Annotated in this window: 54 protein-coding genes and 2 tRNA genes (2 of these 56 cut by a window edge); 41 read left to right on the top strand and 15 right to left on the bottom strand. The window is 46.7% G+C overall.

Features of this window, described 5'->3' with window-relative positions:
- Both E7027_00785 and E7027_00780 read right to left on the bottom strand, forming a co-directional pair.
- Window positions 1–302: the start of a hypothetical protein gene (locus E7027_00785; GenBank protein MBE6420676.1), read on the bottom strand. 1,492 nt of this gene lie to the left of the window's left edge; 302 of the gene's 1,794 nt are visible here — the first part of the coding sequence; it begins with the start codon at window positions 300–302; the stop codon falls past the left edge of the window.
- Between the two features lie 25 nt (window positions 303–327).
- Window positions 328–1,791, bottom strand: coding sequence for a glutamate--tRNA ligase (locus tag E7027_00780; GenBank protein ID MBE6420675.1), 1,464 nt, complete (start codon window positions 1,789–1,791; stop codon window positions 328–330).
- A gap of 103 nt (window positions 1,792–1,894) precedes the next feature.
- Between E7027_00780 and E7027_00775 the strand changes: the two genes are divergently transcribed.
- Entirely contained in the window at window positions 1,895–2,971 is a 1,077-nt protein-coding gene (locus E7027_00775) for a metallophosphoesterase (GenBank protein ID MBE6420674.1), read from the top strand.
- Window positions 2,971–4,605, top strand: coding sequence for a glycoside hydrolase family 3 protein (locus E7027_00770; protein ID MBE6420673.1), 1,635 nt, complete (start codon window positions 2,971–2,973; stop codon window positions 4,603–4,605). Before E7027_00775 ends, E7027_00770 begins: the two co-directional genes overlap by 1 nt.
- 34 nt (window positions 4,606–4,639) lie before the next feature.
- On the opposite strand, the gene E7027_00765 is transcribed toward E7027_00770, so the two are convergent.
- Complete coding sequence (locus tag E7027_00765; protein ID MBE6420672.1) at window positions 4,640–5,290, bottom strand: DedA family protein; 651 nt, start codon at window positions 5,288–5,290, stop codon at window positions 4,640–4,642.
- A gap of 216 nt (window positions 5,291–5,506) precedes the next feature.
- On the opposite strand from E7027_00765, the gene E7027_00760 reads away from it, so the two are divergent.
- The 14 genes from E7027_00760 (at window position 5,507) to E7027_00695 (ending at window position 21,651) form a co-directional block, all read left to right on the top strand.
- Window positions 5,507–6,724, top strand: a complete 1,218-nt coding sequence (locus E7027_00760) for a hypothetical protein (protein ID MBE6420671.1) — start codon at window positions 5,507–5,509, stop codon at window positions 6,722–6,724.
- Between the two features lie 143 nt (window positions 6,725–6,867).
- Window positions 6,868–7,188, top strand: a complete 321-nt coding sequence (gene trxA / locus E7027_00755) for a thioredoxin (GenBank protein MBE6420670.1) — start codon at window positions 6,868–6,870, stop codon at window positions 7,186–7,188.
- An 8-nt stretch (window positions 7,189–7,196) separates the two neighbouring features.
- Window positions 7,197–7,637 carry a thioredoxin family protein gene (locus E7027_00750; protein MBE6420669.1) on the top strand — a complete coding sequence of 147 codons (441 nt, stop codon included), beginning with the start codon at window positions 7,197–7,199 and terminating at the stop codon, window positions 7,635–7,637.
- 83 nt (window positions 7,638–7,720) lie between these two features.
- Complete coding sequence (gene polA / locus E7027_00745) at window positions 7,721–10,300, top strand: DNA polymerase I (protein ID MBE6420668.1); 2,580 nt, start codon at window positions 7,721–7,723, stop codon at window positions 10,298–10,300.
- Window positions 10,297–10,887, top strand: a complete 591-nt coding sequence (gene coaE / locus E7027_00740) for a dephospho-CoA kinase (protein MBE6420667.1) — start codon at window positions 10,297–10,299, stop codon at window positions 10,885–10,887. Before polA ends, coaE begins: the two co-directional genes overlap by 4 nt.
- Window positions 10,888–11,127: 240 nt before the next feature.
- Window positions 11,128–12,384, top strand: a complete 1,257-nt coding sequence (gene rho, locus E7027_00735; protein MBE6420666.1) for a transcription termination factor Rho — start codon at window positions 11,128–11,130, stop codon at window positions 12,382–12,384.
- A gap of 84 nt (window positions 12,385–12,468) precedes the next feature.
- Complete coding sequence (gene rpmE / locus E7027_00730) at window positions 12,469–12,804, top strand: 50S ribosomal protein L31 (GenBank protein ID MBE6420665.1); 336 nt, start codon at window positions 12,469–12,471, stop codon at window positions 12,802–12,804.
- A gap of 61 nt (window positions 12,805–12,865) precedes the next feature.
- Window positions 12,866–13,942: a peptide chain release factor 1 gene (locus tag E7027_00725; protein ID MBE6420664.1), complete on the top strand. Its 1,077-nt coding sequence runs from the start codon at window positions 12,866–12,868 to the stop codon at window positions 13,940–13,942.
- A 55-nt stretch (window positions 13,943–13,997) separates the two neighbouring features.
- Window positions 13,998–14,846 (top strand): peptide chain release factor N(5)-glutamine methyltransferase, encoded by an 849-nt coding sequence (gene prmC / locus E7027_00720; GenBank protein ID MBE6420663.1) that lies wholly within the window; start codon window positions 13,998–14,000, stop codon window positions 14,844–14,846.
- Between the two features lie 18 nt (window positions 14,847–14,864).
- Window positions 14,865–16,136, top strand: coding sequence for a UDP-N-acetylglucosamine 1-carboxyvinyltransferase (murA, locus tag E7027_00715; GenBank protein ID MBE6420662.1), 1,272 nt, complete (start codon window positions 14,865–14,867; stop codon window positions 16,134–16,136).
- A complete protein-coding gene (locus E7027_00710) occupies window positions 16,126–17,373 on the top strand; it encodes a bifunctional folylpolyglutamate synthase/dihydrofolate synthase (GenBank protein MBE6420661.1) in 1,248 nt (415 codons plus the stop codon). Before murA ends, E7027_00710 begins: the two co-directional genes overlap by 11 nt.
- Window positions 17,374–17,461: 88 nt before the next feature.
- Entirely contained in the window at window positions 17,462–20,059 is a 2,598-nt protein-coding gene (locus E7027_00705) for a hypothetical protein (GenBank protein MBE6420660.1), read from the top strand.
- A gap of 22 nt (window positions 20,060–20,081) precedes the next feature.
- Entirely contained in the window at window positions 20,082–21,191 is a 1,110-nt protein-coding gene (locus E7027_00700; protein MBE6420659.1) for a D-alanine--D-alanine ligase, read from the top strand.
- A gap of 7 nt (window positions 21,192–21,198) precedes the next feature.
- Entirely contained in the window at window positions 21,199–21,651 is a 453-nt protein-coding gene (locus E7027_00695; GenBank protein ID MBE6420658.1) for a hypothetical protein, read from the top strand.
- A gap of 45 nt (window positions 21,652–21,696) precedes the next feature.
- Here E7027_00695 and tgt read toward each other — a convergent pair whose 3' ends face one another.
- Window positions 21,697–22,866 carry a tRNA guanosine(34) transglycosylase Tgt gene (gene tgt, locus E7027_00690; protein MBE6420657.1) on the bottom strand — a complete coding sequence of 390 codons (1,170 nt, stop codon included), beginning with the start codon at window positions 22,864–22,866 and terminating at the stop codon, window positions 21,697–21,699.
- Window positions 22,867–23,161: 295 nt separating this feature from the next.
- Between tgt and dnaB the strand changes: the two genes are divergently transcribed.
- From dnaB to E7027_00635, 11 genes are all read left to right on the top strand, one after another.
- Window positions 23,162–24,589 carry a replicative DNA helicase gene (gene dnaB / locus E7027_00685; GenBank protein ID MBE6420656.1) on the top strand — a complete coding sequence of 476 codons (1,428 nt, stop codon included), beginning with the start codon at window positions 23,162–23,164 and terminating at the stop codon, window positions 24,587–24,589.
- Window positions 24,590–24,594: 5 nt separating this feature from the next.
- The gene (gene alr, locus E7027_00680) at window positions 24,595–25,701 is read left to right on the top strand and encodes an alanine racemase (GenBank protein ID MBE6420655.1); all 1,107 of its coding nucleotides are present in this window, start codon (window positions 24,595–24,597) and stop codon (window positions 25,699–25,701) included.
- Window positions 25,701–26,477: an ABC transporter permease gene (locus E7027_00675; protein ID MBE6420654.1), complete on the top strand. Its 777-nt coding sequence runs from the start codon at window positions 25,701–25,703 to the stop codon at window positions 26,475–26,477. Before alr ends, E7027_00675 begins: the two co-directional genes overlap by 1 nt.
- A gap of 2 nt (window positions 26,478–26,479) precedes the next feature.
- Window positions 26,480–27,244, top strand: a complete 765-nt coding sequence (locus E7027_00670) for an ABC transporter ATP-binding protein (GenBank protein ID MBE6420653.1) — start codon at window positions 26,480–26,482, stop codon at window positions 27,242–27,244.
- Window positions 27,245–27,462: 218 nt separating this feature from the next.
- Window positions 27,463–28,755 carry an MCE family protein gene (locus tag E7027_00665; GenBank protein MBE6420652.1) on the top strand — a complete coding sequence of 431 codons (1,293 nt, stop codon included), beginning with the start codon at window positions 27,463–27,465 and terminating at the stop codon, window positions 28,753–28,755.
- Between the two features lie 6 nt (window positions 28,756–28,761).
- Window positions 28,762–30,129, top strand: coding sequence for a DNA repair protein RadA (gene radA, locus E7027_00660; protein ID MBE6420651.1), 1,368 nt, complete (start codon window positions 28,762–28,764; stop codon window positions 30,127–30,129).
- A gap of 145 nt (window positions 30,130–30,274) precedes the next feature.
- Window positions 30,275–31,225 carry a PIN domain nuclease gene (locus E7027_00655; GenBank protein ID MBE6420650.1) on the top strand — a complete coding sequence of 317 codons (951 nt, stop codon included), beginning with the start codon at window positions 30,275–30,277 and terminating at the stop codon, window positions 31,223–31,225.
- A gap of 15 nt (window positions 31,226–31,240) precedes the next feature.
- Window positions 31,241–32,398: a 2-C-methyl-D-erythritol 4-phosphate cytidylyltransferase gene (ispD, locus tag E7027_00650; protein MBE6420649.1), complete on the top strand. Its 1,158-nt coding sequence runs from the start codon at window positions 31,241–31,243 to the stop codon at window positions 32,396–32,398.
- The gene (locus tag E7027_00645) at window positions 32,398–32,976 is read left to right on the top strand and encodes a hypothetical protein (protein ID MBE6420648.1); all 579 of its coding nucleotides are present in this window, start codon (window positions 32,398–32,400) and stop codon (window positions 32,974–32,976) included. Before ispD ends, E7027_00645 begins: the two co-directional genes overlap by 1 nt.
- Complete coding sequence (locus E7027_00640; protein MBE6420647.1) at window positions 32,973–34,376, top strand: cysteine--tRNA ligase; 1,404 nt, start codon at window positions 32,973–32,975, stop codon at window positions 34,374–34,376. The genes E7027_00645 and E7027_00640 overlap by 4 nt, the downstream gene beginning before the upstream one ends.
- On the top strand, window positions 34,376–35,602 hold the full coding sequence (locus E7027_00635) for an adenosine deaminase family protein (protein MBE6420646.1): 1,227 nt from the start codon (window positions 34,376–34,378) through the stop codon (window positions 35,600–35,602). Before E7027_00640 ends, E7027_00635 begins: the two co-directional genes overlap by 1 nt.
- Before the next feature lie 107 nt (window positions 35,603–35,709).
- Here the strand turns inward: E7027_00635 and E7027_00630 are convergent, their stop codons facing one another.
- Window positions 35,710–37,089 (bottom strand): voltage-gated chloride channel, encoded by a 1,380-nt coding sequence (locus E7027_00630; protein ID MBE6420645.1) that lies wholly within the window; start codon window positions 37,087–37,089, stop codon window positions 35,710–35,712.
- 150 nt (window positions 37,090–37,239) lie between these two features.
- Here E7027_00630 and E7027_00625 point away from each other — a divergent pair, with 150 nt between their 5' ends.
- The 4 genes from E7027_00625 (at window position 37,240) to E7027_00610 (ending at window position 40,287) form a co-directional block, all read left to right on the top strand.
- A complete protein-coding gene (locus tag E7027_00625; protein MBE6420644.1) occupies window positions 37,240–37,827 on the top strand; it encodes an NAAT family transporter in 588 nt (195 codons plus the stop codon).
- Between the two features lie 9 nt (window positions 37,828–37,836).
- On the top strand, window positions 37,837–38,979 hold the full coding sequence (locus E7027_00620; protein ID MBE6420643.1) for a hypothetical protein: 1,143 nt from the start codon (window positions 37,837–37,839) through the stop codon (window positions 38,977–38,979).
- A gap of 95 nt (window positions 38,980–39,074) precedes the next feature.
- The gene (locus tag E7027_00615) at window positions 39,075–39,635 is read left to right on the top strand and encodes a hypothetical protein (protein MBE6420642.1); all 561 of its coding nucleotides are present in this window, start codon (window positions 39,075–39,077) and stop codon (window positions 39,633–39,635) included.
- A gap of 85 nt (window positions 39,636–39,720) precedes the next feature.
- The gene (locus tag E7027_00610) at window positions 39,721–40,287 is read left to right on the top strand and encodes a prepilin-type N-terminal cleavage/methylation domain-containing protein (protein ID MBE6420641.1); all 567 of its coding nucleotides are present in this window, start codon (window positions 39,721–39,723) and stop codon (window positions 40,285–40,287) included.
- 202 nt (window positions 40,288–40,489) lie between these two features.
- On the opposite strand, the gene E7027_00605 is transcribed toward E7027_00610, so the two are convergent.
- From E7027_00605 to E7027_00595, 3 genes are all read right to left on the bottom strand, one after another.
- On the bottom strand, window positions 40,490–41,452 hold the full coding sequence (locus tag E7027_00605) for a hypothetical protein (GenBank protein ID MBE6420640.1): 963 nt from the start codon (window positions 41,450–41,452) through the stop codon (window positions 40,490–40,492).
- Window positions 41,453–41,577: 125 nt separating this feature from the next.
- Window positions 41,578–41,649 (bottom strand) — tRNA-Glu (locus E7027_00600).
- Window positions 41,650–41,654: 5 nt separating this feature from the next.
- Window positions 41,655–41,729, bottom strand: a tRNA-Lys gene (locus E7027_00595).
- 272 nt (window positions 41,730–42,001) lie between these two features.
- Here E7027_00595 and E7027_00590 point away from each other — a divergent pair.
- Genes E7027_00590 through E7027_00580 form a run of 3 tightly spaced genes read left to right on the top strand, consistent with a single transcriptional unit; the run spans window position 42,002 to window position 44,909 of the window.
- Entirely contained in the window at window positions 42,002–42,379 is a 378-nt protein-coding gene (locus E7027_00590; GenBank protein MBE6420639.1) for a RidA family protein, read from the top strand.
- A 9-nt stretch (window positions 42,380–42,388) separates the two neighbouring features.
- Window positions 42,389–43,960 carry a 4-alpha-glucanotransferase gene (malQ, locus tag E7027_00585; protein ID MBE6420638.1) on the top strand — a complete coding sequence of 524 codons (1,572 nt, stop codon included), beginning with the start codon at window positions 42,389–42,391 and terminating at the stop codon, window positions 43,958–43,960.
- A 16-nt stretch (window positions 43,961–43,976) separates the two neighbouring features.
- Window positions 43,977–44,909, top strand: coding sequence for a hypothetical protein (locus tag E7027_00580; GenBank protein MBE6420637.1), 933 nt, complete (start codon window positions 43,977–43,979; stop codon window positions 44,907–44,909).
- A gap of 6 nt (window positions 44,910–44,915) precedes the next feature.
- Here E7027_00580 and E7027_00575 read toward each other — a convergent pair whose 3' ends face one another.
- On the bottom strand, window positions 44,916–45,464 hold the full coding sequence (locus E7027_00575; protein MBE6420636.1) for a hypothetical protein: 549 nt from the start codon (window positions 45,462–45,464) through the stop codon (window positions 44,916–44,918).
- Between the two features lie 63 nt (window positions 45,465–45,527).
- Here E7027_00575 and E7027_00570 point away from each other — a divergent pair, with 63 nt between their 5' ends.
- Both E7027_00570 and E7027_00565 read left to right on the top strand, forming a co-directional pair.
- On the top strand, window positions 45,528–46,265 hold the full coding sequence (locus E7027_00570) for a DUF2207 domain-containing protein (GenBank protein ID MBE6420635.1): 738 nt from the start codon (window positions 45,528–45,530) through the stop codon (window positions 46,263–46,265).
- A gap of 10 nt (window positions 46,266–46,275) precedes the next feature.
- Entirely contained in the window at window positions 46,276–46,788 is a 513-nt protein-coding gene (locus E7027_00565) for a hypothetical protein (GenBank protein MBE6420634.1), read from the top strand.
- Window positions 46,789–46,811: 23 nt separating this feature from the next.
- Here E7027_00565 and E7027_00560 read toward each other — a convergent pair whose 3' ends face one another.
- The 6 genes from E7027_00560 to E7027_00535 are packed head-to-tail and all read right to left on the bottom strand — an operon-like array spanning window position 46,812 to window position 51,051.
- The gene (locus E7027_00560; GenBank protein ID MBE6420633.1) at window positions 46,812–48,371 is read right to left on the bottom strand and encodes a tetratricopeptide repeat protein; all 1,560 of its coding nucleotides are present in this window, start codon (window positions 48,369–48,371) and stop codon (window positions 46,812–46,814) included.
- The gene (rimI, locus tag E7027_00555) at window positions 48,368–48,802 is read right to left on the bottom strand and encodes a ribosomal-protein-alanine N-acetyltransferase (GenBank protein ID MBE6420632.1); all 435 of its coding nucleotides are present in this window, start codon (window positions 48,800–48,802) and stop codon (window positions 48,368–48,370) included. The genes E7027_00560 and rimI overlap by 4 nt, the downstream gene beginning before the upstream one ends.
- On the bottom strand, window positions 48,799–49,494 hold the full coding sequence (tsaB, locus tag E7027_00550) for a tRNA (adenosine(37)-N6)-threonylcarbamoyltransferase complex dimerization subunit type 1 TsaB (GenBank protein ID MBE6420631.1): 696 nt from the start codon (window positions 49,492–49,494) through the stop codon (window positions 48,799–48,801). Before tsaB ends, rimI begins: the two co-directional genes overlap by 4 nt.
- Window positions 49,473–49,949, bottom strand: a complete 477-nt coding sequence (gene tsaE, locus E7027_00545; protein ID MBE6420630.1) for a tRNA (adenosine(37)-N6)-threonylcarbamoyltransferase complex ATPase subunit type 1 TsaE — start codon at window positions 49,947–49,949, stop codon at window positions 49,473–49,475. Before tsaE ends, tsaB begins: the two co-directional genes overlap by 22 nt.
- The gene (locus E7027_00540) at window positions 49,950–50,411 is read right to left on the bottom strand and encodes a hypothetical protein (GenBank protein MBE6420629.1); all 462 of its coding nucleotides are present in this window, start codon (window positions 50,409–50,411) and stop codon (window positions 49,950–49,952) included.
- Window positions 50,398–51,051: a radical SAM protein gene (locus E7027_00535; GenBank protein ID MBE6420628.1), complete on the bottom strand. Its 654-nt coding sequence runs from the start codon at window positions 51,049–51,051 to the stop codon at window positions 50,398–50,400. The genes E7027_00540 and E7027_00535 overlap by 14 nt, the downstream gene beginning before the upstream one ends.
- Before the next feature lie 281 nt (window positions 51,052–51,332).
- Here E7027_00535 and E7027_00530 point away from each other — a divergent pair, with 281 nt between their 5' ends.
- The 5 genes from E7027_00530 to E7027_00510 form a co-directional block, all read left to right on the top strand.
- Complete coding sequence (locus E7027_00530; GenBank protein MBE6420627.1) at window positions 51,333–51,809, top strand: prepilin-type N-terminal cleavage/methylation domain-containing protein; 477 nt, start codon at window positions 51,333–51,335, stop codon at window positions 51,807–51,809.
- A gap of 119 nt (window positions 51,810–51,928) precedes the next feature.
- Window positions 51,929–52,585, top strand: a complete 657-nt coding sequence (locus tag E7027_00525; GenBank protein ID MBE6420626.1) for a TetR/AcrR family transcriptional regulator — start codon at window positions 51,929–51,931, stop codon at window positions 52,583–52,585.
- The gene (locus E7027_00520) at window positions 52,582–53,919 is read left to right on the top strand and encodes a TolC family protein (GenBank protein ID MBE6420625.1); all 1,338 of its coding nucleotides are present in this window, start codon (window positions 52,582–52,584) and stop codon (window positions 53,917–53,919) included. Before E7027_00525 ends, E7027_00520 begins: the two co-directional genes overlap by 4 nt.
- Window positions 53,920–53,922: 3 nt before the next feature.
- Window positions 53,923–55,155 carry an efflux RND transporter periplasmic adaptor subunit gene (locus E7027_00515; GenBank protein MBE6420624.1) on the top strand — a complete coding sequence of 411 codons (1,233 nt, stop codon included), beginning with the start codon at window positions 53,923–53,925 and terminating at the stop codon, window positions 55,153–55,155.
- A gap of 9 nt (window positions 55,156–55,164) precedes the next feature.
- Window positions 55,165–57,671, top strand: the 5' portion of a protein-coding gene (locus E7027_00510) for an efflux RND transporter permease subunit (GenBank protein MBE6420623.1). 619 nt of this gene lie beyond the right edge of the window; only the first 2,507 of its 3,126 coding nucleotides appear in the window; it begins with the start codon at window positions 55,165–55,167; its stop codon lies off the right edge, out of view.

The raw sequence follows: 57,671 nt of genomic DNA, 5'->3' as shown, positions 1-57,671 counted from the left end.
AGCGAGGGGCCTTCCAAGGCGGAAGAGTCCGGGCCGTCCAGCGGATTTTGCTCTTGTAAAAGAGTATCCATTTCTTTTTCGAAGTTCTCGTCTTCTGTTTCTTGGAACAAAACTTCAGCAGAGCCGTCTAGTGCATCAAACTGAAATTCCGGGAACTTGGAGGCAGGCTTCCAGCTGTCTTCATCGTCGCTGAAATTTTCCGGGCAGATAAGGCTGGTAGAGGCAAAGCCGGGGCGCGCCGCAAGTTCCTGCGGCGTAAAAGGGCCGACGACATCGCTTCCGTCAAAAATCCAGTATTTCATAAGTTCTTATCTGCCCGGCGCAAAATTATTTGCAGTATTGAAGGGCGTTATTCAAGCGTGCAAGTACGGTTTCCTTGCCCATGTATTCCAACATTTTGAATAAGGTCGGCCCATGGGTGCGGCCCGATACGGAAACGCGAATCGGGTGGAAGATTTGGCCTGCTTTCAAACCGTTTTCCTTGGCGGTGGCACGGGCAGTGGCTTCCAAATTGGCTTCCGTAAAATCTTCCAATTTGCCGTAAGCGTTAATCATCAGTTCAAGTACTTGTTTGGCTTCGGGTTTACCGAAAACTTTTTCGATGGCTTCCTGTTCAAAAACAGGTTCTTCAAAGAAGAAGCGGATTAAATCCGGGATTTCGGTTAACAATTTGTATTTTTCATGTTCCAAACCGATAATGCCTTCCAAGCGTTCGCGGCTGACGGAGGAAATGTTGATGCCGGCTTTTTCGATAAACGGCAAGGCCAAGTCGGTCAAGCGGCTTAAAGAAGTTGCGCGGATATATTCCCCGTTCATCCAGTTTAATTTTTCGGGATCCATTACGGCCGGGCTGGGTTGGCAACCGGCAATATCAAATTTTTCTTCCAGTTCGCCGGGGGCGAAAATTTGTTGCGAATCCGAGGTAGCCCAACCCAAGAGAGCCAAGTAGTTTTTCAAGGCTTCGGGCAGGTAACCCATGTTTCTAAATTCCACCACATTGGTGGCGCCGTGGCGTTTGGAAAGTTTTTTGCCGTCCGGCCCGTGAATCATGGATAAGTGGGCAAAAATCGGTTCCTTCCAACCGAGGGCACGATAAATTTGAATTTGAGCCGGCGTGTTGGAAATGTGGTCGTCCCCGCGGATAATGTGCGTCATGCGCATTAAATGGTCATCTACCACTACGGCAAAGTTGTAGGTGGGATACCCGCTTGTTTTTTGGATAACCAAATCGTACAAATCTTTGCTGGCAAATTTTACATGACCGCGAATCATGTCGTCCCATTCCACATCACCTTCCTGAGGCATGCGAAAGCGGATTACATATTTGCGCCCTTGGGCTTCCAATTCCTTTTGTTGTTCTTCCGTCAAGCGACTGCATTTGCCGTCGTATTTCGGCGGACGGTGTTCTTCGATGCATTTTTGACGGTTTGCTTCCAATTCTTCGGCCGTGCAGTAGCATTTGTAGGCTTTGCCTTCGGCGAGAAGTTGGTCAATGTATTTTTTGTAAAGGCCTTGATCGGCACGGAGGGCTTGGTAATAAGGGAAATCCGGCCCTTTATCGGTACCGTCGGGCATGGGGCCTTCGTCCCAGGTTAAATTCATCCATTGCATACCTTCGAAAATGGCATCGGTAGAGGCTTGGGTGGAGCGTTCTTCGTCGGTGTCTTCGATGCGAAGCAAGAAAGTGCCTTTATTTTTTTTAGCGAAAAGGTAATTGAAAAGCGCCGTGCGAACCCCGCCGATATGTAAAAATCCTGTCGGTGAAGGGGCAAATCTAACTCTTACGGTCATAGTGATGTATTATCCTCTTTGATTGGTATTTATATATAGATATATTATACCTCTTTATGGTGTAAAATATAATAGATAGGTCTGTTTTTTAGGAGTATTTTTTGTGAGCGGATTTTTAATGACAGTCATTTTGGTGCTTTGGGGCATGCAGGCGGCGGTAGGCCTTTGGCTGTATTTTGCCTTCCCTGTATTGGGGTGGAAAGTGCCGGTGGGTGTATTGCCCGCCGTGATGACAGCCTTTACTTTATTCGGTATCAGTTATACGCGCTCGCATTACGGCTCTTGGGAACAAGCCCTGTATTTGGCCTCTTACACTTGGTTTGGGTTGGCCTTTTTGGCTTTTTGCATTTGTGCGGTATTTGCGTTGGTGCAGTGGATATTGTTTTTCTTTCATCTTAATATGCGGGCTTGGTTGGGCCCGCTTAGTGTGTTGGTTATGGCGGGGGTATTTGCCGTTTCTTTGTGGGGCGGCCTGTCCGAGCCGAAAATTAAACGCGTATCCGTTTCTGTGCCGGGAGCCCCGAAAATGAAGATTGCCTTGTTGTCCGATTCGCATTTAGGCATGGGGGTTTCGGTGGAGCGGTTTGATGCGGCCTTAAAAAAATTGGAAGAAGAAAACCCCGATGTCCTTTTTGTATTAGGAGATGTATTTGAATACGGGCCCGACAAAGAAAAATATGCCGCCCGTTTAGCCCAAGTACGCCCGCCGCTGGGGGTGTATGGCGTGTTTGGAAATCACGAGTATTACACCGGATATCAAAATTCGTTGCAATTTTATAAAGATGCCGGTATCTCTTTATTACAAAACGAAACGGCGGTTTTGGAGAACGGCGTACAAGTGGCGGGGGTAAAAGATATCCGCACCGCGCGTGTAACCAAAACAGAGTTGCAAGAACTCCTCGCCAAAACTGAACCGACGAAGCCGCTTATTTGGCTGAGCCATACACCTTTGTATGCCGAAGAGGCCTCCGCCGGCGGAGCGGACTTGATGTTTAGCGGTCACACGCATAACGGGCAAATTTTTCCGTTTAATGCATTGGTGCGGTTGCAATTCCCGCGCGTATATGGTTTGTATGAAGTGGAAAAAATGAAATTTTACATTACTTCCGGAATGTTTTACTGGGGCATTCCGTTTCGCTTTTTGTCTCCTGCCGAGATTCCGGTTATAGAGGTTAACTGATGCGCAAGTTGATTTTTGTTTTTTTATGGATATTAAGTTTACCCTTAGCGGCGGCACCTGCGTTTGAAGACCTTTCTTTTGATGAAAAATTAGGACAAACGCTGGTGGTATTTGTAGATGTGGACAGTGCCGAACTGGTGCGCCCGGCCATTGAAGCGGGGAAAATCGGCGGGGTGCTGATTCAATGGGGGAATTATTCTCTCAAACAAACACAGGCCCTGGTGGACAAACTGCAAAGTTGGGCCGCAAAAAGCCCGCACAAAATTCCGCTTTTGATTTCTATTGACTACGAAGGCGGAACCGTTTACACTCCCATTACTTTGGGTTTTGATTATTTGCCGACAAACATGATGCTTTCCGCTTCGGGGGACGAGGAAGGCGCCGCTACCATTGCCTATTTGGCGGGGTTGGAACTGCGCCGGGCCGGGGTGCATATCAATTTCTCCCCGGTGTTGGATGTAAACAGCAATCCGCATAACCCGATTATCGGGGTGCGTTCTTTTGGTTCCGATCCTAAAAATGTAACGCGCATGGGGGTTTCTCTTATCAACGGGTTTAAGGCCGCGGGAATCCTCAGCATCGTTAAGCATTTTCCGGGTCATGGCGACACCTCCTTAGATTCACACTACGAAGTGCCGGTAGTGAAAGCTGATTTTTCCCAAATGCAGCGCATACATCTTCCTCCGTTTGTGGCGGCCGCCAAACATGGGGTGGACGGCGTGATGACGGGCCATGTTCTGTATCCTGCCTTGGACGAAAAAAATATCGCTACTTTTTCGCAACCTATTTTACAGGGGCTTCTGCGTAATAAAATGGGTTTTAAGGGCCTTATTGTAACGGACAGTTTGGATATGAAAAGTGCCACTACTTTCTGTACGATCGCCGGGTGCGGCGTGCGTGCTTTGGAAAGCGGAGCCGATATGATTTTATTAGGGCGTTATGTAAAACCGATTAGCGTGTTTAATCAAATGGTGCAGGAAATCAAAACCAAAGGCTTAAATAACCGCATGGAAGATGCCGCCCGAAAAATTTTTGAAATCAAAAAAGAAATGGGGCTTTTAGATGGTAAAACTCAACGCCCTTCCCCTATACAGGAAGCCTACCAGGCTGAATTGGAAAAAATAAGCGACGGTGCCGTTACTTTGGTGCGGGATCGCCAAAATCTCCTTCCGTTTGCTCCTCAGTTGGCGGGGGGAAAAAAGCCGACGGTCTGTGCGGTATTTTTTGCCCCGTCGCGTTTTGCCGATCAATTGATGAGTTTTTCTAAACCGTTTTTGGAAAAGGGGTGGACGATTCGCAGTTATAATGCCGCTTTAACCCCGCGTAAAAAAGACAGCCGCCGCGCGGCGGAGTGTGCCAAAGGGGCCGATTTGCTGATTTTAACCAGTTTACAATGGGCAGATAAAACCAATATCAATCAGAAAAATGCTATCAACGGGCTAATCAAAGAAAATAAAAATGTGGTGTTTATTTCCACGATGAGTCCGTACGATATCGTAAACTATCCCGAAGCCAAAACCGTTTTGGCCACTTACGGACTAAACCGCTATGTATTACAAACGGCGGCCAAAATCATTTTGGGAGATATCACCCCGCAAGGCAAACTCCCCGTAGAATTAAAAATACAGGAATAACAAAAACCCCGCTTAATCGAGCGGGGTTTTTTAGTTAAGAAGATTTCTTTTTTCGGGCCGCGATAAATTCGTAAACAGCCGGAAGTACGGAAATGACAATAATGGCAAGTACCACATAGTGGAACTGGTCTTTTACGAGGGGTAAATCGGCAAAGAAATATCCGCCCACCGTAAATAAACACACCCACAATATCGCTCCGATAATGTTGTAAGAGGCAAAATGAAAATAAGTCATTTTGCCTATTCCCGCCACAAAAGGCGCAAAGGTGCGGATAATGGGGATAAACCGCGCCAAAATAATCGTTTTCCCGCCGTATTTTTCATAAAAGGCATGGGCTTTATTCAGGTGGTCTTTATTCAAAAAGATACTGTTTTCCCGCGTAAATACTTTGGGCCCCAACCACTTGCCGATTTCGTAGTTGCAAAAATCACCCAATACTGCGGCCGCCAAAATAACGGGAATCAACCAACCTAAATTGATAGAACTTCCTTCCGTGGCGGCCAAGGCCCCGCAGGCAAACAATAACGAATCTCCCGGCAAAAAGGGCGTAACCACCAATCCCGTTTCGCAAAAAACGACAACGAAAATAACCACATAAAGCCAAACCCCCATCCAGGCGGCCCAGGTGTTCAGGTGGACATCTAAATGTAAAAAAATATCAATTATTTGTGTTAAAAATTCCATATTTAGATTGTAGCAAAATAAACTTTTTCTTTTTGTAAACCCGACAACAAAAAAGAACTTGATTTTTTACCCAAAAATACACAATACTATTAGTATGGAGTTTTTCTATCCATTTTGTACACATAATTAAGGAGGGCCTATGAAGGTAAGTAAAAAGAAAGCATTTACTCTTACCGAATTCTCGTTGTTGTAATTATAATAGGCGTATTGTCTGCCGTGGTGCTTCCCAAGTTTAACAAAATTGTGGAAACCCGCAAAACAACAGAAGCGGAAGAACTGATGGCGGCCGTACGCACGGAACAGGAAAAACGCTGTGCGTTGGATAAGAATTATTTAACCGATAGCGCCAAGTTAACCGATGTGTTAACTTCTACCAGTACCAAAAACTTTAATTACTCCCTTACCAGCACAGGTATGAAAGCTACCAGCAAAGGGAAATATGCGTACGAATTGCAGATGCCTTCTTATGAAGACGGACGCATTTGCTGTGAGAACGAAACGGAGTGTTTGAAATTAAATAAAGACTATCCGTTGTGTAGCGAACTGATTGCCAAAGCCGATTATCAAGACGGCTCCGCATGCGAAGGGGAAGCTTCTGTTCCGCCCGTAATCCAATGTTCCGGTTCTGCCACCGAAAAATGCGGCTGTAACAACGCGGGAGAAAGAACGCGCACCTGCAATACTTCTACCGGTGAGTGGAGTGCTTGGAGTGCGTGTAGTATTTCCGAAGCATGTGAATGTACGGGAACAAAACCTACTACCTTGCAAGTTTGTAACGGTTGTGGTACTCAAACCAGAAGTGTGAGTTGCGATACTTCTTCCGGCCAATGGATAGCAACCGGTTGGGGTTCGTGCAGTAAAACGCTGGCAGAATGTAGCAATAAATCTTGTAATGAATCTTTGAAACCGATGGCTAGCCAAGACTGCGGCTACTGCGGCACCCAAACCAGAAGCGTCACTTGCGACACCTCCAGCGGCACTTGGACAGCCGGCGCCTGGACCAAATGTAACCAGCCGACCGGCGCCGAATGCGAACCGGGTACTTACACTGTGACGGGTGGGAATACATGTACCGGTACGGGAAAGACGGCTCAATTTATGGTTAGCCAAGAACTTGCGGCCAAAGAGCAGGTTGAAGCTCCCTCTTTAGGACTCGATGATGGTTTAGGTTCTGGAAATAATAATAATAACACACCTACCACTTACAATTCCGGCCGCAAATGTAACTCTTCCTGTAAATGGGAAAAAATCGCTTGTCCTACTTCCTCCGGCGGCGGAGGCGGTGGCGGCGGCGGTGGCGGTGGCGGCGGTGCCGGCGGTTGCGGAGTGGAAACTTTGCGTTTTACCAACTTTGAAGCCGGCTCCGAATACACTTGGTGTAGTGTTTCTTACAATAGTTGTACCGGCGATTACGGAAATGTAAATTGTATTTAATGAATTGAATATAGAACACCCCTCGAAAAATTCGGGGGGTGTTTATTTTTCTACAACTTTCCAAATAGCCCTTTTTTTATCTTGACAGCGGGGCCTGCCTTTGCTACTCTTGAATATATAGAGTATTATGTACAGGGGGCATTATGAGCGAAGTAATTTTAACGGATGCAAATTTCGAAGAAGAAGTATTAAAATTCAATGGCCCGGTGTTGGTTGATTTTTGGGCCTCTTGGTGCGGGCCGTGCCGCATGTTGGGCCCCGTTATTGAAGAATTGGCGGTTGAATACGCCGGTAGAGTGAAAGTTTGCAAGTTAAACGCGGACGAAGCACCCGAAACCCCCGGGAAATATCGCGTGTCCTCTTTGCCTACTCTTATTTTCTTCAAAAACGGAGAAGTGGCAGGCCAGTTGGTCGGCTTACAATCTAAGTCGGCCCTGCAGGAAAAATTAAACGAGTTGTTATAGGATAACTTATGAAGAAATTATCGTTACTGCTTTTAGTAGTTGCCTTTGTGTTGGGCACAGGTATTTTCGCCCAAGCACAAACCCCCGCTCCGGTTGTTCCTAAACTTACGGTTGAAGAATATAAAGCCAACCCCGACAAAGTATATGTAATTATGTTTACAGCTGTCGGGTGCCAACCTTGCCGGAAGGCTAAACAGGAATTATTGCCCGAACTTATGCAAACCTTTGCTACTAATAAATACAAAGGGAAAGTGGGCGTGTATACCGTTGATATAACGAGAGGTTTTTTGGAAGGGGTTCCGTTTGAGTGGAGCGAGGGCGTGTTGTTGTTGCCCACGTTCCGTGTTTTACATAATAAAGCTAACTTGTATACGACAAGCGGTTACTCTCTTGATAAAAAAGAAACTATTAAAAAGAATATTTTGGAAACTGTAGATTCCAAAATGTAAACTGTTTTTCCGCCCCGGGGTTTTCTCGGGGCGGATATTTCTTCTCTTTCCCCTGATTTTCTCCCTTTTTATTTTTTAATTATATGAGTCAATTTCAACCGCAATTTTTTTTGGTAGATGCCCACAACTTTTTGCATCGTAATTATCATGCTTTGCCTAAATTAACCACTTCGGCCGGGCTGGAGGTGGGGGCTTTGTATGGGTTTGTGCGGTGGTTAATCAAAATGTTACGCGATTATCAACCCGCCTATGTGGCTGTTTGTTTCGACTCTCCCGGCGGTTGCGCCCGGCGTAAGAATTTATGGCCCGCATATAAAGGTACACGCAAAAAACCGGACGATGCACTGGTGAGCCAATTAAATTTGGCGCGGGAACTCGTGCGCGAATTGGGCCTTACCGTGGTGGCGAAACCAGGCATAGAGGCGGACGATTTGATGGCGTTTTTGGCTACGCGCGCGGCGGCTGAAAAAGTGCCCAGTGTATTAGCCACTACCGATAAAGATGTATACCAATTTTTAAGTGATTTTATCCACATTTGGCCTGCTGGCGGGAAAGACGGTTTCAAAGGGCCGGAAGCGGCCGTGGAAAAGTTTGGTGTGTCGGCAGATTTCCTTGCGGACTATTTTTCCATTGTGGGTGATGCTTCGGATAATATCCCCGGCATTATGGGGGTGGGCCCCAAATCGGCCCTACAACTGATTACCCGTTTCGGCCATTTGGAAGATATTTTGCGTGCTGCCCATAACGACAGCCCTGACATGAAACCTGCCCTGTCCAAGAAAATTTTAGACCACGAAGGAGAGGCCTTGTTATCTAAACAGTTGGTGATGTTTGATTCCAACTTGGAAATGGATTTTTCTTTGGAAGATTACCGTGTGCAAACACCCGAACGGGAAAAATTGGCCGATTTATTTGCCCGCTATGAATTTAAGAATTTATTAGATTTTTTTCAACCCTCTGCCGTTTTCAAGAAATCCCAACCTGCCGAAATTACTTTTAAGGATATTCCGCTTGCGCAAGCGATTGAAAAAGCCCGCTCGGCGGCGGAAATTTTTCTGCACGCACAAGATGATTTGCTCGTCTTGGGGTTAAACGAAAGCGAAGCCGCCGTGGTGTTACAGGCCGATGTGCATCCGTGGGAACTGGCGGAAATAAAAAAATTAGTATTGAACGATGAAATCAAAAAAATCGGCTACGATTTGAAGTTAACCTTGCGCGAATTAAACTTAAATGTGCAGGGAAAATTTATCCGCTGTTTTGACGGCCGTTTGGCGCGCTATTTATTAAATCCGTCCGGAGATTTGAGTTTTTCGGGGGCTTGTGCGGAGTATTTTTCCGCCATGTTAAATGACGATGACCCCCTGGAACTGATGCGTGCCTACAATCGTTTTATGTGGCCGTTGCAAACTGTTTTAATGCAGAAATTAAAAGAAAGCGGACAAGAGGATTTGTTCCAAAACTTGGAACTTCCGCTGATGATGGTGTTGGCTGATATGGAGTTCGCGGGCTTTCGGGTGGATCCGGGGTGGTTGGAAGGATTCAAGGCCTTGTTAGAGCAGGAAATCGCCCGTTTGCAAAAAGATATAGATGCCCGTGCCGGGTATTCGGTTAATGTCAACTCTACCAAACAACTGGGAACTCTTTTATTTGAAGAAATGAAAATTCCTCCCGTGAAAAAAACAAAAACCGGCTATTCCACGGACGAAGAAGTCTTGGAACAAATCGCCCAAAACTATCCTATCGCGCGCGAGATTTTGGAATACCGTTCCAACGCTAAATTAAAATCTACTTATGTAGATAATTTGCTTTTAATGGCCGATGAAGAAGACAAAGTACACTCTTATTTGGATCAAACGGGAACGGTTACGGGGCGTTTGTCGAGTTCCAGCCCCAACCTGCAAAATATCCCCGTCCGCACCGAAAAAGGCCGCTATTTGCGTAAAGCTTTTTGTGCCGCTCCCGGAAATACTTTATTAAGTGTGGACTATTCGCAAATTGATTTGCGCGTATTGGCGCACGAAAGCCAAGACCCCGTTCTTATTCAGGCTTTTTTGGAGGGAGGGGATATTCACACCCAAACGGCCGCGCAGATTTTCGGCGTGATGCCGCTGATGGTTACCGAGGAAATGCGCTCTAGTGCAAAGGCAATCAATTTTGGTATCATTTATGGACAGGGCCCCATGGGCCTTTCCCAATCGCTGGGGATTTCCCTGCGCGAAGCCAAAGAATACATTGATAATTACTTCAAAAATTTCCGTATTGTGCGTGAGTGGATTGATGCCAATGTAGCCTTGGCCCGTCAAAACGGTTTTGTAAAAACCATGTTGGGCCATGTGCGTTATTTACCGGAATTTAACATGGGAGTTGGGGCAATGACTTCTTTTGCCCAGCGTGCCGCCATTAACACCATTGTGCAGGGAGGTTCCGCGGATATTATTAAAAAAGCGATGTTAGATGTTTTTAACGCTTATCGCGGTTCTTCCGTACAAATGACCATGCAGGTGCACGATGAACTTATTTTTGAACTTCCCCAAAATGTCTTAACCGAAACGGCCGCCCGTATTAAGGCGCTCATGCAATCGGCCGTTAAACTTCGGGTACCGCTGTTAGCGGCGGCCAAAGCCGGGAACAATTGGTACGATATGGAAAAATTACCTTTATGAAATTGAGCGTAAAAAATAAGTTGGTGGTGGGCCTTACCGGTAATATGGCAAGCGGAAAAAGTGTGGCGCTTTCGTATTTTGCCAAACACGGAGCCTATACATTGTCTGCCGATGAATTGGTGCGACGGTTGTATCAAACCGACGAAGTTCAAAAGAAGTTGACGGCTTGGTTCGGTTCGTGTGAGCCGGCAAAAGTGGCCGAAAAGGTTTTTGTTGATTCGGCCGCCCGCCAAAAACTGGAAAAATTTTTACATCCTCGGGTACTTAAAACGGCTCGGGAAGAAATTAAAAAAACTTCCCACTCCTTTATTGTTTTTGAAGTGCCGCTTTTATTCGAGGCCGGGTGGAATAAATTAACGGATTTGAATATCTTGGTGCTGGGAAACCCGGGCACCTTAAAACAACGCTTGCAAGCCCGCGGGGTATCTTTGGCCGAATATAAGCGCCGTTTGCAGGCTCAAATACCCGATAGCGAAAAAATCCGTTTGGCAGATGTTGTATTGTCCAACGGAGGAAGCAAAAAAGATTTGGGGTTAAAAGTCGAACGCATCTGTAAAGCGTTCCAACATATTTACGGACTTAAGTAAGGAGCCAGTATGGAAGAAAATATACCGCAGGAAAAACCTGTTAAAACGGTAAAAGAAACCAAAACGAAAGCCTCTGCCGCTAAAACTATCGAAGCGGTCAAGGCAGAAAAAGCAGAGAAAATCGAAAAAAACGAACGCGCGGAAAAAGCGGTGCGTCCGCAAAATTTGCAACGCACAACGCCGCGCATGAATTATGCTGCCGCGCAACAACCTGCCCGTCAGCCCAACGGTGCTAAACCTATGGACGCCCGTGCTCTTAATAAATTAAGCATGCCGGAACTGACGAAACTGGCGGTTAATTACAATTTGGAAGATATCTCCGGCCTGCGTAAACAGGAATTGATCGGCCGCATTGTGGCCGTGCAAGCCAAACAAAACGGTTCTGTGTACGGCGGCGGCGTGTTGGAAATCCTGCCGGACGGTTTCGGTTTCTTGCGTGCGGTGGAAAACAACTATTTGGCCGGGGGAGAAGATATCTATGTTTCTCCTTCCCAAATCAAACGCTTCGGGCTTCGCAAAGGCGATACCATCGAAGGCCTTATTCGCCCGCCGAAAGATAACGAACGCTATTTTGCCATGCTCCAAGTTCAAAAGGTAAACGGTTTGGAGTCCGATAAAATATACAACCGTCCGCTTTTTGAAAACTTAACTCCGCTTCACCCCAATGAACGCTTTACGCTGGAGATTGATAAATCTTCTCTTACCCAACGGGTGATTGATTTGATTGCTCCTATCGGTAAGGGCCAGCGTGCTCTTATCGTGGCTCCGCCCAAAAGCGGTAAAACCATGATTTTGCAAGCCATTGCGCACTCCATTGCCGAAAATTACAAAGATGCCGTTTTAATGGTTCTTTTAATTGATGAGCGCCCGGAAGAAGTAACCGATATGAGCCGCAGTGTAAAAGGCGAAGTGGTTGCTTCCACTTTCGACGAACCGGCCGACCGCCACGTGCAAGTAGCGGAAATGGTTATCGAAAAAGCCAAACGCATGGCCGAACAAGGCAAAGATGTGGTTGTTCTGTTGGACTCTATCACCCGTTTAGCCCGTGCGTATAACACGGTTGCCCCGTCTTCCGGTCGTGTATTGACCGGGGGGTTGGAAGCCACTTCTTTGCAAAAACCCAAACGCTTTTTGGGTGCGGCACGCAATATCGAAGAAGGCGGTTCGCTTACTATCATCGCAACGGCTATGGTGGATACCGGTAGCCGTATGGACGAAGTTATCTTCGAAGAATTCAAAGGTACCGGCAACAGCGAACTGAGCCTGGACCGCAAACTTTCCGAACGCCGCATTTTCCCGGCGGTGGATATCAACCGCAGTTCCACCCGTAAGGAAAATCTGCTTCTAAGCGAAGACGAACTGAACAAAGTGTGGATTATGCGTAAAGTGCTCGCTCCGTTAAGTTCCGTAGACGCCATGACGTTGCTTTTGGAAAAATTATCCTCCACCAAGTCCAACAAGGACTTCTTCAAACAAATGGAGGTAAACGCCTTTTAACCGGGCGTAAAAAGAATTTTGTTTTCCAAAATTAAAAAGAATATGGTAAAATAAACTATATAGTTTTTTGAAAGGACGAATAAAATGAAAGAAAAATTACACCCTACTTATGAATTCGTGGAAGCCACTTGCGCTTGCGGTAATAAATTTACCACCCGCTCCACGGCCAAAACTTTGAAATTGGACATTTGCTCCGCTTGCCACCCCTTCTTCACCGGCAAACAAAAATTGCTCGATACGGAAGGTATGGTAGAAAAATTCAACAAACGCTTTGCGAAAACCGAAGGTAAAACCTTGGTTCGCAAACCGAAAACCGAAGTAAAAGCTAAAGCCAAATTGGCCAAAAAACCGGCCGTAGCCAAAAAAGCCGCCGCTAAACCGGCTAAAAAGGCTGCCAAAGCTGAAGCGGAAGTAAAATAGCAACCTTTGTTCAAAAGAGCAGACTGTCCGAAAGGGGGTCTGCTCTTTTTCTTTGTAAATACTGGTAAAAGGAAAACTTATGGATACCTCCAAATACGTAGTAGAATTCAAACAGTTGGAAGAAGAACTTTCTTCCGGGAATTTGTCCGGGCAAGAATTGGCTGTCAAAGCCAAACGCCATGCTTTTTTGAAACCGATTATTGAAAAAGAACAAGAAATCGCCTCTGTGGAAAAAGCCATCGCGGACGACCGCGCCATGATTGAAGCCGGCGAAGATAAAGAACTTGTTAAAATGGCGGCGGAAGAATTGGCGGAATTGGAAGAAAAACTCCCCGAACTTCAAAAAGAACTGCGTATTTTGGTTATCCCGCCCGATCCCAACGATTCCAAAAATATCTATCTGGAAATCCGCCCCGGTGCCGGCGGTGACGAATCGGCCCTGTTTGCGGCGGAACTGTTGCGTGTGTATCAGCACTTTGCCCAAACCAAAGGTTGGACGACCGAAATTTTGGAATTTACCCCTACCGGCTTAAAAGGGTGCAAATATGTAAGTATGTTTATTAAAGGGGACGGGGCCTACTCTTGGCTTCGCACCGAAGCCGGCACCCACCGCGTACAACGCGTACCCGATACCGAAACGGCCGGACGCGTGCATACCTCCACCGTTACGGTGGCTATTATGCCCGAAGCCGAAGAAATCGATATTGAAATTCGTCCCGAAGATTTGGAAATGGAAACCTGCCGTTCCGGCGGTGCCGGCGGGCAAAACGTAAACAAAGTGGAAACGGCTGTACGCATTATCCACAAACCGACGGGCATTGTGGTTTCCTGCCGGGAAGAACGCCACCAAGGTAAAAACCGCGAAAAAGCCATGGCTATGTTGCGCGCGAAACTCTATCAAATTGAAGAAGAAAAACGCAATAAAGAAATTTATGATGAACGCAAAAGCCAAGTGGGCACGGGGGATCGTTCCGAAAAAATCCGCACCTACAACTTCCCGCAAAGCCGCGTGACGGATCACCGCACGGATATTTCTTACCATAACATTTTGGAGATTATGGAAGGAAATGTGGAGCCTATACTGGAAGATTTACGCGCTTTTCGCGTGGAGCAGAAACTAAAAAATCTGCAAATCTGATAAGTATTTTTATTTGCCGGAGGGCTATTAAAGCCTCCGGCTTTTTGAACGGTTTATGGATACCTCTTACACAATAGAAGAACTTATTTCCGCCGCGGCCGAACAATTAGCCGAAGCCGGCTCGGACGAGCCTCAGGCCAATGCGGAGTGGCTGCTTGCGTGTGTGTTAAATGTCACGCGCACTTGGCTGTTGATGAACCGTTCGCAACACATCGGCGAGAACGACTTTTCCCAATATCAAACTTTTTTGGCGCGCAAAGCCGCCGGGGAGCCTTTGTCACATATTGTAGGCTTTCAACCTTTTTGCGGGTTGGATATCCGTGTTACACCGTCTGTTTTAACTCCGCGCCCCGAAACAGAAGAACTGGTAGATCTGGTAAGTGCCCACTACGAGCGGCGCGGAAACTATCGTTTTTTGGATATGTGTACCGGAAGCGGTTGCATTGCTTTGGCTCTGGCAGATCGTTTTTCCAAAGCGCAAATTTTAGGGGTAGATATTTCCGAAAGTGCCTTAAAAGTAGCGCAGGAAAATGCCACCCGGTTGAGGCTTCTTCAACAAGTACAATTTTTGCAAAGTGATATTTGGGAAAATGTACAGGGTACTTTTGATTTAATTATTTCCAACCCGCCTTATATCCCCAGCGAAATTGTGGATACACTAACGCGTGAGGTGTTGCACGAACCCCGCCTGGCCTTGGACGGCGGTGCGGACGGGTTAGATATCGTGCGGCCCTTGTGTGCCTTGGCGGGCGATTACTTGAACCCCGGGGGACTGTTTGCCTTGGAACTTTGCAAAGGGCAAGCGGCGGCCGTTGCGAGAGGACTTGAGGAAATCGGCTGGAAGGCAGAGGTAAAAAAAGATATAGTGGGGATAGAGCGTTTTGTGTTGGCGCGTAAAATTTAATATTTTAAGGGAGTTTTTATGGATAGATTGTTAATTCGCGGCGGAAAAAAATTACAAGGCACGGTACAAATCAGCGGCAGCAAAAATGCGGCGTTACCTATTTTGGTAGCCACTTTGCTTACGGACGAGCCGTGTGTGATTCATCGTGTGCCTAATTTGCGCGATGTCCGCACTACGCTTAAAATTTTGGAATATCTCGGTAAAAAAGTGGAATACAAAAACAACACCGTTACCATTTCCGCTAACGGAGAATTGAAAAATAATCTTCCGTACGAACTGGTAAAACAAATGCGCGCCAGTTTTTGGGTGGCGGGGCCTTTGTTGACGCGTTTTCAAACGGCGGAAATTCCGCTCCCCGGAGGTTGTGCCATCGGGGTTCGCCCGGTAGATATTCACTTGAAAGGATTTGAAAAATTGGGAGCGACCTGCGAAACCAAGGGCGGCAACGTGATTATCCGTGCCGAAAAATTATCCCCTGCCAAAATTGTGCTTCGCTTCCCGAGCGTGGGTGCCACGCAAAACTTGCTTATGTGCGCGTGCTTGATTGAAGGGGAAACCGTTTTGGAAAATGTGGCCAAAGAACCGGAAATTGATGATGTGGTCGATTTCTTAAACAAAATGGGGGCCGATATCCATGCCGATGAAAAAGGCCGCCTGGTTATTCGGGGTAAAAAATCGTTGCATGGGGCGGAACACACCGTAGTGGCCGACCGCATTGAAAGCGGCTCTTATATGTTGGCGGCCGCCGTTACCCGCGGAGATGTAACCGTAACCGGGTGTGTACCGGAACATAATGCCATTTTGCTGGAAGATTTACAGGAAGCGGGGTTTCCGCTTACCATTACAAAAGATTCCGTGCGTGTGCACGCCTATGATGGAGAAATTAAACCCTTGCGTATCCGTACGGCTCCCTATCCGGGCTTTGCCACCGATTTACAAGCCCCGTGGATGACACTGATGACCTTGGCCAACGGTACGGCCGAAGTGGACGAAGATATTTTTGAAAACCGTTTTATGCATGCACCCGAATTGGTGCGTATGGGGGCGGATATCGCTACCGAAAAAAGTGTGGCGCGCATTACGGGCGTAAAAGAATTATCGGCTGCTCATGTGCAATCTTCCGATCTGCGCGGCGGTTTTGCCTTGGTAATGGCAGGGCTTTGCGCCAAAGGCGAAACGGAAGTGGAGCGCGTGTATCATATTGACCGCGGATATGAAAAGTTAGAAGAAAAACTGACGGCTTTGGGTGCGGATATCCGCCGTTATAACCCGGACAAAAATGAGTTTTGATATTGTTTTTAATTATATTCTCAAGCGTACGGGAGTAGGCCTGGGGGCCGGCCCGGACGGCTTTTCGCGTTTACTTGCCCGCTTGGGAAACCCTCAGGAAAAATGCAAAATTATCCATGTGGCAGGGACGAACGGCAAAGGTTCTGTTTGTACTCTTTTAGCCCACACCCTTGCTTGTGCCGGTTATAAAACGGGGCTTTTCGTCTCCCCTCATTTGCAAAATCCCACCGAGCGTATCCAATTTAACGGCAAACCTATTTCCAAACAAGTATTTTCCAAAATCGTATTGGAAGTTTTCCAGGAAGAAGAGGAAGAACTGAACTTTTTTGAAATTTTAACGGCGGCCGCGCTTGTTTATTTTGCCCGCAAAAAGGCCGATTATGTAGTGCTGGAAACAGGACTCGGGGGAAGAAAAGACCCCACCAATGTCTGTTTACCGGTACTAAGTATTATTACTTCCATCGGTTTAGACCATACCCAATACTTAGGCTCTACTCTAACTCAAATTGCGCGGGAAAAAGCAGGTATTATTAAGCCGGGTGTTCCCGTTATCAGCGGAACGGTAAACCCCGCCGCGCGCGAGGTAATTTCCAAAGTAGCCAAGGCCAAAAAAGCCCCGCTTACTTTTGTGGGTTTGGGAGAACCTTTTTTTGATTATGCTTATGATTTTGTAAACGGGCAAACCGTTTTGCATACCGAACAGGAAGGCGACGAGTGGATGCTGCATGCGTTGGGAACGCGCCAAGTGATTAACGCCTGCGTCGTTTATCAAGCCGCCAAACAATTGGGCCTGGCGGAAAAAGCAGTTCGCAAGGGGCTGGAGAGTGTTTCGTTACCCGGCCGTTTTGAGGTGCTCCGTTGCGGTAAAACGCTCTTTGTATTGGACGGTGCACACAATCCGCAGGCCGTGGAATTATTGGTTGATTTTTGGCGCAAAAGCCCTTATTACGAAAATGCCACCCTTTTGTGTGGGTTTATGAAAGATAAAGATTATAAAAAAATGCTAACGCTTTTAAGCCCTCATTTTAAGGAAATCATTGTTACGGTGCCGCCCTCTTCCCGCGGGGCCGACCAGGAACTGATAGAAGAAGCCTTGCCGGCCCGCACGCAGATTGTATTCGAGGCCGATTGGGGCAAAGCCCTTCAACGCGCCTTAACGCGCGAACGCGTGTTGTGCACGGGTTCCTTCTATTTGGCGGGTGCCGTTAGAAACCGCCTGTCAAAACGCGCTTCATAAACCTAAATTCTCGTCATAAAACCCGGTTGACATTTCGTCCATATTGTGGTTAAATTTAGTATAGGTATTTTTAGTCGGGGGAACTGGCATGGCGTTAGACAATAACCAATTTGACGGACACGGCGATATCGCCCAATTTTTGGAGAAGTTTAAGGAACAAACTTTCTCTCCCGCCAATGCCCCCTTCCAACCCTCCGATTTTGCCCCGCGCGAAAATTCCCTTCCCGCTAAATCTGTCCAGTACGAGAAATCGTTAGAAAAACTGGAACAAAAAATTCAGGAATTGGAAGATAAATTCGAAGCTACCGCCGGCCAAAACCAAATGATTCTTTCCGAATTGGCCCGCACGCGGGAGGCTATGGAACGCCAAAAAGACAAAGATGCCTTTTTGGAACATATTTCCCGTACGATTTCTAACTTAAAAGCCAGCGTGGAAAATCTTTCCCGCTCGCAACAAAATACTTCCTCTTTCTCTTACCGCGCCCCCGATGTGCAACGCAGTTTTGATACGGAGCCGCATTTCCCCAAAGCCGCCGACGAAGCACATACCGCCATTTACCATTATCAACCCGATAATTACCGTGCCGCCCAAGCCGAAAAAATGCGCCGCGAATACGAAGAAAAAGAGCGGATTATTTCCAGTTTGCATCAAAAAGCGTCCCAGTTGAAAGCGGTGAACAGCGCGTTGGATCGCGAAATTCGCAAAGTGCAACAGGAAAAAATGGAAGCCCTCAAAAAATCTGCCGAACAAGCCAAAGAAATTCTTTCTTTGCGCGACCAGTTAACGGCGGCGGAGGAGCGCTTCAAATCTTTCGATTTTGAAAACCGCATCATTTCCATTAAGCAGCAATACCAACAAAAAGTAACCAGTTTGGAAAACCAATTGCAGGAAATTTCCGATACCTGTATGCGGCAGGTGGAAGAAATCGAATCCTTGCGTGCGGAAAATATCAAACTTCACAAAGCCGCCGAAGAAAAAGAACAAGCCTTGGCGCGTTTGGAAGCCAAAGAACGCGAATTGGAAACACTCAAAGCGGAAATGGCCGCTTTGCGCGAAAACCACAGCCAAACTTCCAAAAAGCAACTCACTGTTTTCTCGGAACGTTTGCGTGTGTTGGAAGGTCAACGCGACGAACTTTCTACTCAATTCCAATCTGCCCAATCCGCTTTGGAAGCCGTCCGTCAAGAAAAAGAAATGTTGGAAAAGAATTTCAAAGAATTGGTGGAAAAAATCAACCAAAACGATGTGGTTATCGGCCAACTAAAACAAAAAATCGAAGTGTTGGGCCAACAAAATGAAGAACTTTCCCACCAAAATGCCACTTTGCAAGATGCCAAGCAAAACTTGGAACAAAACCTTTCCGCGGCAAATTTGCGTGCGGAAGAATTGACCCGCGAAAAGGATACCCTTTCGGCCCGCACGGACGAACTTTCCCGTGAAAGAGAATTTTTTGATATGCAGTCCGAATCTTGGAGCCAGGAACGCGAGGAATGGCGTTCTTCCAATGAGCAATTAAAACAGGAAAAAGCGGAACTCCAAAATGCCAACCGTGCGTTAACCGAACAAAAAGATAATTTGGAAACGCGCTTAGTGGAATTAGACCGCGAAAAAGCGGAACTCGTTGCCCGTACCGAAGAACTCGGAAAAGAAAAACAGCAACTTTCTTTGCGTGCCGGTGCTTTAACGCAGGAAAAGGCTTCGCTTTTAGCGCGTGTGGAGGAACTCAGCCGGGAAAAAGAAACCGTGGTTGCCCAAGTGAAAAGTTGGGAAACCCAACACGGCACGATGCAGGGTTCCCAAAACCAACTGGTACAGGAAAAAGAAGAATTAAATAAACGCGTGGCTGAATTGGAACAAGAAAAAGCCCAGTTGGTAACTCGTACGCAGGAATTAGACCGCGAAAACGCGGAACTGGCGGCACGCACCCAAGAAATCAGCCAAGAAAAAGAAGCCCTTTCCGCTCGCGTGGAAGCTTTGTCTCAGGAAAAAACGGCCTTATCCGCCCAAGTGGAGCAAGCGCGCCAGACCTTGGCCCGCCAAGCGCAAGAATTAAGCGGTGCCAAAGAAAACTTACAACACGATTTGCAAATTGCTTTCCGCGAACGGGAAGAACTTTCCCGCGAAAAAGAATCTCTGCTGGAACAAACTGAAAGTTTGAAAGCAGAAAAAGAAGCTTTAGCGGCCAAATCTCAAAAATTAGAAGAACAAGCGCGTGAATTGGCGGGAGAAAAGCAAACTTTAGCCAAAGAAAATCAACAACTGCGCAACCAAAGTGCGGCGTTGTTGGCGGCCCGCTTGGTTCAGGAAAAAGAACGCGCCGAAAAACAAGAATTTTCCCAACGGAAAAATGCCCCGGCTCAAGAACCGGCCAAACCCGCCGCCATGCAAAAACCGGCGGTAGCGCAGGCTTGGACGGATCAACCCGTTCCCCAAGAGCCCGCCGCTCCCAAAATTGTCGCAAAGAAAGTTTCCCACAAAACCGAAGAAGTGCCGTTATCGGAACAACCCGTGGCCATGAGTAAGCAAGCCCCCGCCAAAGTACAAACGGAGGCCGACCTGCCCGAAATTAAAGTGGCCGACCCCGTCCCGCAAACGGAATCTCTTTTCAACGGGGAAGACTTCTTGGAAAAAACAGACAGTTTTATCGGCCGCATGAAATGGTCTATTTTCCGGGAAGACAGATAATTTTCTTTACAATCCGGGCCTGATGCAAATCAGGCCTTTTAACTATAGAAGGAAGAATATGGCTTGTCTAAATGTTGTTGTTCTTTACGGTGGAAAATCTACCGAACATGAAGTTTCTGTTCATAGCGCGCAAACGGTGTGCGCCCGTTTGCAGGCTCAACCGGAAAAATACCGCGTATATCCTGTTTTTATTGATAAAAAAGGTTACTGGTTTTTGCAGGAAACCTGTGGAGAGCAAACTCCGCAGGATAAACCTCTTACGCCCGTTTTGCGTACCGATGCACATTTAATGTCTTTGGACGGAACATTTACCTTAAAAGCAGATGTCGTATTCCCCGTTCTTCACGGAACAAACTGTGAAGACGGTACCCTGCAAGGTTTTTTGGAAACCTTGGATTTGCCGTATGTGGGTTGCGGAGTGTTGGCTTCCGCCATGGGTATGGATAAAGAAATTTCCAAATTGATTGCCCGCAAAACGGGGGCGGAAGTTCTCCCTTATTGCGTGGTTTCGCGCGGGCAGGATTACGATAAACAAGAACTCGAAACCTGGGTAAAAGAGGCGGGGCTTCCCGTTTTTGTAAAACCCGTCCGTTTGGGTTCTTCCGTGGGTGTCCGTAAAGTAAAAGAAATCAGCGAACTGCATGAAGCCGTTTCTTTTGCCCTTCAATTTGATACGGACGTCATGATTGAAAAAGGGGTTGATTGTGCGCGAGAGATTTTCTGCGCTTTGTATGGAGAGGGGCAAACGGTAAAAGCCTCTGCTTGCGGGGAACTCCGTACTGTGGCGGGCGAGTTTTTTGATTATAATGCCAAATATGTAGTAGCCGGCGGATGCGAGACCAATGTTCCGGCAGATTTGCCCGAAGATGTGCAGGCCTGTATGCGCGAAGACAGCCAAGCCATTTTTAGGGCCCTTCGTTGCAGCGGCCTGGCGCGGGTTGACTTTTTAATGGATAAAGAAGGACGGTATTATTTCTCCGAAATTAACACATTGCCCGGTATGAGCGATACCAGCCTGTTCCCGCAACTTTTTGAAGCAGGCGGGGAAAATTATAACGATATTTTGGACGGACTTATCCAACTGGCCTTGGCGGTTCATGCACGTAAGGCGGAGTTAAGTTTAACCCGGTAAAACTTGTATGAAAAATTTACTGATTCGTTTTACGAACTTAAATTTTTGGGTGAAAATGATTTTTTGTTTTTGCCTGATCGGGGTATTGTCCAATACCGTACTGTGTATCAGAGACCTGATGACAGGGGGAATTCTGTTTCGCCTTCATGCCGGTTTTTGGGTGTTGTATGCATCGCAGGCTGTATTTATTTTGCTGGGCGAACGCTATGTGAGTGTTTTGGCTTTGGTACAGGGGTTGCTTGCCTTCTTTACCAACGCCGATTTTACCTTTGTACCGCTTTTGCGTGCGGTGGGAACGGTGTATTATGTGTTGTTCCCCGTCCCTACTCTGCAGATGATGAGCGCTTATAAATATATCTTTATATCGGCAGCATTTACTTTGCAGATGTTAAGCGCGTATGTGTTGCTTGTATCCTTCCCCAAACCGGCCCCCAAGAAAGAGCCTGTAGCGGAAAAGTAAAATTTTTTGAGCAATAAAAAACCCCGGGATTTCCGGGGTTTTTTATTATTTGAAGTTTTGATATTTGCGGATTACTTCTTCCTTAAATTCCAAGAAGGTTCCGTTTTCAATAGCCTCTCTGGCGCGTTCGGTTAACCGAATCAGGAAGCGTATGTTGTGAATACTCATTAAGCGGTGGCTGGTCAGTTCGGCCGAACGGTACAGATGGCTTAAATAAGCGCGGGAATATCGGCGGCAAGTGTAACAATCGCATTCCGGGTCGAGCGGAATATCTTGCGTGCGGTACTCGGCATTTTTAATGTTTACACGGCCGCCGCTGGTCATAGCCAAGCCGTTGCGGGCTACGCGGGTGGGCCATACGCAATCGAACATATCTACACCGCGTTCAATGGAATTTAAGATTTCCACCGGGGTACCCAATCCCATAAAATAGCGCGGTTTGTTTTCGGGTAAATTGTCGGTAACGGCCAAAACGGATTCGTTCATTTGTTCCAGCGTTTCCCCTAATGAAAGCCCGCCGAGGCAATAACCGTGCGTGGGTAAGGACGCCATGTGTTGGGCGGCCTCTTTACGAAGATCGGGGAAAATAGAACCTTGGATAATGCCGAACAAAAGAGAATTGCCGACGGAAAAACTACCGTCAGCGTTTTGGGTAATGTTTTGTTGCGGCACTGTTTTTTGGTAGGCTTTGGCAGCGCGTTCGGCCCAACGTTTGGTAATGTTGAGGGCTTGGCGGGCATCGTATTTGGATGGATCCTTGGCATGGATACACACATCTAACATCGTCCAAATATCGGAACCGATTTCGCTTTCAAATTGAATTACATTTTCGGGGGTGAAAAGGTGCTTGCTCCCATCATGGTGGGACTGGAAGGTAACGCCTTCTTCTTTGATTTTTCTAAATTTGGAAAGGCTGTAAACCTGAAATCCGCCCGAATCGGTCAGCACACTTCCGTCCCAATTCATAAATTTATGGATACCGCCCATTTTCTGTAAAATTTGGGTGGTAGGGCGCAAATATAAGTGATAGGTGTTGGAAAGCAAGCATTGCGCGCCGGCGTTTTTCAAATCTTCGTCGGTTAAGGCTTTTACGCAGGCTTGCGTGGCGACCGGCATAAAAACCGGGGTACGCACCGGGCCGTGCTTGGTATAAAGCACACCCGTGCGGGCTTTGGAACGGGAATCTTTGGCTAAAATGCGAAAAGGGGAATTCATATCTAATATTTTACCATATTGCCCGGGATTCCCGCGGGCGCAAAAAGGGCGTCTGCCCGTTATCCCCGGCAAACGCCTTTCGCTACCCCCCGTATTTTCCTTCCCCTTTTATACTGATAGGCTAATAAATATCGGTTTTTATACAACTCACGGGAAATGATTAGTTTGGCGGGCCTTTACTAAATTGCTACAATAGAAATATATTCCCTTTTTGGGGAGCGAACAGGTGTTGTCGCACCTGGTGGATAAAATAAAATAACCCGCGTGGGTTTTATTTTATTGAACGAGGTTTTTTATGGCAAGTAATTTATTAGAAGAAAGAATCCCTCCGCAAGCGATAGATGCGGAAATGGCCGTTTTGGGGTCTATGCTTTTAGACAGCGAAGCAGTTACCGATGCTTTGGAAATTTTGACTCCCGAACATTTTTATAAAGAATCGCACCAAAAGATTTTTGACACGATTAAAACCCTGATAGACCGCGGACAGGCGGTAGATATTGTTACTTTAAGCGAAGAATTAAAGAAGAAAAACCTGCTCACTCAACTGGGCGGAGAACTTTATCTTACGCAATTGGTGGACAAAGTAGCCACTACGGCTCACGTAAAACACTATGCGGAAATCGTCTATAAAAAGTTTGTCGTGCGTGATTTGATTCGCACGGCTACTGCTTTGGTGCAACGCTGCTATAAAGAAGAAGACGATGAACCGCAGGTGTTGATTGATTCCGCCGCCGACCAAATTTACAAATTAAGCCAAAAACAAAAACTTTCCGGTTTTGTGGCTTCCAAAGATTTGGCTCCCGAAGTGATGGACTTGTTGGAAAAAGCCGTTCAAAATAAAAGTGCCGTTCAGGGGGTTCCTACGGGGCTTTCTCGCTTTGACGAACGCACCGGCGGGCTTCGCAAGTCGGACTTGATTATCTTGGGGGCTCGCCCCAGCCAAGGGAAGACCGCCCTCGCACTTAACATGGCTCACCATGCGTGCGTAAACTGCGGGATTCCGGTGGCGTTTTTCTCGTTGGAAATGGGCCGCCACAGTATTTTTGAACGTATGATCGGTGCTGCCGCGCAAGTAGAAATTCACAAACTGCGCCGCGGATATTTCGACAGGAGCAAATGGTCTGACTTGACCCGCGAAATGGGCCGTTTGGCTTCCGCTCCTTTTTACATTGACGATACCTCCGGCCTGTCTATTACCGAACTTCGTATGCGTGCGCGCCGATTGGCAAGCGAACTAAAAAAACAAGGCAAAGAATTAGGCCTTATCGTTATCGATTATTTACAGTTAATTCGCGGCGGGGAACGGCGTATGGAAAGCCGCCAACAGGAAGTATCCGAAATTTCCCGCATGCTGAAAGATCTGGCCCGCACCTTAAATGTGCCGGTGGTGGCTCTTTCGCAGTTAAGCCGTAAAAACGAAGACAAAGGCCGCACCGGCAACCGCCCTCAACTTTCCGACTTGCGCGAATCGGGTTCTATTGAACAGGACGCTGATGTGGTGGCTTTGATTCACCGCGAAGCTTACTATAAGCCCGAAGGGCCGGAACGCGAAGCCGTGGAACGCGAGGCAAAACTGATTATCGCTAAACAACGTAACGGCCCGGTAGGTGATGTGGACTTGATGTTTATTGCCGAATACGCACTATTCACCAACCCCGCTCCCGAACAAATGGAACGGGCCCAGGAAATGAGCCACGATACCATTATCGAAATTCCGGAATAATTTTTATGACTTTACCCCTTCTCCGCCCCACCGTTGCCGAGGTGGATTTGAAAAAACTTTCCCGCAACTTGCATAAAATAAAAATGCAGGTAGGGGAAGGTGTCGGTATTTTGGTTCCCTTAAAAGCCAATGCGTACGGGCACGGAGCGGAAGGGGTGGGGCGTTTCTTGGAAGAAAACGCCTTGTGCCAATTTTTCGGTACGGCTTCGGTGGAAGAAGGAATGCAATTGCGCGAAGCCGGGCTTAAAATGCCTATTTTGGTATTGGGAAGTATCTATCCTTTTGAGGCTTTTGAATATGCCATAGAAAACAATTTGGCCGTTACCATTGCCAGCCGTCAGGCCGCGCAAGCCGTTTGCCGAATTGCCGAAAAAATGGGGAAAAAAGCCTACTGCCATGTAAAACAAGATACGGGCATGGGGCGTATTGGTACCCGTCGTGGCGGAGTGATGGGTGTGATTGAAGAACTGTCAAATCACCCGAATATCATTTTGGACGGTTTTTATTCTCATCTTTCCAGTGTAGACAGCGATGAGGCTTTTACGGAAGAACAAATCGGTTACTATCGCGATACCCTTACCAACATTAGTCTGCGGGGTATCCACATCAACCATTGCCACTTGGCTGCTTCTGCGGCGGTGGAAAAACGGCCCGATGTGTATTACGATATGGTGCGCCCCGGGCACAGTGCGTATGGATTACGGGAAGGCTTTGAACCTGTTTTATCGTTTAAGACCCGCGTGGTGTATCTAAAAGATTTACCGGCCGGTTCCAGTGTCAGCTACGGGCGCAGTTTTATGGCGGCTCAAAATATGAAAGTGGCCACTTTGCCCGTAGGATACGGAGACGGCTACTTACGCGATTTTTCCAACAAAGGGGAAGTGCTTGTCCGTGGGAAACGTTGCCGCGTATTGGGCAATGTAACCATGGATATGATGATGGTAGATGTAACCCGGGTGGAAGATGTTGCCGTAGGGGACGAAGCCGTGCTGGTCGGCCGCCAAGGGGACGAGGAAATTACTTGGGCGGAACTGGCGCAAGTTGCCGGCACGATTGATTACGAACTTTGCACGCTTTTGCAAGCGCGCGTACCGAGGATTTATAAAAAATAATGTTTACGGCTATCGGAAAATACATGATGAACCTGTTCGACCAAGTGGGCGGCGCTGCCCAAATGGTTCGTTCCAGTTTATTTTGGGTCACCCACTCCCGTTTTGAATTTCACCAAGCGGTGGATCAAAGCGTAACGATTGGGGTAGAGTCTTTAGGCGTTACCGCACTGACCAGTTTATTTACCGGCATGGTGCTTGCCTTACAAGCCGGTAATACGATTGGCAACATCTTCGGAGAACCGATTTTTGTAGGAACGATTGTTACCTTCTCTCTTATTCGCGAACTGGGCCCCGTGTTGACCAGTGTGGTGGTTTCCGGCCGTGCGGGTGCCGCCGTTACGGCGCAAATCGGCACCATGGCGGTAACGGAACAGATTGATGCCCTCTACACTTTGGGAACAAACCCGATTCGTTATTTGGTAATTCCCCGTATGTTCGGGTTCCTTCTCACCATGCCCATTTTAACGCTTTTCTCCAATCTTTTCGGAGTCTTGGGCGGATACCTAGTAGCCATTTATGCTTTGGGTATCCCCGGAGAAGTTTACATGACGGATATCACTTCCTTTATGGATGTGGACGATTTTATGCACGGGTTTATTAAGTCTTTTATTTTTGCCTTTATGGTGGCGACGGTTTGCTGTTATAAAGGCATCAGCACCCGTGGCGGTGCCGAAGGGGTGGGGAAATCTACCACCGGGGCAGTGGTTACCACGATTGTACTGATTTTGGTGTTGGACTACTTTTTAACCGCTATTTTAACGGCTTTTGGAATTTAACCATGATTGAGATTATTAACCTGCAAAAGAATTTCGGTTCCAAGCAAGTGCTTAAAGGGGTTAACCTCAAAATAGAAGAGGGAAAAACCACCTGTATTTTGGGTGGTTCCGGCTCCGGGAAAAGCACCTTAATTAAATGTTTGATTCGCTTGGAAGACCCCACCGGCGGCAAAATTATATTGGGCGGAAAGGACATTACTAAAATTCACAGCGAAGTAAAACTGGCCGCTATTCGCCGGCATTTCGGGTATCTTTTTCAGGAGGGGGCCCTTTTTGACTCCATGACCGTAGGGGAAAATGTGGCCTTTGGCCTTAAATACTTAACCGACACTCCGGAAAGTAAATATCCCAAAATCATCAAAGAAAAACTGGCTTTGGTAGGCTTAAAGGAAGAGGTAGCCAAACTCAACCCCAGCGAACTTTCCGGCGGTATGAAAAAACGCGTGTCGCTGGCGCGGGTGTTGGCGGTTAACCCCAAAGTTATTTTGTACGATGAACCGACCACCGGCTTAGACCCCATCATGTCCGACATTATCAGCGATTTGATTTTAGACTTAAAAGCAAAATTGGGCGTTACCTCGGTGGTTATTACGCACGATATGCACTCCGCTTTCAAAATAGCGGACTATATTGCCTTCTTATACGAAGGTGAAATTTTGATGTACGGCACTCCCGAGGAGTTCCGCAAAACCGATAATCCCTTCGTTAAACAATTTGTAAACGGCAGCAGTCAAGGGCCTATACAAATGAAATTGATGAAGGAGTAATTTTCGGCAGATTTTGGCTTATTTTACTGTTTTTTGTTCACTCGCGTATTGTGAAATACGCTTCGTTTCAAAGAAACGGTAAACTAAGCACAAACTCTTTGAAAATAGAGAGCGGAAATTGCCGGCAGATTTTGGCTTATTTTATTGTTTTTTATTTACATTTTGAATAGTTAAAATAACGGGTAGTATTATTTTTATTTTATAAACAAGGATAAATTATGAAAGCAGAAACAAAATTGGGTATTTTTACCATATTGGGACTTGTCGTATTCGGTTTTTCTCTCTATTTTTTAGGGGGGCTTTCCGTTACGCGCACTTACGATTTGAACATTAAATTTCACGATGTTTCCGGTTTGCCGGTGCGTGCCCCCGTTAAACTTTCCGGGGTGGAAGTGGGGAAAGTGAAACAAATTAAAATTCAAGACGGCGAAGTCGTTGTGGTGGCAGAAATCCACGAAGGGGTAGAAATCTATTCCGGGGCTAAATTTTCCGTTGTCATGACGGGTATTATCGGTTCTAAATACTTAAAAATCGTTCAAGGCGATGCTTTGGCCTCCGTATACAAACCCGGCGATTATCTTAACGGAGTGGACGATTTGCCCATGGATGTGATGATTACACAAACCATGGCCAGCATCAAAGAGTTTGTAGACAGCGTAAACAACCAAGGAGCCTTCGGTGATAAACTGAATCAAACCATGGCCGAAGTACGCCAACTTTCCGCCAACCTAAACCAAATGGTGGCTACGATGCGCCCCTATTTAACCCGTTCCGTGCAGAATTTAGATGTCGCCAGCGAACGCTTGACCGATTTAATGGCTAAGGCTGATTCTTTGATGACCAGCCTGGAACAAGGCGAAGGGGTCATCGGCAGTTTAATTAAAGACCCGGAAATGAAGGAAGAAGTAAAAGAAAGTGTTACCAACTTAAAAGATACCATGGCTGAAGTAAAAACTTTTGTGGGTAAAATGAGCCGTTTTCGCGTGTATTGGGATTATGATTTCTTCTATTTGCCCGATGCCTCTCTTTCTACCAGTGATTTGGCTTTGGAAATTTATCCTTCCAGCGGCTATACTTTCTATCGGGCCGGTATTGCTAACATCGGAAACGAAGACGACACCCTGGATCCTCACGATTACTTGGAAAAAAATCAATTTGATGTCCGCTTCGGCCTCTACAACAAGTGGGCTACTTTGTCGGCCGGTTTGATCCGCGGTGCGGGCGGGGTGGCCTTGGAACTTAAACCTTTCTACGATAAAGAATTTTTGCAACGCTTTACATTTACCGGGGAATTTTCGGATTGGGGACGCGACCGCACGATTAACGGGCGCTTGTTTAATAAACCTAATGTCAATTACGGGGTAGATTTCCGCTTTAATCGCTACTTCTCCGCCGGTGCGTGGGTGCGCGATGCGTTGGAAACCAACGAGGTGGCCGTCAAAGCCAATATCTCGTTTAACGATCAGGACATTTCCTCCTTCTTCGGTTTGGCCACCATGGCCGGGAAATAATCGGGTATGAAATTCAAAACGGTTTTCATCTGCCAAAAATGTGGTTACGAGGCTCCCAAATGGGCGGGAAAATGCCCGGAATGCGGGGAGTGGAACAGTTTGGTGGAAGAAGTAAAACAACTGGAAACCAAAAAAACCGCCACGCGAACCCGCAGTTTTACGGAATTTTCTTCCGAAGTAGTAAAACTTTCTCAAAGTAAAGCCGTAAAAGAACCGCGCATTGAAACCCACATCGGTGAATTTGACCGCCTGCTCGGCGGTGGTCTGGTGAAAGGCCAACTGACACTTTTGGCCGGGGCGCCGGGCATCGGAAAATCTACCCTGATGTTACAGGTAGCGGCGGAATTATCAAAAAATCTAAAAGTGCTTTACATTTCCGGCGAAGAAAGCATCGGCCAAATTTCGGGCCGCGCGCAACGCCTGGGCGTAAACGGGGACAATATCTTTTTACATTGCGAAACAGATATCCAAAAAATTGTGGAATCAGTGGAAAATGTAAACCCCGATGTGTTGATTTTAGATTCTATCCAAACCGTTTATCATCCGGAATTTACGTCTTCTTCCGGCACGGTGGCACAAGTGCGCGAATGTACCAGCGAACTGGTGCGCTTGTGTAAACCTAAAGGGATTATCACATTTGTTCTCGGCCATGTAACCAAAGACGGCGAACTGGCAGGGCCTAAAATTTTGGAACACATGGTAGATTGCGTTCTCTATTTTGATACGGAAAAAGACAATGTGCTCCGTTTGTTGCGTCCTCACAAAAACCGTTTTGGTTCTACGGGAGAAATCGGCCTTTTCAAAATGACGGGAGCGGGGTTGGAATCGGTGGAAAATGCCAGCGAATATTTTGCCCAAACCTCGCGCGACCGTGCCTTAAAAGGCCGTGCCTATTCCCTTGCGTTGGAGGGATCCCGCCCGATATTAACCGAAGTGCAAGCCTTGGTTTCGCCCACACGCTATCCGTTCCCGCGCCGCGTAGCCACAGGGGTAGATTTGAACCGCTGCCTTATGTTGTTTGCCGCGCTTGAAAAACACATCGGGCTGCCGCTGGATAACAAGGATATTTTTGTCAGTTTGGCAGGCGGGGTGAAATTGAAAGATCCCGCCCTTGACTTGGCAATTTGTGCCGCGGTAATCAGTTCCTGCAAAGAAATTGCCCTCCCGCATGACAGCGTATTTATGGCGGAAGTGGGAATTTTAGGCCAAGCCGCCAAAGTGCCGCTGCTTGAAAAACGCTTGGAAGAAGCCCAACGGTTGGGTTTCAAAAAAGCCTATGCCGCGGCAGTTACTTCAGCCGAAAAGCAGAAACTGAAAAAACTCTCCCTTTTGGAACTGCAAGATTTAAGCGATTTGGCTCTTAAACTGCGCTAAAAAGCTGAAAATTTTTCTTGGGACGGGCTCTTTTTACGGCCCGTCTTTTTTTTCGCCCAAGAAAATATACAAAAGGGGGCGGTAAAGTGGTAAAATATAACTAGTCTTACATAGGGGATTTTTCCCCATATTTTTAGGAGGGCATATGCCTATTTGGATTTTTCGTATTTCCACATTAGTTGCGTTTCCTTTTTTAACCTACAACTTTATCGATAAGGAATGGATGAGTTTGCTCGCAGGTTTGTTGTGCGGTGCGCTCGTCGTGGCGGGGGAAGTGTTGTTCAAAAACCTGCGCCTGATTAAAATTATGATTGCCTGCTCCGGCTTTTTGTTGGGGTATATGTTGTTTGTCTTGTTCGACTACGGCATGTTGAATTTCGCCAGCGGCGAAGCCATGAATTTTTGGGCGCGTTATAGCCGCAGTGTTGAAATCGGCCTTTTGGTTTTTGGGGTGCTTGCCAGTATTTTCAAATCGCGCGATTTGGAAGGCCTTTCCTATACGGGGCATCACTTAAAAGTAGCCGATGTTACCGCTCTTATGGACGGGCGCATCGTAGATTTGTGCGAAATAAACTTCCTTTCCGGTGTGATTGTATTACCTGTGTTTGTATTGGAAGAATTGAATAAAATGGCCGCCTCGCGCGACCCGTTGGAACGCGCCAAAGGCCGCCGCGGGTTAGATGTGGCCTCCCGCTTGCAGGAATTAAAAGAGATTTCCGTGCGCGTTACAAACAAATCTCCTAAGGGCGCTACGATGGAAGAACGCGTTGTTAAATTGGCCAAAAGTTTAGATGCCGAAGTGGTAACGCTTAATTTCAATGTAAACAAAGCCGCGGCTTTGCAAAACGTAATTGCCTTAAACATTGCCGATTTGGCCACTGCTCTTAAACCGGTTGTATTGCCGGGGGAAACAATGTCGCTTTTTATCATGAAAGACGGCAAAGAAAAAGAACAGGGCATCGGTTATTTGGACGACGGCACCATGGTAGTGGTGGAAGAAGGACGCAAACACATCGGCAAACGGGCGGAAGTTTCCGTTTACTCTATTTTGCAAACTTCTTCGGGCCGTATGATTTTTGCCAAAATTAAAAATTAAACGGTAGTGAATTTTATGAAGAAAGAGACGGGTTTTTCGTCTGCGGTAATTGTTGCGGGGGGCAGTGGCACGCGTATGGGCCGCCCGAAGCAAATGTTGCCCTTGGGCGGGAAGCCCGTTCTTGTTCGCTCCATAGAGGCTTTTAAGCGCACCTGCGGCGTGCGGGAAATTGTGGTGGTAACCCCGCCGGAAAATCGCCCGGTATTAGAGTCTTACTTTACGGATTTGATTTTTGCCGATCCGGGAACTACGCGTTTGGAATCGGTAAAAAACGGTTTTATGAAAACTTCCGCAGCGGCAGAGACGGTAGCCGTACACGACGGGGCCCGCCCGCTTGTAAACCCGGCCCGTATTGAAGATTGTTTGGCGGAAGCAAAGCAGCACGGCGCGGCCGTTTTGGCGGTACCGGTAAAGGATACCGTAAAAATTTGCGAGAAGAGCGTTGTAAAACAAACGCTCGACCGCTCCGTTTTATGGGCGGCACAAACGCCGCAATGTTACCGTCGGGAAGTTCTTTGGAACGCATTGGAAAAATTCGGTAACGAAAAAGACGCGACGGACGAATCGCAACTGGTGGAAAAGACAGGTGTGGCGGTGCGGGTGGTCTTATCCGACTATCAAAATAACAAAATTACCACACCGGAAGATTTGATTTTTGCGGAGGCATTAGTGAGCGAACAAGTACAATATCGCACAGGTTTCGGTTTTGATTTACACCGCCTGGAAGAAGGACGCAAATTGTTTTTGGGTGGAGCGGAAATACCGCACACCAAAGGTTTTTTGGGCCATAGTGACGGAGATTTGGTGCTCCATGCTCTTTGCGATGCTGTGCTGGGTGCCTTGTGTGCGGGGGAAATCGGCATTTTATTTCCGCCGACGGACGAATCTATTAAAGGCATTTCCAGCGTAACCATTACCAAAAAAGTGCTGGAAGTTGTGCGTGCCCACCGTGCGGAAATCGTGCATTTAGATGCCACGGTTATCACGCAAGAACCCAAAATCAAACCGCATTACGACACGGTGCGTAAGTCTCTTGCCAATGTGTTTGAAATGCCGATTGAAAATATCAGTTTTAAGTCCAAAAGCCACGAACACGTGGGGGAAATCGGCCGCGGAGAAGCGGCCATGTGCCATGCTGTGGCTACGGTCAAAATTACTCAAGGAGAAAAATAATGAAACTTCGTTTGTCTTTATCTGTTTTACTGGCGGTACTTTTATGCGCTTGTGCCGGTACCGATTTTCGTTCCCGCAAGCAAATTGCTCAAGGGCTCGATTATTCCCATTATCCCGCGGCGAGCGATACTTACTATGAATTTACTTCCGCCTTGCCCGATGAGCCTTCCGTTTTGGCCGACTCCCAAACAGATGTCTCTTCCACCGAGGAAGAAGCCTTGAACGAAGATGAAGATTTTTCTGCCGAAAATTTAGCCAGCACCTATGGTACTTACGGCGATGTGGTAATCACGGTTGCCAAACGAAAATTCAAGTTGGGTGGCAATGCTTCGCGTAAAGAGATGGGCGTTTTTCAGCAATCGTTGGATAAAGCGTATGCACAAGCCTTGCGCACTTATCGCCCCAGCGGTTTTACATATTCTATCAGCAGTGTAGGGGCGGTGAATCCGTTGTCCGACATCGAGGTAAGTTGCAAACTCAGCGAACGCTCTGCCAACGATGTGGGCCAAAATACCTGCGATTTGTTTTTTAACACGATTCGTACTTCCTATGTAGCGTTAATGAAAGAGGCTAACTGATGATGTATTTGTATAATTCCGCCACCCGGCATAAGGACGAATTCAAACCCCAAAATCCGCAAACCGTAACCATGTATTGCTGCGGCCCGACGGTTTATAATTTTGCTCATATCGGTAACTTGCGCACTTACATTTTTGAAGATTTGTTATCCCGCACTTTGCGTTTGAAACACACCTTAAAACATGTGATGAACGTAACCGATGTGGGACACTTGGTTTCCGACGGAGATGACGGCGAAGATAAAATGGAACTCGGGGCTGCCCGCGAGGGAAAAAGCGCCTGGGATATTGCCAAATTTTACGAAGGTAAATTTTGGCAGGATTACGATGCCTTAAATTGCACCCGTCCTACAGTTATCAGCCGCGCCACGGAACATATCCAAGAAATGATTTCTCTGGTAAAAACCTTGGAAGAAAAAGGTTACACCTACAAAACCAGTGACGGTATTTATTACGACACTTCCAAGTTCGACCGTTACGACGCCCTCGTCGGCCATGCGCACATTACCGGCTTGCAAGGCGGTGCGCGTGTGGAAATGAGCGACGAAAAACGCAACCCGACCGATTTTGCTTTGTGGAAATTTTCCCCGAAAGACAAAAAACGCCAAATGGAGTGGGATAGCCCGTGGGGAGTCGGCTTCCCCGGGTGGCACGTAGAATGTTCCGCCATGGCCATGAAATACCTGGGAAATACCTTGGATATTCACTGCGGCGGGATTGACCATGTAACGATTCACCACACCAACGAAATCGCCCAAAGCGAAGCCGCCACCGGTGAAAAGTATGTGAATTACTGGGTGCACGGTGAATTTTTGATTTTACGCTCGGGCAAAATGTCCAAGTCCGGCGGAACCTTTGTGACGGTAGATGTGCTGAAGGAAAAAGGTTACGAGCCGCTCTCTTACCGCTATTTCTGCTTGGGTGCCCACTACCGTACTCAACTGGAATTTTCGTACGAAAGTATGGATAGCGCCGCCAAGAGTTTGAAGAATTTGCGTGCGCTTGCCTGCCAAGCCAAAGAAACGGCGAAGGGAACCGCGCAGGAAACGGACAAAGTAATTGCGTGGAAGGAAAAATTCACCGCCGCCATGGAGGACGACTTAAACGCCCCCAAAGCCTTGGCCATCACTTGGGAAGCCCTGCGCAGTGCAGACTTGTCTGCCGCCGAAAAAGTGGCCTTCTTGGAATTTGCCGATACCATTTTAGCGTTAGATGTATTCAAGCCCGTAACGGAAGAAAAGCAAGAAATTCCCGCAGAAGTACAGGCTTTATTGGAAGCCCGTGCCGCTGCCCGCGCCGCGAAGGATTGGAAAAAGTCCGATGAATTGCGCGATGCTATTGCCCAAGCGGGGTATGTGGTAAAAGATACCCCACAAGGCCAACAAACGGAGAAAAAATAATGATGAAAAAAGTTCCTGCCGAATTTTTGCGCCGTATCCCGAAAGCGGATTTGCATGTCCATTTGGACGGCTCTCTCCGCCTTTCTACGCTGATTGAACTGGCTAAAAAAGAAGGTGTGGAACTGCCTGCCTATACCGAAAAAGGCCTCCGTCAAAAAGTATTTAAGGATAAATATGCTTCTTTGGTGGAGTATTTGAAAGGCTTTAGTTACACGGGCGCCGTGATGCAAAATGCCGAAAATATCGAGCGTATTTCTTACGAACTCGGGCAAGATGCTATCGCCGAAGGAGTGCGCTATTTGGAAGTGCGCTTTGCTCCGCAACTTCATGCCAACGATCATTTGACCGCACAAGATGCCGTACGCGCGGTCGTGCGCGGCTTGGAATTGGCCCAAAAAGAGCATAACGCTTCTGCAGAAGTAAAAAAAGGAAAAGACTTGGAATTTCATTTTGGCATCATCGCTTGTGCCATGCGTAATTTCAATGCTTTTATGTCGCCTTATTATTCCAATTTGATTAAAGCCTTGTCCCAATCCAGTAAAAGCGAAGTGTTTGGGGTGGCGTCTTTGGAATTGGCCAAAATGGTAGTTAAACTTGCTAAAGAAGAAAAATTGCCGATTGTGGGTTTCGACTTGGCAGGCGAAGAAGCCGGCTATCCGGCGGCCGATCACTTGGACGCTTACCGCTATGTACACAAGCATTTTATTCGCAAAACCGTCCACTCCGGCGAAGCATACGGCCCGGAATCTATTTTCCAAGCCATTACCGATTGCTACGCCAACCGCATCGGCCACGGCACGCATTTGTTTGCTGCGGATATGATTAAAGACCGTAAAGTAAAAGACAAACAAGGCTATGTAGATTCTTTGGCAGATTATATCGCCGGAGAACGCATCGGCATTGAAGTCTGCTTAACGAGCAATCTGCAAACCTTACCTCATATTAAATCGGTAAAAAATCACCCGATTAAAGAAATGATTAAACGCGGCTTACCCGTCAGTATCAATACCGATAACCGCCTCGTTTCCAACACCACCGTTACCAAAGAAATGGAACTGTTGGTGCGCCATGTGGAACTTGCTCCTAAAGAACTTAAAAACATTGTAATAGCCGGGTTTAAGAGCGGGTTTTTTCCGGGGAGTTATATTGAAAAACGCCGGTTTGTACGCAAAGTAATTGACAAATACAACGAACTGGCTAAAGCGTATCAAATTCCGCTGTATTAGTGAACGAAAAGTATTTTCTTTGAAGAACGGATAGGATAAATTCCTATCCGTTTTTTTGTATTGGTAATCATAAAATTCCCCGAGGAAACCTCGGGGAATTTTTTTAATTACTTCTTCTCGTCAAATCCTTTGGGGTTAGGGATTAGGTGGTGTGTCATTTCCTTAAAGGCTTTTTTCAGCAGGTTCTTGCGCACATGTGTTTTAGCAGGTTTGTCGGTAGCACGGCGGCCGTAAACACGCGGGACGGCAGGGTGTTCGTCTGGTGTTTTGCCGCTATCCCAGGTAATGCGTTGGCTTTGGTAGATACTCTGTTGCCCGGTAATTAAGAAACTGATTACACATGCCACCGTAGCATACGGGGCGATGGCGGGCCCGAAAAGTTCAATAGCCATAATGCTGGCCGCCAAAGGCGTATTGGCCGTTCCCGCCAGTACGGCTACCAATCCGAGTGCGGCTAAAGTAGCCGGATCTACATGGATAAAATCTGCCAGCATGGCTCCTGCTTGGGCCCCTACAAAGAAAATAGGTGTTACCACCCCACCGATACCGCCTGCGGCAAAGGTAACGGAAGTTGTAATAATCTTATACAAAAACCCAAAAGGCGAGTCTAACGGGTTGCCACTTAAAGCACCTTCAATGCCGGGCATACCGAGCCCCAAATAAGCCGGGGAAATAAAATACCCGATGCATACCAACACCAACCCGCCGATAAAACACGCCCAAAACATACGCGTTCTAAGCGCGATATAGCGAAATAGCACGCGGGTAAACTTCATTATCTCAATAAATAAAATGGATACGAGCCCAAAGAACATACCCGCAACAATCATTTTTAAGAAAAACTTTTCCGAAAATACCGGTACAAAGTGCAGCGGGTGATAAATGTAATCTACTCCCAAAAAACTGGTTACTTGAAAGGCCGTAATTCCGGCCACCAACGCAGGGAACATAACTTCGTAAAAAATATGTCCTACCCACAACACTTCCAACCCAAACATGGCCCCGGATATCGGCACGCCGAACACTCCCGCAAACCCGGCACTTACGCCGCAAATCATCATTTTGCGTTGGTCTTCCAAACTCATTTTGAACACGCGGGAAATAAAAGAGGCCACGCCCGCCCCCACATCGGCGCAGGGGGCTTCCTTCCCGGCGGAACCGCCGGTAACCATGGTTACGATAGAAAGCACAAATCCTTTTGCAATGGAAACGAGCGAAATGGGGTTGTAGGTGTTGATTTTATCGATAACGGCATCGGTGGAGAAATCTTTATCTTTTTTAGCCACTTTGCGCGACAAAAGTGCCACTATATATAAGGCAAAAGGCAAGCAAAGATAGAAAAGGGGAATTTCGTTGCGAAGCGCAATGGAGTTATCCAGCATTTTTAAGAAAGCCGCGTCCAACACGCCGACCACACACCCGATAGCCGTTGCGAGAAAAAACCATTTTACAATACTTACCACATTATTTTTTTGCTCGTTTAACATACCACTATTTTACTAAATTGCATTTGTAAAAAACTAATCTTAAAAAGGGTTAGGGGGTGTTTGGGCGGAGCGTCGTTAATTTTGCTATACTATAGAAAAGAGATCCCTTTTTTTGTGCTATTTGGGGAAAATTGATAAGGAGTTTTCTGTATGGATTCGTTTATTTCTTCCGTTATCACGCTAGCCCTTGTTATGGACGGCTTCGGGAATATCCCGTTATTTATTTCCGCTCTTAAAAAAGTAGCCCCGGAACGCCGCAAAGCGGTGTTGATTCGCGAACTCGGCATTGCCCTTCTTATTATGGTGGCCTTTTTGTTCCTCGGTAAATGGTTCTTAAAGGCTTTCGGTATTGCGGAATACTCGCTTAGTATTGCGGGCGGGCTTATTTTATTTATTATCTCCGTCAAATTGGTTTTCGGCGGAGATGATGACCCGAAAGGTGACCCGAAGGACGACGAACCTTTTGTGGTACCGCTTGCTATCCCCTTGGTGGCGGGCCCGGCTGCGCTTTCTATTGTAATGATTACGGCCGCCCAACAACCCAACAAACTTATCACCCTGGCGGCGGTAGTGGTGGCTTCTTTGATTAACTCCGTTATTCTGCTTTCCTCTTTTCCGCTTAGCAACCTGCTGGGCAAACGCGGGTTGACGGCCATTGAACGCTTGACGGGTATGATCTTGGTGTTGATGTCCGTAAACATGGTAATGAACGGTATTTCCACTTTTATGAGCCTTTAGGAGTCGGGAGTGAAAAAGATTTTTGCTTTTTTGATGATGTTGGCGGCTTTGGTTTTTCCTGCGGTTGTGCAAGCGCAAGAAAAAGTGGAGTTTGCTCTTTTCGTCAGCCCTACTTGTGTGCATTGTAATAGATTGAAAGCCGAGTACTGGCCCCAACTTAAAGAAAAATACAAAGATACCGTCCACTTTACCGAATACGATATTTCCGTTGACGGGAATAACCTTATTTTTGTTGAAACGGCCAAGGCCTACGGCATGGAAGAAATGGGCTACCCTGCCGCCGCGGTGGGAAGCACTTTTTTAATGGGATATCCCAGCGAAATCGGCCTCTATGCCGAGGCTGCTATCGAAAAAGCCCGCCTGTTAAACGAAAAAACAAATGTAAAAGTGTCCGGCGCGGACGATGCGGAAGGGGCCTTCAAAAAAATCACTTTTTGGGCAATTGTAGGCAGTGGCCTTGTAGATGGAATTAACCCCTGCGCGTTTGCCGTAATCGTATTTTTTATTTCTTTTCTTACCGTATATAAGTATAACCGAAAAGAAATTATTCTGGTGGGCGCGGCTTACTGTTTTGCCGTATTTTGTGCCTACCTGTTGTTAGGGTTTGGCTTGTTCAAATTCCTGTATGCCATGCAAGGGTTTTCGTATGTCATCAAAGCGTTTTACATTATTACGGCGGGTTTGTGTTTAATTTTCTTCGGGTTAAGCGTGTACGATTTTTGGGTGTACCGCAAAACCAAAAAGTCCGACGGGATGATTTTGCAACTGCCGCAAAGCCTCAAAATGCGTATCCATAAAATTATGGGTTTCTTCTTGCGCGATAAGAACAAAAGCGCCTGGCGCCTTACCCTGGCTGCGTTGGCGGTAGGGTTTGGCGTGTCTTTGGTGGAAGCCGTATGCACGGGGCAGGTGTATGTGCCCACCTGCGTGCTTATTATGCAAAACCCGGAATTTCGCATGCGTGCCATTTTCTATTTGGTTATTTATAACTTAATGTTTGTGGTGCCGTTGATTACGGTTTTTGTGCTTGCCCTGTTGGGGTACGAATCTAAAGGTTTTAATGAATTTTTCAAAAAACACTTGGGTGTTACAAAGGTGCTCCTTAGTTTGGTATTTTTGGGGCTTTTTCTGCTCCTTTTAGGGAATATCTAACTGAAGAGAAGGCCCTTTCCGTAAAAAATATAATCTAATTACAAAAAGGCCGCTGTTGTGGGCCTTTTTCTTTTATAATAGGGTAGAGGTGAATTATGAAAAAGAAAAAAGTTTCGGTTAAAAATTTAGTCATTTTATTAGGTCTTTTGATTGTGGCGGTGGCAGCCGTTTTGCCGCATTTTGCCTGGGTGTTGGAGCGTGCCCATGCGGGGGCAGGGCTTGCTACCTTGGTACAGGTAAGTGTGGCGGAAAATAATTATTTCTTGGAACACCACTCTTTTACCGAAGATTGGCGAGAACTCGATACCCGCTTCCCGCCGGATTTGCCGGGGAAATTTGCGCCCGTTTCTGCGGTTTCCCGCACCCGGTTTTTTCAGGTGGAAGAAAGTGAGGACGGCTTTGATTTCCGTTTGGAATTGGCGGAAGACTTAAAAGGCGGTACCGTAACCGCGCAACGCAACGGACTGATTGCCTACACTTTGCAGGAGTCTTTTCCGTACCCTCATTTTTCCTGCACGGGGGCCAACGCGGCGGGCCGTTGGTTTTGCAAAAAATTTACCGAACACACCGATGAAATTATGTTCAAGCCGCAAGAAAAAAACGCAACTTCTCCGTCGGAAAATCAGCCCGAAAAAATAGGCCCTAAAAAGACTTGATTTTTTTTACAATTGTTAATAAACTATAGGGGTAGTCCTTCCTAGGGCTATTAAATTAACTGATTATAAAACTGTAGGAGGTTTTATGAATAATAAAGGTTTCACCTTAGTGGAATTGTTGGTGGTCGTGTTGATCATCGGCATCTTGGCCGCCATGGCTATGCCCGCTTACTTCAAAGCGGTAGAACGCGCCCGCGCTGCTGAAGCCGATACCTTGGTAGGTACCGTCGTGAACGCGCAACAACGCTATAAAATGAAAACCGGTAAATATGCCCAAAACTGGCAATCCTTGGACGTTGCTCCTGCTAACGCCAAAGCCCAAGCCATTTACTGCACCAAAGGCATCCAAGCCGCCAACTGCGGTGGCCAAAACGCCTTCGAAATCACCTTGGTCGGCACCAGCGCTGCCAATGGTAACTTCTCTGGTGTAATCGCCAAACGCGTAGGCACCGGTCAATATACCTACACGATTGAAAAATTGTACGACTCCACCGATCCGGCCTACTGCGTACCTGGTAACGCCAACGACGGTTCTGACGATGTGTTGTTCTGCATGGACTACCATGGTGTAGAAACCAAAGCCGAACTTCCTTACACCGCCAACACCTTGAGCACCTGGCCTCATGGTTACAAAAAACCGACCGCTTCTTAATAAAAAGATTTGGTCTTAACAAAACCCCGCTCGCAAGAGCGGGGTTTTTTTGTGCAATTTGAAGGAAAAGATAATAGGGAAAGGGCTATTCCTTCAAAAAAGAAAAGTACAAACAGAGAAAGTCTCTTGTTTTATTGCGCAAAACAGACGCGTAGCGGGGAAGACAAAAGAAACGATAGAAGATTGTTGGTAAGAAAATTATTTAAGCCGCAGGCTCGGTTTGGGTTTTGTCGGCGGGGATAGTTTCTTGGGGAGCCTCTTGTGTTTCTTCGGCAGGTTGTGTTACCTGTTCGGTAGGGGCATTAAGCGAGGGTTGTTCCGTTTGTTTGGGAGAGGAGACCTCCTGCTTTTCTTCTTGCGTTAGGGCCGTTGTGGCGGTTGATTCTACGGCGGAAAGTTCTTCCGTTTCTTGTTCCTGTTCCGTTTGTAGGGCCTCTGCCCCTTCGGGGGTTGCGGGTTGTTCGGGTTGCGGGTCGGGGGGGAGAATAAAGGGTTCTTCCTCCTCATCAAAAATAATTCCGCCGGGGATAGGCTCGGAAATGGGTTTTAATTCTTCCTCTTTTTCCCGCAACGGGAGCAAGCGAATTGTTTTTTCCTTCGCAGGTTTGGGGGCAGGCGCGGCAGGCTCATCGGCGGGGCGCGTTAAATCTTCCGGTTGTTCTTCAAAGAAAAGTCTGCCCGATTTCCAAGATTGGTAAAGTTCTTTTTCGGGGGATTGCGGGTGGAAAAAATCTTTGTTTTTATCCCGGTTGGAAAGAGCAAAGGCTTTCAAATGCAGTACGGCCACCTCTTTGCCTACTAAATTTTTTCGTGTTTCGTAATTGGCTACGCGCGCCAATACTTTTACCAAATGGCCTTTTTTAATGCCCGTCATCTGCGGCAGATCTTTCTTTTCGTAGGTTACCAATAAAAGTTCGTAAGAAAGAGTATCTTTTCCGATAGCGTAATAATAAAGCGGTACATCTATTTTAAGTACCAGGCGAAGCAGGTTGGTGTCTTCGGTAACGCCCTGCACTTCTCCTCCGAAAGAAACCACCTTATCCATATAATTCTGCGGATTTTGTTCTATGCCGTGCAGGTAGTTAAGGTCTTGGTCTTTGTACGGAATCATAGAACTGCAAGCCCCTAAAAATGCACATAAAAATAGGATAAGAATTTGCTTCATGTGTATATTATAACTTTTTGTGACGGTAGATTTAAGGGATATTGCCATTTAGAAAAAAGGGAATAAAAAAAGGAAGCGTCTTGTTTCGCTTCCTTTGTAAAATGCCTGCAACTGCAATAAAAAAACGCCCTCTAGGAGAATCGAACTCCTCTTTTCGGATTGAAAATCCGACGTCCTAACCGATAGACGAAGAGGGCATAAATGGTGCGCCCGGTGAGACTTGAACTCACGGCCCCCCGCTTAAAAGGCGGATGCTCTACCACTGAGCTACGAGCGCGGAAAAACGGTCAAATATCTACTGGGTTTAATCGTTCAGGTTAAACCCGACTTAATTATTATATCAATTTTACGTTCCGCGCACAAGTCTTTTTTTCAAAATTTTTTAACTGCTCACGGCTTCGTTTTTGCGATAATTTATTGTAGCAATTTTTTTTATGTTGTGTCAAAAAAAATTATTTCTCGGCGAGAAAACTGTTTGACATCCCCCTCTTGCCTTGCTACCATATAACAAATGGACATATAAGTCCCAAATCTATTTGTGAGGTTTTTATGAAAAAAGTTATCAACTCTTCCAACGCGCCCAAAGCAATCGGCCCGTATTCCCAAGCCATTGAAGAAGGCGGTTTCGTGTACACTTCCGGTGTGCTTCCCATTGACCCCGTAACCAGCGAAATTTACAACGGCGATGTGCGCGTTCAAACCGAAATTATCCTGAAAAACTTGGAAAACATTTTGAAGGAAGCCGGTTGCACGCTTAAAAATGTAGTAAAAACTACCGTTTTTATGACCGATTTAACCCAATTCGCCGAAATGAACGCCGTGTACGGCACTTTCTTTAAGGAAAATCCGCCTGCCCGCACCACTGTGCAAGTGGTGGGTCTTCCCAAAGGAAGTTCTATCGAAATCGAAGCCATTGCTAAAAAATAGGATTTCCTGATGACCATACAAGACCAAGTTCTCTCCGGGCGCGTCAACGGCATTTTGTTGCCGCTTGCCGCCATGAAAACCGAGCACGATTGGGGCGTGGGAGATTTTGGCTCCCTGCAAGAGTGGACTTCCTTTTTTGCTTCGCAAGGAACAAAAATCGTCCAAATCTTGCCTTTGCAGGAAACCGCCCCTAACGAAACTTGCCCATATTCGGCCTTAAGTGCTTTTGCTACCGACCCGGTATATGCCGATATTTCCCAGGCCGAAGATGTCATGGCCAGCCCGCGCGCGCGTGAGTTTGTGGAAAGTCTGCAAACCAAAATTGCCGAGTGGCACAAAGCGCCGAAGGCTCCTTTCTTTGCGGTAAAACAAGCCAAAATGAAAGCACTGTGGTACGGTTACCAACGGTTTTTGGTGGCCGAACAAAGTGTTCGTTCCGCGCGTTACCAAGCCTTTGAAGCGTACTGTGCCGCGCAGTCGGGCTGGTTGAGAGGCTATTCGCTTTTCCGTACCCTGAAAGAATTTTATAAATGGCAAACCTGGACGCAATGGCCCGAGGCTTTGCGCGATTTTAACAAACAAGCGGTGGACGCTTTTGAAGCCCAATACCGCGAATATGTGGATTTCTTCCGCTATGTACAATGGGTGTTGGATCAACAACTGCGCCGGGCCAAAGTGTTTGCCGCCGAAAAAGGCATTTTGATTTTCGGGGATATCCCCTACGGAACCAATTTGGATAGTGCGGAAGTTTGGTCCGAACGGGAAAATTATCGTTTGGGGTGGGAAGTCGGCGCCCCTGCCGATCAGTTTTCCAAAGGCGGGCAACGCTGGGGGCTTCCTGCGTATGATTGGGCCTATCAACTTTCCCATAATTTAGATTTGTGGCGTCGTAAAATCCGCCGGGTAACGGAACTGTATGATGTGTTCCGTTTAGACCATTTGGTGGGTTTTTTCCGCACGTATATTTTTGCGCCGGGTGACGAACAAGGCGGCTTCGATTGGTTGGGTGAACAAGCCCAAATCGACCGCGGATATCAATTCCTGCGCATGGTGCTGGACGAAGCAAACGGCAAACTTCCCGTCGGGGAAGATTTGGGGGTTATCCCCAACTATGTGCGCCGTATGTTGGTAGATTTGCGTATCCCCGGATATAAGGTGTTGCGTTGGGAACGCGAGGATAACGGTTATTACCGTGAACCCCGCCATTATCCGCTGGTCTCTTTGGCTACTACTTCCACGCATGATACCGAAACCGTGCGCGGTTGGTGGGAAACCATGGATAATTACGAACGAGCCAACATTTGGGAAATGATTTCCGCTCAAAAAACAGACGGAAATGTGCCTTTTAATTTAGGTACGCAACGCACTATTTTACGCCGCGTATTAGATTCCAGTTCCGCGCTTACTATGTTCTCGTGGCAAGATATTATCGGCACGCTGGATCGGGTCAATACACCCGGTACCGTGGGAGAAGAAAATTGGACATATCGTAGCGAATATACCCCCGCGCAAGCCGCCGAAATATATAGCGAGCAGTTGGCTATGTACCGCGAACTGCTAAAGGAGACCGGCCGCGCTTAAAACGGCCCTTCATAAGATGAAAGAATTTACGGCCATTATTCCAGCCGCCGGTAAAGGCGTGCGACTTTTGCCCTACACCGAAAATATGCCCAAAAGCATGATTAGCGTGGCGGGTAAGCCGATTTTGGGCCATATTTTGGATCAAGTGGAAAAGTGCGGCATTAAAAAAGTGGCTTTTATCGTCGGGTATAAAAAAGAAGCCATTGTGGAATTTGTCCGTGAGCGGTATGCACATTTAGAAGTAACTTTTATCGAACAACCCGAACCCAAGGGCCTGGGCCATGCCATTTATTTAGCGAAAGATTATGTAACGGGCCCTTGTTTTATTTTGTTGGGCGACACGATTGTGGACGGAGATTTACGCCCGTTAGTCTTTGGCGGGCAAAACGCCGTGGGCATCAAAGAAGTGGCCGACCCTTCGCGTTTTGGAATTGTAGAACTAAAAGAAGGAAAGATTATTTCGTTTGAAGAGAAACCTGTTTGTCCCAAATCAAACTTGGCTATTATCGGTGCGTATTCGTTTTTAGATTCGGCCCAACTGTTTGATGCTTTGGAAGAAGTAATCCGTTCCGGAAAAACCGTTAAAAATGAAATTCAATTGACGGACGCTTTGTCTGTTTTGTTGTCGCGCGGGGAAGAGATTGTGCCGGTCATGATGAAAGACTGGTTTGATTGCGGAACGGTGGAAGTGTTGCTGCAGACAAACCGTTTGCTTTTAGACCGTTATCATCGGGTTCCTGCCGAATTGGAAAAAAACAATACTATTATCCCCCCGTGCCAAATTGAAGAAGGCGTAAAAGCGGAAAATTGCGTGTTGGGGCCTTATGTATCTGTGGCATACGGGGCCGACTTGAAAGATTGCAAATTGGAAGATACAATCGTGGGCCCGCAAACGAAACTGCAACAAAAAACCGCGAAGCACGCGGTTTTGGATAAATTTAATCAGTAAAAACTTTTATTTACCGGGAGCCTCTTTCGCCATGTCGGTGGAAGGGGCTTTTTGTTCGGGTGCGGCAGTTTCGGTCGAGGTTTTTTCTTCCGTCGGTTCAGCAGCGGGGACTTGTTCCTCCGGTGCTTGGACGGGGAAAAGTTCGTTGGCTAATTTTTCCGCATAGGCACGGGCCTGGTTGTATTCCACATTGGCTTGGGTAAACTGAGCGGTAGGTCGGTTAGCCTCTTTGTTTTTGGCAATTTCCAGTTCCAAACGGGCTTTTTTGAGTTCAAAATCTTCCATGGCCAGCCGAAGGCGGATTTCGTTGATGATGCGGTCTTTTTCTTCATTTACCACTACCGGGCACGATTCAAGCGCTTGGCTGAGGGTGGTTAAATTCTTTTCGGTTGTTTCGGAAGTGAGCGTTTGCAACATGGGGTTCTGGTCGGTTAGAGAAGGAACCGACACCGCCGCCGCAAGCGAAGCCGCCTGCTCCGGCAGAAACATATTTCCCACCATCATACCGCCCACAAACAGAAGTGCCATGGTAAATAAATATAAAATGTAACGCATAAAATCCTCTGTGTATATTCTATCAAAATACATAGGAAAGCGTGTATTTACTATAATGAAAATATGAAAAAAATAATTCTTTCTTTGTTGTTTTTACTTTCTTTTTCTTGGTGTTGTGCGTGTGACACGGAAAAAATCCTTCGGTTTGATGTATTAACACAAATAAGTGCGGATTCCTCCGTTACGGTTCGTGAAAGAATTCTTGTTTGTTCCACTTCGAAAGAGATCAAACGGGGTATTTTTCGAACTCTTGCTAAAAAAGGGCTGGACCGCTATGAAATCCTTTCCGTATCCAGAGACGGACAAAAGGAAGAATTTTCTAAAACCGAAGATTCAAAAACGCTTACTCTTCGCATCGGAAACCCTGAGAAGATAATCTCAAAAGGCGTTCATGCCTACGATATCCATTATCGAGTTTTTGGCGCTTTGCGTTATCATAAAAATTTTGATGAGTTTTATTGGAACTTAACAGGGAACGATTGGAAATTTGAAATAGAAAAAGCTGCCGTGCATGTGGCCCTGCCCAAAGGGGCTTCTTTGGTAAAGAACGGCGTTTCTCTTTATGCGGGCCGTTCCGGAGCAAAGGGAAGCGAGCGGACCGCACAAAGTGTGGAAAATTTATTTTTCTATACTACTACGCCTTTGGCACCGGGAGAGGGATTTACTATCTCTCTTGCCTGGAATAAAGGAGCGGTAACAGAACCGACCTTAACAGAAAAGATAAAATCTACTTGGTTGTTTTCTTCTGTTATGCAGTGTTGGGAAAAAATGAAAGCATATATAAAAAATTTTTATAAATAGGGAGTTCATTATGGCGAAAATAAAATTTGGTAAAGAAGGGCATTTGGAATTGGAAATTACCCCACTGACGATTTGGTCCAACCCCGGTAGCGAAGGGGAATTTATGGAATATCAACTTGGGCTTTATTGCGAAGGGGAACCTGTTTTCAGTTCTGCCGTGCAGGAAAAATTAGTGGCTGTAAAGGACGAAGAAAGTATCTATCTTTCCGACTTTATTGCCGAAACCTTAGCCAAACGGGAAGATAATAACTGGATTATGCTTGAGCCGAAGGCCTCTTTCTATATGCGCCCCGGAACGCCGGCTATGGGGTGTTGCTCTTCTTACAATGCACCCGATAATTTCTTTTTGCAAATTACGCTTGAGCAAAATATTTTTGCCGGGGAAGACAAAGTGTTCGGCCCTTATTGCAACACGGGACTAAATATCAATTTCGAAGCTCCCCGTAAAGCCTGGGAACAATTCGCGCGGGATATTCGTGCCGAAGAAGAAGATTTCGACGAAGAGGAAGAAACGGAAGAATAATTTTCGCTGATTAAAAAGCCGCCTTAACGGGCGGCTTTTTTTTGTAGTTTTTTGTAAAGTTTTTTGGCTTCTTTTTGAGTGGGAAGGGCCATTTCTAAATATATTTTGGCCTGTTCCCGGTTTCCTGTTTCGAAATACACCGCTCCCAGATGATAAGCAATTTCGGGATTAGCCTGCAAAACTTCTTGAGGTATAGACTTTAGCAAGTCTTCCGCGGCCGTGTAATTTTTCTGCTTAAAATAAACCCAGGCTTGCGTGTCTATAAAAGAATAATCGGTGGGGTTTAGGGCCAAGGCTTTGGCAATAAATTCCTGCGCTTTTGGCAAGCGTTCCCCGCGTTGCGCTAACGAGTACGCGTATAAGTTAAGCGCGGCGGCATTGTTGGGTTGATATTCCAGTAAAATGTTAAGTTGGTTTTCCATTTCTTGGTAATTGCGGGCGGATTCCAACGAATAAGCATATTGCAGGCGGGCATCGTGATAAAGCGGAGCCGTAAGCAGCAATTTTTTTAATACTTTGTTGGCTTTTTTGTATTGGGCATCATCATGTAAAGCCAAGGCATAGAAATACGCAATTTCTATATTATCCGGAAAGGCACGGTAAGCTTGTTGCAACGCTTTTAGGCTTTCCTTCGGCTGGTTTAAGCGTTTTAAGTAGAAGGCTGCCTGCAGTTGTTTGGAGGGATTGACATCGTAATCGGATGCTTCGCGCAGGTAGCCCACGGCGCGGGAAAAGTCACCTTTTTGCTCGGCCAGTAATGCCAAAAAGTAGGCGGAAGGTGCATCGGCATTGAAATGTTCCTTGGCTTTTAGAAAATATTTTTCGGCATTTTCGTAATCTTTTACCAAAAAGTAAACCGACCCCATGCGAGACAACGTCCCCGCGTTGGCATATCCCATTTTTTCCAGTTCTTCAAATTCGTGGAGCATCAGGAAAAATTGATTGGTTTTTTCGTAAATTTCTCCTCGGCCCAAACGGGGGGTGGGCTCCGTCGGGTCGGCTTCTACGGCCTTTCCATAGTATTCCAAGGCTTTTTGAAAATTTTGCCGTCGTAAGTATAAATGGCCCGTTTCCGTGTAAGCATCGCAAGCGAGGTCGGGATATTTTTGTGCTATTTTTGTAAAGTTTTCGGCGGCTTCATCTACGGGAAAGGTAGAGAGCAACAGCACATATTGGTAAAGGGTCCGCGTATCTTCCGGATCCAACGTAAGGGCCTTCTCGTATGATTCTTTGGCTCCTTTCAAATCTCCGGTTTTCCATTGATAGGCCCCGTAGATGCTCCAATCTTCGGCGGAGTTTTCCCCTTGGTTGATAAAGTCCGCATATGGTGTGGCATCTTCGGGGGTGCCATTGGCCAAGGCGGAAGAAACCAACAGGCGTTTTAGATATTTGGAATCCGGATCGGCTTGTAAAGCTTTTTGCAGATACAGAAAGGCCTTCGGGTCTTCTTCCCGTAATGCATAGGTGGCTTGTAAGAAAGTGTTAAAAAGGGCGGCTTCCTGTTTTGCTTCCGGGCTAAGGGTAAAGGCAAAGGTGTTTAACGCGCCGGGAAGAAGAAAAATAAACAGCAGAAATTTTTTCATAAGGTTATTCCCATAATCAGCGCGTCATCTTGATTGTTGTAGAATTTTTCGCGGCGGCCCAGTTCTTTCAGGCCGGCTTTCATATATAAAGAAATGGCAGGCGTGTTATGCACATTTACTTCCAGAGTAATTTCGTGTCCGTCTTTTTCCCGCGCGTCGGCCAAGGCTTTGGTAATTAACCGAAAGCCGATTCCCTGTCTGCAGGCCTGCGGCAGAACGGCTAAATTTAGAATTTCCCCAAATCCTGCTGTCAGGCGCATGGCCAAGAACCCTAAAACTTCCCCGTTTTCTTCCCAACACCACACTCGGGCGGAGGGTTGGATTGTTTCCGAGGCAAAACCTTTGGCTCCCCAATGGGCGCTTAACGGTTGTTGGGTTTCGATGTATGCCAATCGTTCGGCATCTAACGGGGTGGCCAGGCGAAATTTCATTTGGGGGTAATCAGTTCAAAACGAGCCGGCTTTAAGTAAAGCGGTTCCAAGGCGTTTTCGGCCAGGGAATCATCTTGTGCCATTTCGATTAAGGTTTTGGGTTGCAAGGCTGATATTTTGGCATCTGCCAAGGTGTAGCGGTTGCCCACCAAGCCTTCCAACGGTTCGTGGTTTTTATCCTGTCCGGCTAAAAACAACGGGTAGGGATAATCTTGCAGGCGGGAAAGAAGTTCTTCGCGAGTCAACCAGGCGGGGCCTTCGTTTTTGTCGTCAAAAAACTGTAAAAAATATTCTTCACGAAATGCGTGCAACACAATGCCGATAGCCCCGGCAGGGTGTTGTTTTTTCCATTTCTTAAAGGCGGCAGACTGTTGTGCTTGGCGGTGCAAGGCTTCAAACAAAGTGGCCCCGCGCACTTCGGTGTGATTTAAGTATTTAAGCATGGAGGCAAAGGTGAGAGAAATGCGAATCCCGGTAAAACGCCCCGGGCCGCGAATAATAAAAATGCGGGAAATATCCTTCATTTCCGCTTCGGCGGCCTGTAAAGCGCTGTTTAATGTCGGGAAAAGCAGGCGTTCTTGCTTTACTCCCGATTTTTTTCTGCTCCATACTTTACCGTTTTTTTGAACGGCGAGCAAAAGCGGAGAACCGGAAGTGTCCAACCCTAAAATTACTTTTTCGCGGCGTTGCATAAAGCCTCCAATAAACGGTTTGATACGCGCCCGTGTGATGCCAGTTTTATCACGCGGTCATCGCCTTCTTGCAAGATGAAATCCATTTCCAGCCGGTCTTGCGGCAGAAGATGGCGGATCGGGGCCGGCCATTCCGCCAAAATAATAGCCTCTTCATCTTCCAGCATTTCTTCAAAGCCTAAATTAAAAACTTCCCCTTCTTCCAGGCGGAACAAATCGATGTGAAACAGGCGGCGCTTTTTGCTTTTGTATTCCTTCATTAAACTGAAACTTGCACTGGTGGGGGAACTTTTAAGCCCCAAGGCGGCGGCTACGCCCTTTACAAAAACGGTTTTCCCCGCGCCGATAGGCCCGCGCAGGAAAATAATTTCTCCTCCGCGAAGGGCGCACGCAAATTTTTCGGCCAAGGCCAGGGTTTCTTCCCTCGAAGAAGTGGAAATATGAGTTTCTTGCATTTAACGCACCGTTTTAATACAAATTTCCCGTCCGTCGGCTAAGGTTTGCCGGTCTTTGTTCATCGGGTCTAAAACATCTTTTCCGTCCACCGAAAAAACATACTTGTATTCTCCGCCCGTTAACGCAATGGAGGTTTCAAAATATCCTTTGCGGTAGGGTTTTAGTACAATGGGGTCTTTTCCCCAACGGTTAAAATCGGCTAACAGTTCCACCTTTTTGGCTCCGGGGGCTGTAAGGTAAAATTTGCGGTATTTCACTTCCGTGTCGTAAGAAACGGTAGGGACTTTTTTGCGGGAGAGGAAGCTTTCTTTGTTAAGCGGAGCCACCCCGGACGCACTTTCAATGGAGCCCGCCGAAAAGGCATAATAATCTTCGCTCACGACGAAAAACCAAGTTAGCGTGAAAGCGATTAAAAGTAAAAAAAGCACAAAAAGCGGGCCGGGGCGTTTAATTTTGGGCATCTAAAAAACTCCTCAAATAAAAGGTAGCGCCATCTTCTTCGGCTATTTTCTGGACGGCCTGATTGTCGGCCCCCGTTTGATCTACACAACTGGCTAGCACTTTTCTAAAACCGGCTTGTGCGCAACTGCGGATAAATTCCCGCACCGCTTCAAAACCGTGTTCGTACCCTTCCGCAGGGCGGACGATTTTTTGCCAAGTTTCTTCGTTTTGAGCATTGAGGCTGATGTTGATGTCATCTACCAACTTAGCCAGTTCCGGCACGATATCTTTATGATTGATTAAATTTCCCAAGCCGTTTGTGTTTACACGGACGGTAAACGGCGGATATTTGCATTGGGCCTTCCAACCTTTTAGCATTTGTGCCGTAAATAAAAGGGCGTCCAACCGCATGGTCGGCTCTCCGTATCCGCAAAAAACAACTTCCTTAAAAGGGGCTTTTTTGAGTTCTTCGTCCAACGCGGCTACCACTTGAGTGGGGGAGGGCTCGTTTCCTTGCAAATTCAAATTATTCCCGTGAAAGTCCATTTGCCATTTTGTTTTAATGCAAAAAGCACATAAATTGGGGCAACGGTTGGTTAAGTTGATATAAACTCCGTCCCCGAAGCGATAGATAATTTTAGCCGGTTGGTTGTTTTCCATATATACCTATTATAGCAATTTAGGTTGCAAGGGCTGTTAGAGAAAAGTTTTATTTTTTAGGTTGTTGTACAGAAAAAGAAAAAGTTGTTTTTTAATGGAAGAAAAAAGGGCAACATTTCTAAAACAGTGTGGCTACCCTTGTCGAAAGAGCGCGGAAAAGAAGGGGTTTCTCGCCCAAGGCTTGACCCGTTTTTTTTTTTTCTTACAATGTACCTAATCGGCAGGCAGAAAGAATTGTAGTGTTGTTTTCTCGCCGAAAACTTATTTATAAGAGGTTTTGTATGGAAAAGGGTTTTACTTTGATAGAACTTTTGGTCGTAGTGTTAATCATTGGTATCTTATCTGCGGTGGCTATGCCGCAATACACGCGCGCCGTGGAAAAATCTCGCGCTACCCAAGCCATGACTTTGGTCAAAAGTATTGCTGATGCGCAAAAAATTTATTATATGGCAAACGGAACTTATGCGCGAAATTTTGAGGATTTGGATATCAGTATGCCGGGTAACCCCACGGGAAGTACTTTTTCTAATGGCCATTTTACATACGAGGTTCTTCACCCTGAGATGATTCGACCCTTTGTTGTGGGGAGATATATAAAAAATGGAAATTTCACTTGGAGAATTAACTATTATCTAGATACAGAAAAACTGGTTTGTGCAGCCCCTGTTTCAGATGCTGAAGCAAATAATTTATGCAAAAGTTTTTCTACAACTGTTGTCCCCTGTGTATCTTCTGACTATACTTGCTATGCATTGTAAGCATCTCTAAATTTGTGCACCCCACCTGAACCCGGTGGGGTTTTTTCTAACCTTAAATAAATCAAACGTTTGTTTGAAAAATGTGCTATAATATTATTACTTGAAAAAGGAATTTTTGTATGAAAGATACTCAAGTTAAACTTTTACAGACGGCCGCCCACCTGTTTGCCCAGAACGGGTTTTCGGGTACTTCCGTGCGCCAAATTGTGGAAGAGGCCGATGTAAACATCGCCGCTATTAACTACCATTTTGGCGATAAACGCGGTTTGTACTTGGCAACGATTCGTTATTTGGTGGAACAAACAAACGAGTGGATGTTCGGTGGAGAAAAGGGGATAGTGCTTCCCACGGATATTTCTTCTTTTTCTCGTGAAGAAATGTTAAGCCTGTTTAAGCAAATCCAAGAACGGATGTTGGAATTGGTGTTTTCCCGCCGGACGGTTCTTTTGGAACGAATTTTCCGCCATGCGGATATGGAGACCAGTAAAGATTTGGTAGAAATTTTACTTGAGTATAAAACCCGCTTTAATGAAATTTTGTATCAAATTCTTTCCCGCTTGACGGGGTTTGAAAAAAACTCGGGCGAACTTGTGATTTTGGCCAATACCATTTTTTCTCAGGTTTACCAGTCCGATTTCGGTCGCTTTGTTGTTCTGCACTCGCTTAAAAAACGGGAATATACCCCGGAATTAAGAGAACTCATTAAAAAAATCGTGTGGAAAAATACATGTGCGATTTTAGAATCTTATAAAGTAGAAAAGGAAACAAACGCATGATGAAAAAATATCTGTTAGTGCTGGCAGCGTGTTGCTGCGTACTACCCGGTACGGCGTTAGATGTACTGGGTGCCTATAGCGTTCGTCCGCCGGAGGGGTGCGTGGATAAAGATGTAACTTCCGAAGAAATGAATTTGGAAGACTTAATCCAAGTAAGCATTTGCACCAATCCGTCTTTGGCGGCGCAGTATATGGGGGTAAAAGCAAGTGAAGCCGGGTTGGGGTCTTCCCGCTCGGAATACTTGCCCAGTATTACCTTGACGGGTACGGGTAATATTGTAGGGGAAAGGCTGGAAGGTGCTTCCTATGCCCAACAAGAACCGTACTCCGGCAAAGCCGAAGCCTCGTGGCTGTTGTTTGATTTCGGCGGGCGCGGGTCTCGCATCGGTCGTACGCGCGCCTATTTGGACGCCGCCAACTTCGCCTACAATGCGGCCCTGCAAGAAATGGTGCTTTCCGTTCAAACCGCTTACCTGAATTTGCTTGCCGCGCAAGAATCTTTGGTAAGTGCCAATGCCAGTTTGGATACTTATAAACAATCTTACGATGAAGCCAAAAAACGCTACAAATTGGGCATGGTATCTTTGAGTGATAAATTACAAGCCAAAACCCGCTACGAACAAGCCCTTTTAACGGTTGTTCAGGCGGAGAACCGCGTAAAACAATTCAGCGGTGCTTTGGCGGTGCTTGTGAACCTTTCGCCCGATGCTCAAATTCGCTTAGCCAAACCCCAATTTGACGATAAAACCGTGCAAATCGAAAACGATAATGTGCAAGAACTAATGCAACTTGCCTTGGAAAATCGCCCGGAAATTCACGCGCAGGAAAGCACGGCAGAAGCCAGCAAAGAAAACTTGCAAGCCACTAAAACGGGTTTCCTTCCTAAGTTAAGTGCGGTGGCCTCGGCTTCTTACAACGATAATTGGAAATACAGCAGTCCCTATAAAACGGACGCATCTGCCGGGTTGATGCTTTCTTGGCCGCTTTTCTCGGGTTTTTCTACCGTGTATCAAACGCAACAGGCTTCTTATCAGTACAAACAAGCCAAAAACCAAACGGAAGGTTTGAAACGCCAAGTGGAAAACGAAGTATGGAACGCCTATCAAAACTACAAAACGGCCGTGCGCTCGTATGAAATCAGCCAAACCGTGTTGGAAAGTGCCGAAGAAAACGAACGTGTAGCCTTCCGCTATTATGAAGTGGGAAAAGGCGATATTATCAATTTGCTTACGGCGGTGGCCCAACTGGCTGATGCCCGCCAAAATAAAATCACGGCTTTTTACTCGTTACTTTTGAGCAAAGCCAACTTATATAGAAGCATAGGGAAATACTAATTTATGAAAAAAAGAACTGCTATTCGCTTAACCAAATATGCCCTCGTGTTGCTCGTGGGGGGATTACTCGGGTTTGTGATTAAAGGCAAACTCTCCGGCGGTGCCCAAATGAACTACGGCGCGGCCGGCCAAACCAGCGTACTGACGGAAAAAGTCTATAAGCGCCCGGTGGCTTTAGGCAAAACTTTTATTGCCAAAGTGGAAGCTATCAACGCTTCGGATGTTACTCCCCAAGTATCCGGTTATATTGATAAAGTTCTTTTCAAAGACGGGTCTTTTGTGAAAGAAGGCGATGTCTTGTTTGTGATTGATCAAGCCCGTTATAAAGCAGCAGTTTCCGCGGCTGAAGCTTCTTTGGAAAAAGCCAAAGCTACGCTGAAACAAATTGAAAGCGATTACAACCGCGAACTTTCTTTATACAAAGAAAAAATGCTTTCCAAAGCCGATTTGGAAGTTTCCGAAAGTAACTTGGCTAACGCCAAAGCCAATGTGAAAGCAGCCCAAGCCAGTTTCGATTTGGCTAAACTCGATTTGGCTTATACCGAAGTCCGCTCTCCGATTAGCGGTTATGTGGGTAAAGCCTTGATGACTAAAGGGAACTATACCAATGCTGCCTCCAGCAAATTAGCCCGCGTAATTCAAATGGATCCGATTCGTGTGGTGTTTTCCGTAACGGATAAGGAACGCTTGGCCGGTATGGATCAGTTGCTTACGAGCAACCCGGATATTCAAGTATCTTTGCCGAACGGTGAAACCATTGAAATTGCCGGCGCCTCCTTGTTTACCGATAACGAAATCAATGCCGATACGGCCACCATGGCGGTATATGCCCAAAGCACCAACGCAGACCGCAAATTGATTCCCGGTAACTATGTGAATGTAACGGTCAGTGCTTCTAAATTCATGCCGTCTATTTTGATTGCGCAAACCGCTGTAGCGCAAGATGCCAGCGGCCAGTATGTAATGACCGTCAACGCCGAAAATGTAGTCGTACAAAAATACATTACGGTGGGTGATGCCGTGGAAAATCAATATGTGGTTATCTCCGGCTTGGAAGAAGGCGACCGCGTAGTTCCGGTGGGCCACCAAAAACTGCAAAACGGACAAAAAGTAAATGTGAGCGAAAGCCACACCGCGGCTCAATTAAGCGCCCGCGAAACGGCCAAAGCCGAAGCCTTGGCCACTTCCGTCAATGCAGAAACGCAAAGTGCCAAAGCCACAGGTACGGAGGCCTAGTAGTCAGTTATGTTTGCTAAATTCTTTATTAAGCGTCCCCGCTTTGCTATTGTTATTTCGCTAATCTTGTGTTTGGCGGGGTTCATTTCTTTATTCACGCTTCCGGTTGCTTTGTACCCGGAAATCACACCGCCCGAAGTAGTGGTCATTGCCCGCTATCCGGGTGCCAGCGCGGAAGTAATCGCTAAAACGGTGGGGATTCCGCTTGAAAGTAAAGTAAACGGGGTGGAAGATATGCTCTATATGAGTTCTTCCTCTTCCGATGGTTCTTACAACCTTACCATTACTTTCAAAACCGGTACCGACCCGGACTTGGCCCAAGTAAAAGTACAAAACCGCGTTTCCCAGGCCTCTCCGTTACTTCCCGGAGATGTAACCCGCCAAGGGGTAACGGTGTTCCGTAAATCGTCCAACATTTTGGGGGTATTGGCTTTCTATTCTCCCAAAGGGACGATGACGCCCCTGGAAATCAGCGACTACTTAAATAACAACGTGCAAAAGAACGTGATGCGTGTTTCCGGTGTAGGGGACGCCATGGTGTTCGGCTCCAGCAAAAGTATGCGCGTGTGGTTAGATGCGGATAAAATGGCCGCCCTTAACATTTCCATTGCAGATGTAAAAGCTGCCATTTCCAGCCAAAACTACCAACCTTCTTTGGGTAAAATCGGCGCACGCCCGACCACAAATAATGTAATGACGGTGTACGCCTTGCAAACGGACGGACGCTTGAACAATGCCGCCCAGTTTGAAGATATCATCGTCCGCACGGACGCTCAAGGCGGTTTGGTGCGCTTAAAACAAATTGCCAAAGTGGAAGAAGGCCAAGAAACTTATAGTTACGCGGCTGAATACAATGCTGCCACCGCCGTGCCCATGATGATTAACTTATCCTCCGGTGCCAACGCTATGGAAACCATGAAGTTGGTGCAGGCGGAACTAAAGCGTTTGGCCCAATTCTTCCCGGAAGATTTGGAATACAAATTCGCCATGGATACCACTAAATTTATTGATGCTTCCATTGAAGAAGTGGTACTGACGCTTATTATTACTTTTATTTTGGTAGTGCTCGTTTGTTATATCTTCTTGCAAGATTGGCGCGCCACCTTGGTGCCTTCTGCCACGATTCCCGTGTCTTTGCTCGGTACTTTCGCGGTTATGTTGGCCTTGGGATACTCCATTAACACCTTTACTCTCTTTGGGTTGGTGCTTGCTATCGGGGTAGTAGTGGACGACGCCATTTGTGTAGTGGAACGCGTAGTGTTCTTAATGAATAAAGAACGCAAAACCGCCGTGGAGGCCACTACGCAAGCCATGGAAGAACTTTCCGGTGCTTTGATTGCTACCACCTTGGTACTTTTGGCTATTTTCGTGCCGATTTGTTTCTTGGGCGGTATCACCGGGGAAATTTACAAACAATTCGCTATTACCATTTCCTTGGCGGTGTGTTTCTCTACGCTTAACGCACTTTCGCTGTCTCCGGCAATTTGTGCCACCATGTTAAAACCCATTGACGAAACAAAATTTTTCCCGCTTCGTTGGTTTAACTTTGCCGTACAGCGTGGGGCCCGCACGTATCGCTCCTGGGTACGCAAAGTAGCGCGGAAACTGCTGATTATCGGCATTTTGTTCTTGGGTTTTGTGTTGGTCAACTTGGCGTTTTTGAAATTCTCGCAGACCTCTTTTATTCCGGTGGAAGACCAAGGGGTTGTACTCATGGATATTCAACTCCCCGAAGGTGCTTCTTTTGCCCGCACGCAGGAAGTTATCAATAAAGTTACGCCCATGATTCGTGAAACGACCGGGGTGGAAGACTTAACCACCATTATCGGGCACAGTTTGATGTCCGGCTCCGGTGAAAACGTAGCAATCGGGTTTGTTTCCTTGACTCCTTGGGAAGACCGCCAAGATGCCGCCCTGCACCAAACCTCGGTGGTAAACCAATTAAACGGCAAATTGGCCGGCATTGCCGAAGCCACTATCCGTGTAATTGAACTGCCGTCTATTCCGGGGTTGGGTACTTCCGGCGGGTTAGATTTGCGTATTCAATCGTTGAACGATTTTGACTATACGCGCCTGGCTACCACGGCGGAAGGAACTTCCTTCAAAATGATGATGGATCCTTCCATGCAACTTGCGTACTCCACCTTCAAGGCCAATACGCCCAACATCTATTTAGATGTGGATCGTACCAAAGCCGAAGCCATGCAAGTGCCCGTTTCCAGCGTGTTCGCCATTTTGGAAAACTACTTAGGTTCTTCCTATGTAGGGGATGTGAACTTCGGTACGCAGGTGAACAAAGTTATCTTGCAGTCCGATGCCAAATACCGCTTAAACCCGGACAACATCAACAAAATGTATGTGATGAACAACAAAGGGGAAATGGTGCCGTTGCGCTCTTTGGTGAATTTGCGTTATGTTCTTTCGCCCCGCCAAATTTTGCGCTATAACCAATATCCCTCCGCTTCCATTAGCGCTACGCCCGTAGCCGGAGGAAGCACCGGGGAAGCCATGGCAAA

This window comes from Elusimicrobium sp. (genome assembly GCA_015062115.1).
Lineage (GTDB): Bacteria > Elusimicrobiota > Elusimicrobia > Elusimicrobiales > Elusimicrobiaceae > Avelusimicrobium.
This window is presented reverse-complemented; position numbering and strand designations above follow the sequence as displayed.

What these genes read in the sequence shown, in the direction of transcription:
- E7027_00635 (MBE6420646.1), top strand. Translation starts at nt 34,376, where the DNA reads ATGATGAAAAAAGTTCCTGCCGAATTTTTGCGCCGTATCCCGAAAGCG.
- E7027_00565 (MBE6420634.1), top strand. Translation starts at nt 46,276, where the DNA reads ATGGCGAAAATAAAATTTGGTAAAGAAGGGCATTTGGAATTGGAAATT.
- tsaE (MBE6420630.1), bottom strand. Translation starts at nt 49,949, where the DNA reads ATGCAAGAAACTCATATTTCCACTTCTTCGAGGGAAGAAACCCTGGCC.
- E7027_00655 (MBE6420650.1), top strand. Translation starts at nt 30,275, where the DNA reads ATGCCTATTTGGATTTTTCGTATTTCCACATTAGTTGCGTTTCCTTTT.
- E7027_00625 (MBE6420644.1), top strand. Translation starts at nt 37,240, where the DNA reads ATGGATTCGTTTATTTCTTCCGTTATCACGCTAGCCCTTGTTATGGAC.
- E7027_00575 (MBE6420636.1), bottom strand. Translation starts at nt 45,464, where the DNA reads ATGCGTTACATTTTATATTTATTTACCATGGCACTTCTGTTTGTGGGC.
- E7027_00590 (MBE6420639.1), top strand. Translation starts at nt 42,002, where the DNA reads ATGAAAAAAGTTATCAACTCTTCCAACGCGCCCAAAGCAATCGGCCCG.
- E7027_00570 (MBE6420635.1), top strand. Translation starts at nt 45,528, where the DNA reads ATGAAAAAAATAATTCTTTCTTTGTTGTTTTTACTTTCTTTTTCTTGG.
- prmC (MBE6420663.1), top strand. Translation starts at nt 13,998, where the DNA reads ATGGATACCTCTTACACAATAGAAGAACTTATTTCCGCCGCGGCCGAA.
- E7027_00695 (MBE6420658.1), top strand. Translation starts at nt 21,199, where the DNA reads ATGAAAAATTTACTGATTCGTTTTACGAACTTAAATTTTTGGGTGAAA.
- E7027_00670 (MBE6420653.1), top strand. Translation starts at nt 26,480, where the DNA reads ATGATTGAGATTATTAACCTGCAAAAGAATTTCGGTTCCAAGCAAGTG.
- E7027_00705 (MBE6420660.1), top strand. Translation starts at nt 17,462, where the DNA reads ATGGCGTTAGACAATAACCAATTTGACGGACACGGCGATATCGCCCAA.
- E7027_00630 (MBE6420645.1), bottom strand. Translation starts at nt 37,089, where the DNA reads ATGTTAAACGAGCAAAAAAATAATGTGGTAAGTATTGTAAAATGGTTT.
- rpmE (MBE6420665.1), top strand. Translation starts at nt 12,469, where the DNA reads ATGAAAGAAAAATTACACCCTACTTATGAATTCGTGGAAGCCACTTGC.
- E7027_00675 (MBE6420654.1), top strand. Translation starts at nt 25,701, where the DNA reads ATGTTTACGGCTATCGGAAAATACATGATGAACCTGTTCGACCAAGTG.
- E7027_00540 (MBE6420629.1), bottom strand. Translation starts at nt 50,411, where the DNA reads ATGCCCAAAATTAAACGCCCCGGCCCGCTTTTTGTGCTTTTTTTACTT.
- dnaB (MBE6420656.1), top strand. Translation starts at nt 23,162, where the DNA reads ATGGCAAGTAATTTATTAGAAGAAAGAATCCCTCCGCAAGCGATAGAT.
- E7027_00560 (MBE6420633.1), bottom strand. Translation starts at nt 48,371, where the DNA reads ATGAAAAAATTTCTGCTGTTTATTTTTCTTCTTCCCGGCGCGTTAAAC.
- E7027_00520 (MBE6420625.1), top strand. Translation starts at nt 52,582, where the DNA reads ATGATGAAAAAATATCTGTTAGTGCTGGCAGCGTGTTGCTGCGTACTA.
- E7027_00530 (MBE6420627.1), top strand. Translation starts at nt 51,333, where the DNA reads ATGGAAAAGGGTTTTACTTTGATAGAACTTTTGGTCGTAGTGTTAATC.
- alr (MBE6420655.1), top strand. Translation starts at nt 24,595, where the DNA reads ATGACTTTACCCCTTCTCCGCCCCACCGTTGCCGAGGTGGATTTGAAA.
- tgt (MBE6420657.1), bottom strand. Translation starts at nt 22,866, where the DNA reads ATGAATTCCCCTTTTCGCATTTTAGCCAAAGATTCCCGTTCCAAAGCC.
- E7027_00525 (MBE6420626.1), top strand. Translation starts at nt 51,929, where the DNA reads ATGAAAGATACTCAAGTTAAACTTTTACAGACGGCCGCCCACCTGTTT.
- E7027_00515 (MBE6420624.1), top strand. Translation starts at nt 53,923, where the DNA reads ATGAAAAAAAGAACTGCTATTCGCTTAACCAAATATGCCCTCGTGTTG.
- polA (MBE6420668.1), top strand. Translation starts at nt 7,721, where the DNA reads ATGAGTCAATTTCAACCGCAATTTTTTTTGGTAGATGCCCACAACTTT.
- E7027_00535 (MBE6420628.1), bottom strand. Translation starts at nt 51,051, where the DNA reads ATGGAAAACAACCAACCGGCTAAAATTATCTATCGCTTCGGGGACGGA.
- E7027_00615 (MBE6420642.1), top strand. Translation starts at nt 39,075, where the DNA reads ATGAAAAAGAAAAAAGTTTCGGTTAAAAATTTAGTCATTTTATTAGGT.
- E7027_00780 (MBE6420675.1), bottom strand. Translation starts at nt 1,791, where the DNA reads ATGACCGTAAGAGTTAGATTTGCCCCTTCACCGACAGGATTTTTACAT.
- trxA (MBE6420670.1), top strand. Translation starts at nt 6,868, where the DNA reads ATGAGCGAAGTAATTTTAACGGATGCAAATTTCGAAGAAGAAGTATTA.
- coaE (MBE6420667.1), top strand. Translation starts at nt 10,297, where the DNA reads ATGAAATTGAGCGTAAAAAATAAGTTGGTGGTGGGCCTTACCGGTAAT.
- E7027_00610 (MBE6420641.1), top strand. Translation starts at nt 39,721, where the DNA reads ATGAATAATAAAGGTTTCACCTTAGTGGAATTGTTGGTGGTCGTGTTG.
- E7027_00665 (MBE6420652.1), top strand. Translation starts at nt 27,463, where the DNA reads ATGAAAGCAGAAACAAAATTGGGTATTTTTACCATATTGGGACTTGTC.
- E7027_00645 (MBE6420648.1), top strand. Translation starts at nt 32,398, where the DNA reads ATGAAACTTCGTTTGTCTTTATCTGTTTTACTGGCGGTACTTTTATGC.
- radA (MBE6420651.1), top strand. Translation starts at nt 28,762, where the DNA reads ATGAAATTCAAAACGGTTTTCATCTGCCAAAAATGTGGTTACGAGGCT.
- E7027_00765 (MBE6420672.1), bottom strand. Translation starts at nt 5,290, where the DNA reads ATGGAATTTTTAACACAAATAATTGATATTTTTTTACATTTAGATGTC.
- E7027_00710 (MBE6420661.1), top strand. Translation starts at nt 16,126, where the DNA reads ATGAGTTTTGATATTGTTTTTAATTATATTCTCAAGCGTACGGGAGTA.
- ispD (MBE6420649.1), top strand. Translation starts at nt 31,241, where the DNA reads ATGAAGAAAGAGACGGGTTTTTCGTCTGCGGTAATTGTTGCGGGGGGC.
- E7027_00770 (MBE6420673.1), top strand. Translation starts at nt 2,971, where the DNA reads ATGCGCAAGTTGATTTTTGTTTTTTTATGGATATTAAGTTTACCCTTA.
- E7027_00605 (MBE6420640.1), bottom strand. Translation starts at nt 41,452, where the DNA reads ATGAAGCAAATTCTTATCCTATTTTTATGTGCATTTTTAGGGGCTTGC.
- rho (MBE6420666.1), top strand. Translation starts at nt 11,128, where the DNA reads ATGGACGCCCGTGCTCTTAATAAATTAAGCATGCCGGAACTGACGAAA.
- E7027_00700 (MBE6420659.1), top strand. Translation starts at nt 20,082, where the DNA reads ATGCAAATCAGGCCTTTTAACTATAGAAGGAAGAATATGGCTTGTCTA.
- murA (MBE6420662.1), top strand. Translation starts at nt 14,865, where the DNA reads ATGGATAGATTGTTAATTCGCGGCGGAAAAAAATTACAAGGCACGGTA.
- E7027_00750 (MBE6420669.1), top strand. Translation starts at nt 7,197, where the DNA reads ATGAAGAAATTATCGTTACTGCTTTTAGTAGTTGCCTTTGTGTTGGGC.
- malQ (MBE6420638.1), top strand. Translation starts at nt 42,389, where the DNA reads ATGACCATACAAGACCAAGTTCTCTCCGGGCGCGTCAACGGCATTTTG.
- rimI (MBE6420632.1), bottom strand. Translation starts at nt 48,802, where the DNA reads ATGAAATTTCGCCTGGCCACCCCGTTAGATGCCGAACGATTGGCATAC.
- E7027_00580 (MBE6420637.1), top strand. Translation starts at nt 43,977, where the DNA reads ATGAAAGAATTTACGGCCATTATTCCAGCCGCCGGTAAAGGCGTGCGA.
- tsaB (MBE6420631.1), bottom strand. Translation starts at nt 49,494, where the DNA reads ATGCAACGCCGCGAAAAAGTAATTTTAGGGTTGGACACTTCCGGTTCT.